Genomic DNA, 57671 nt, shown 5'->3' on the forward strand with positions numbered 1-57671 from the left:
CCGCGGATTCGGCAAGTCGACAAAACAACTTTCCCCGCCGTGCCGCCTATTCAGGACGACGCGGCATCGTCAACCGGCGTGAAACCGCCAGGACAACAACAAAAATCCTAGGGGCAATGATTGGATAGTTGGCCGATGTCGTGGACAATAGGGAACGTGACTACTTCTGATTTTTCTGAAAATATCGAACAGCCTGCGGTTTCGCAGGAATCCGAACCATTGCCAACTCGCGCAGACGAGCAGGCGGAACAACCGCATGAGCGCCAGCCGAAAAAGGGCGAATTGCCTGCAGGTCGTCCGGAAAAGACCCAATTCGACGATGGTCTTGACTACCCGCGCATCGGCAATCTGTCCTTCCGCCGTGGCACTTTGACTCCCAACCAGGAAAAGATCTGGGAAGACAACTGGGACACGTACGGCAAGGTCCTCTCCGACGAAGTCATTGACGTGGAGGAATGGTTCGGTCGCAAGGGACCGACCATCGTCGAGATTGGCTGCGGCACCGGCACGTCCACCGTGGCAATGGCTCCGCAGGAACCGGACCACAACATCATCGCCGTTGAGCTTTACCGCCCTGGCCTGGCGAAACTGCTCTCTGCCACCGTGCGCAATGAGGTGTCGAACATCCGCATGGTCCGCGGCGACGGCGTCGAGGTTTTGCAGCGCATGATCGAGCCGGAGTCGCTGGCCGGCGTGCGCCTGTTCTTCCCGGACCCGTGGCCGAAGGCACGCCACCACAAGCGCCGCATTGTGCAGTCCGGCACGTTGCGCCTGATTTCTTCGCGTCTGAAGCCCGGCGGCATTTTCCACGCTGCCACCGACCACGCGGACTACGCGGAATGGATTGAGGAACTCCGCGAGGTCGAGCCGACGCTCGAGCCCATCGCCTGGCCGTGGCCGGAATCCCCCATGCTTCTCGACCGACCGACGACCAAGTTCGAAGCCCGCGGCCTGAACCTCGACCACGACATCCACGAGTTCATCTGGCGCAAGAAAGAGGCATAGGAACATGAGCACTACCCAAAACACCTCTGCCAGCTACAACACCACCGAGACGCACCCCACCGCACTGCTCGTATGGGACGCCCCGAACTTGGACATGGGGCTCGGCGCTATCCTTGGATCCCGCCCGACCGCCGCACACCGTCCGCGCTTCGACGCCGTGGGCAAATGGCTTATCGACGAAGCCGAGCGCGTATCCAAGAAAATCGGCTCCGATGTCCTCCCCGAAGCCACGGTCTTCACCAACGTCAACCCGGGCTCTGCGGAGATTGTCCGCCCCTGGGTCGAGGCCCTGCGCAATGTCGGTTTCGCGGTCTTCGCAAAGCCGAAGATCGAAGAGGACACCGACGTTGACCCCGACATGATTGCGCACATCCAACGGCGTTACGACGAGGGCGTGTTGCGCAGCGTCGTCGTTGCGTCCGCCGATGGCCAGAACTTCCAGGAGCTGCTGGAAAAGCTCGCCTCCGAAGGGATTCCGGTAACCGTCATCGGTTTTCACGAGCATGCTTCCTGGGCGCTGACCTCCGATGCGATTCGCTTCGTTGACCTGGAGGAAATCAAGGGCGTCTTCCGCGAGCCGCTACCGCGTATCGATCTCGACCGCCTGCCTGATGACGGTGCGTGGCTGCAGCCGTTCCGTCCGCTCACGTCGTTGCTCAAGGAGCGCGACGGCAAGAACGACGACTAGGGAGACCACCGCGGCGACGTCTAGGGAGACGAACAGGAAGACGAACAGGCTTCTTATTTATGTCACGACTTAAAAAAGTCCTCAAAACCGGCAATTCGAGCTGGCTACGATCGATAATCCTCGTGGCCCTCGTGATTGCCGGTATCGTCCTGACGGTAAGAAACTGGGACAGCGTCGTCCAGGGGCTCCAAATCCTTGCGGATGTCGACGCTAAGTGGCTGTTCATCGCCATTTTTTCCGTGGCTTTTTCGCTCTACGCGATGGCGGAAGTGATGCGTCTGCTGTTGCGAGCTGGAGGCGTAAAAGCAGCCACTCGCCGTAGCACCAATGCGCTAACCCTCGCATCCAACGCGTGGGCGGTCACCGTTCCCGGTGGTGCTGCTTTTTCCACGGCGCTGCAGATTAAGCGCATGATGCAGTGGGGCGCATCCGCGGTCCTTGTCAGCTGGTTCGTGCTTTTTTCGGGCGCGTTGTCGTTTTTAGGTCTGGCATTTCTGGGGCTTGGCAGCCTCTTCTTCGTCGGACAGGGTGGCACGACCGCAGTGCTCATCGCTATGGCAATTGCGGTGTTACTGGCCACCATTTTGCTGTGGCGGATTTCGCAGAACCCGGCTTTTCTCAACAAGACAGGCGCGTGGTGTCTGCGTGTCTTTAACAAGATTCGAAAGAAGCCCGCGGACACCGATGTCGACCGACTTGAAGAGTCCGTCAAACAGCTGACCAGCGTGAAGTTGCCCGTGCAAACTTTGGCTCTTTCCTTCACCTGGTCCTTTATCAACTGGGTCGCGGAAATTGTCTGTCTCTACGCCGCCATCCGTGCCGTTGGTGTCGATGACATCTCCGCTACGAAGGTGCTGCTGGCTTTCGTAACCGGCAAGCTCGCAGGTTTCATCCAGGCCACACCGGGCGGCATCGGCACTGTCGAGGCCGCTTTGACCGCGGCTCTCATCGCAGGCGGCACCACCGGCGCCGAGGCCTTTGCAGCGGTGCTGGTCTATCGCATCGTTTCCTTCGTCCTGGTGGCAATTGTGGGCTGGATTATCTACGCCCTCGGCTTCGACCACAAGGATCAGCCCGAGCATCAGCCAGTCGCTGACCGCTAATGGCTTCCTCGCCGCTGGTCGCTGGTCCCCCACCAATCTGAGGGGTCGCTAGACTAAGAAGCATGAACACACGCGTATCGACGTTCTTGATTGACATCCTCGCCATCTTTATTTTCGCCGTGTTAGCGCGCCTGGCTCACAACACTCCCGAGGATTCTTTTACCTTCATCAATATCCTCGATACCTGGTGGCCGTTCGCATTCGGTGTCCTCCTGGGCACCGCGCTGATTAAGAACGAGCCGAACCCGCGTGCAGTGAGTTCAGGCGCAATTGTGTGGCTCGGCACTGTCGTCGTCGGCCTAGCTGTGTGGGCCACCCGCAATTCGGCAGTCCCGCACTGGTCCTTCATTCTGGTTGCCTCAGTCATGAGCGCCTTGCTGCTGCTGGGTTGGCGAGCAGCGTCGAATGCGGTTGCTCGTAAGTCTCTGGACTAAGCCTTCGGCCCCATCCCTAGCCCTTCGGTTTAGTTCACTGACTAAATCTGGTTTTTAATTTTTGCACTCCGCCTCGATAATTGAAGAATGGACAAATCTTCTGACGAGGCTCTCGGCAATCAACCAACTGCTGAGACCCAACGAACTCATAACCCCGCAGGGTCCAGCGAAGACCGTACCTTCATGGGCCAACCGTGGGGTCTCGCCAACCTCTTCGGCATCGAAATGTGGGAGCGCTTCAGCTTCTACGGCATGCAGGCCATCCTGGCTTTCTACATGTACTACGAGACCACTCAGGGCGGTCTCGGCCTGGACAAGGGTGCTGCTACCTCCATCGTCGGTGCTTACGGCGGTCTTGTCTACATGGCCGCACTCGTTGCCTCTCTGGTTGCCGACCGTATCCTTGGCTCGGAGCGGACACTGTTCTACTCCGCCATCCTGGTCATGTTTGGCCACATCTCCTTGGCATTCATCCCTGGCGTGATTGGCCTGGCTATTGGCCTTGTCTCCATCGCAATCGGCTCCGGCGGTGTGAAGACCAACGCACAGGTCGTGCTGGGTCAGCTCTACGCCAAGGACGACCCGCGTCGTGACGCCGGCTTCTCCATCTTCTACATGGGCGTCAATATCGGTGCCCTGTTCGGCCCACTGCTCACCGGCTGGATTTGGGGAATGAAGGGCTTCCACTGGGGCTTCGGCCTGGCCGCTATCGGTATGGCTGCCGGTCTGATTCAGTACATCCTGATGCGCAAGTCCACCATCGCCGAGGCTGGCCATGAGATTCCGAACCCGCTGCCGAAGAAGCAGTACCCGGTATGGATTGGCATCGCAGTGGTCATCACTGTTGTCTCGGTTACGCTGGTTTCCACCGGAATTGTTCCGGTCACGACTCTTTCCACTGTGGTCACGGTGATTGCACTGATCGCCGCTGTGGTGCTGTGGTGGCAGATGTACTCCTCGCCACTTACGACGAAATCGGAGAAGACTCGCCTGGTCGGTTTCATCCCGATGTTCGTCTCAGGCGTGCTGTTCTTCGGTATCTTCCAGCAGCAGTTCACGGTGCTGGCCATCTACTCGGACATCCGCCTCGACCGCGAGATCTTCGGTTGGGAAATGTCCCCGGCCTGGATTAACTCGATCAACCCGATCTTCATCATCGCCTTCTCGATGGTCTTTGCAGCCGCCTGGTCCAAGCTTGGTGACCGCCAGTGGTCCACCCCAGTGAAGTTCGGTGTCGCCAACATCATCATCGGTATCTCGCTGTTCTTCTTCATCCCATTCTCCGGTGGCGGTGAGAACTCCACTCCGCTGTATGCGATTATCTGGATTCTCTTCCTGTTCACCATGGGTGAGCTCATGCTGAGCCCGGTCGGCAACGCCCTTGCTACCAAGGTCGCTCCGGCAGCATTCCCGTCGCGCATGATGGCCGTCTGGCTGATGGCAGTCGCTATGGGTACTTCACTGGCAGGCACCCTGGCCGGCTTCTACAACTATGAGGATGCCGCTGCTGAGAACACCTTCTTCATCACCCTGGGTATCGCCTCGGTTGTCCTGGGCTTGATTCTGCTCGCACTGCGCAAGTGGATTGTCAAGGAGTTCGTCGACGTCCGATAGGGCCGTAGGGCCGGATCCGTAAGGCTGGCCCCCGCTCTGGCACAGCCCACGCCCACGCCCACGCCCCTCCCCCTCCTCCCCACTTCACGACACCTATGTCACCTCATGCCGCCTCCACAGATGGCACGAGGTGACATAGGTGTCGTGAAGTGTTTTTTGGGTGGCTCTGAACATGCTTCGCTACAAACCTGCCACCAGCACAACCGCCATCCACAAGTTTTCCCCGCCTCCCCACCGGCTAAAATTGAGGCCATGTTTGCCATCATTACCGTCACCGGCGAGGATCACACCGGCATCATCGCCGCCGTCACCACTGCTCTGGCGGAGCAGGACGTCAACATCGTCGATGTTTCCCAGACCCTCATGGATAAATGGTTCACCATGATCCTGCGGGTGGAGTTCAACGAGAAGGCCACCCCCATCAGCACGCTGCAGGGTTACATGGATTCCGTCGGCAAGCGGGAGGGGCTTGTCATTCGAATCCAGTCTGAGGCGCTGTTCAACGCCGTCAACGAGATTTAAAGGGCGCGACCAGGATGGATTTCAACTTCGCGCAATCTAAGTTCCTCGACACCATTGACATGATCGAGAAGTACCGTCTGGATATCCGGACGGTCACCATGGGGATTTCCCTGCTCGAGTGCTCTCGCTCTGAAATGGAAGCCACCGCACAGGCGGTGTATGACCGCGTGACCAGGCAGGCCGCTCGCCTCGTGGAGGTCTGTGAGGGTATCGAGGCGGAGCTGGGCATTCCGATTGTCAATAAGCGCATCTCCGTCACACCAGTTTCTCTCATCACGGCCGGTTGCGAAGGCGATCCCACGGTGGTTGCCAAGGCGCTCGACCGCGCCGCCCGCGATTCTGGCGTGAACTTCCTCGGCGGCTACTCGGCGCTCATCGAAAAGGGTGCGACGACCAGCGAGAAGCGGCTCATCGACTCCATTCCCCACGCTCTGAGCGAGACCGAATTGGTGTGCAGCTCGGTCAACGTTGCGTCGTCACGCGCGGGCATCAACATGGATGCAGTGCGTCGCATGGGCGAGGTAGTGAAGGAAGCCGCGGCGCAAACCGCTGACCGCAGCTCGATTGCCTGCGCCAAACTGGTGGTTTTCGCCAATGCGGTGGGCGACAATCCGTTCATGGCCGGCGCATTCCACGGCGTCGGGGAACCCGATTGTGTCGTGTCCGTCGGCGTTTCGGGTCCGGGTGTGGTCGATCGCGCGCTCGGCGATCTGCAGGGCGCCAGCTTCAACGAAGTCGCCGAGGAGATTAAGAAGGCGGCGTTCAAGATCACACGTACGGGTCAGCTGGTCGGCACGATGGCGTCGGAGCGCCTGGGCGTGCCTTTTGGCATCGTGGATCTCTCGCTCGCGCCGACCGCTGAGATGGGTGACTCCGTCGCTCACATCCTCGAGCACATGGGGTTGGAGCAGGTCGGTACGCACGGCACCACTGCCGCGCTCGCGCTGCTTAACGACGCCGTCAAGAAAGGCGGCCTGATGGCTTGTTCACGCGTCGGTGGACTGTCCGGGTCGTTCATTCCGGTCTCTGAGGACAAGGGCATGATTGATGCTGTTCGCGCGGGGTCGATCAGCATGGACAAGCTGGAGGCGATGACCTCTATCTGCTCGGTGGGCTTCGACATGATTGCAATTCCTGGTGACACGCCTGCGACCACGATTTCCGGCATGATTGCCGACGAGGCCGCCATCGGTGTGATGAACCACAAAACCACCGCCGCCCGCCTCATTCCGGTGCCGGGTACCAAGCCGGGCGATGAGGTGAACTTCGGTGGTCTGCTCGGATATGCGCCGGTTATTGATGTCAATGCCAAGGGCAATGCCGAGTTCATTGCCCGTGGCGGCTACATCCCCGCCCCGGTGCACGGGTTCAGGAACTAGCGGCTTCGGACGAGGCTCCTACGATTGCAGGCGGCACCCATTAGCGTCATAGGCGTAGGAGCCACTACCGACGAGAATCAAAATGAACTCGATAAATGCCCAAATGCTGACGCCGATGATTAGGAAGAATCCGACCAGAAGGATAGCCGTAATCCAGCCGAATACCGTCAGTGCTAGTTGAATAGCACCACGCGAGTTGTGCCCCAGGTAGAAGTTGTGAACACCGAGGGTACCCAGGAAGAAGGCAAGCAGAGCCGCTGCAATCTTGGACTTATCCGAGACAGGGGAACCTGCGCCCCCGTAGCCCTGGTGCGGGTTCGGGCCACCGAAGCCAGCGGAATACGCCGGCGCCTGCTGGTTTGGGTAACCACTCTGATACGGGTTCGAGTACCCGTTGTGGAAATTGTGCTGGCTCGGGTCCTGATAGCCCTGCCCCATGTTCGGCTGCTGCTGTGGGTACGGATCCGAGTACGGCATACCGGAGCTGTAAGCACCCGAGCTGTCGGCGAACTTTCCCCGGGACCTCGGCATACCGTCTTCGTCGAAATCTCCATATGGGTTTGTCGGATTCGTCATTGCACCCTACCTTTTCGCCTAGATTTCCCCGGTCATGAACAGCAGTTCCTTGGGCGATAATAACCGGTTCCGTCAGACTGCTTCCTGCAACTTTGTCAATTTCTTTCGAAATTTTAGCGAAACTGTTGTTTTGGAACATTAAACACCAGTTCTTGAGCAAGATTCTAACAGCAAGTACCCGTCGAGGTCGGGCTCGTCTCGCACATTTTTGAGCTGCCTCTACCGTCGCGCCAGCGATTGTTCAATCAGTTCGCGAGTCCAGCCCTCAGTCCAGGCCAGCGGAGTCGTACCCGGGATTGCTACGTCATTCGTGGCGTAGGTCGCATGCGCTCCTGCGCCGGCAATCATCTCCTGCGCTCGCGCAATCGCATCAGCCACTGCCGGAGGAACATCACAGAAGGAATCCGATGGCACGCAGACATTCTGGACCTTGTCATTAAGAGGCCCAAAGCCGTCTCGTGGACCGCGCATCGTTGCGCCCGGAACCACAGCCTGCACAATGCCGCCAAGCGGCTGCAACGACAGCTCGACACCCACACCAGCCAGCGGAACGCCCTGGTTCACGCCCTGATTGGGGTCACGCCGCGGGTCGCCCAACAGAGCCACGCCCGCGATGCGCTCGGCCGGAACGACACCGCGACCATTGCCGATGTCAGAGGCCAAGTCACCTGCAATAGCCGCACCCTGGGAGAAGCCCATCAGGACGAAGTCCGTCAGCGGGCACTGCCCGTGTAAGTCAGCCATTTCCTTAGCGGTGACATCGCGCCCGACTGCCTGCGAATCATCGTAGGTGAGTTGGTCGGGCAGCTGATGCGTCTTAATCTGTGCCGGGTACGGCGTAGTCCAGACCTTGACATCACCCTCCGAGTAGGACTGCGAAATCGAGTTTGTCAGGCCAAGCAGCAGCGAATGTGGGTTCGCGGTCGGGGCCATCGGATCATCGTCAGCACGCGATTCCGCAGTTCCGGGCACGGCGATAACTTCTACCGCCGGGCACCACTCGGGTTGTTCGGCCAGAACCCCGCCATCGTCACCGGGGGTCGGTGGGGTTTGACCGCCTTGGTCGTCGTTAAGCCATTGCACTACGCCGAAGCCAATAGCGGCCACCAGCACAATGACCGCCAGAATTGTCAGCACTTTACGCATGAGTGCTAGCAATACGCCTTTTTAGCGGAGCTTGCAATAGTCTTCGCCACTTCTTCGGCGCTTTCCTGTGAGCGCCCCTGTGCGACCAGCTGCCCGGCAATCGCCAGCGCGATGACTTCACGCTCCTCCTCCGGTGCGTCCGCGCATGCCGCGCGACCTGTGCCGATGAGCTGATCCTCCACCCCATCAACATCGATTCCCGCTTTTTCCAGCGCTCCGAGGTATGAATCGTCCGCCTCACTGAGCTTCATCTGCCCATCGGGCGCTTCGTCCACGCGCTTAGCTTGGGGATCTGTGATCTCCGGCGCAGACTTTTCGCTCGACTTCGGCGCAGAAGTCTTCGTGCTTGACGACGTCGTGGAGGTCTTGTTCGTCGTCGTCGACGAGGTGACCTCCGAGGACTCCACTGTGGAACTGCCACAGGCGACCACTCCGAAGGTCAGCAGCGCAACAGCTGTGGTTGTAGCCAGTGTCCGGAAGGACTTGTTCATGGACATTTGTCTATCCCCTACTCAGTGCCCTGCTTTGGTTGGCTTACTTGTCATCAGCGTTGTCGGCGGCTGGGGCCGGCGCTTCTGGCTTATTGCGCTCTTCGACAATCTTGCCGTTGAGCTGACGAATCCAGCCACCCTCGAACTGCTGTTCAAGACCGCCGGCCTTGACTGGCTGCAGTGGGCCGACCGGGTAACCGAACGGGCCATTTTCGTAGCCAGTGCTGCCCCAATGGTCAGTGATGTCGTTGGAGCGCACCGGCTGTGCACCAGTTTCCGGAGTCCAGTAAATGGCACCGTGTTCGAAGCGCTGGAAAGCGCCGCGGGCGAGCTTGACCTCGTCGCCGTCGACAGGCAGACCCAGATCGGACTCAGCGCCACCGAGCTCCTTGTAGACACGGCCGATTTCACCACGCACGATGCGAGGTTCTTCGCCGCCGATCTTGACGATGGTGCCACCCTGGAAGTCCTGGGCGACACCGCCCGGAATATCGCGGTGGTTGGCGACTGGGTAGCCCAGCGGACCGGTCTCGAAGCCGGCCTTGCCCCAGACGTTCATAATGTCGCCGGTGACTTCGTGGGCTCCGCCTTCCGGAGTCCAGTAAATCGAACCCTTTTCGAAGTGAACGAAGCGTCCCGAGCCATCCGGCGTAGCCAGTTCGTTGGTCACTGGGTAGCCGAGCGGCGAGGACGGACCACCGAGCTCGTTGTAACGCGAACCGATGCGCCCCCAGACCACATGTGCCCCGGAATCCGGGTGCCAGTAGGCGGTACCGCCGGTAAAGTCCTGAGCCACGCCATTCTTGGCGACGCCATACTCATCCGACAGGCAGGTGCCAATTCCTGGCAGCGATGCGACGGCCTTCTCAATCTCGCCGCCTACACGGCAGACCGCGCCACGATCGGACTCCGGCAACTGCAGTGCATCGGCCAGCGTTGGCCAGGCCTGACTGACCTCGAATTGCCAGTACGGCCAAGTGTGAGTACCCGAGCTCCGGAAGTTCACAACCGGCTCGACGCCCTTTTCGCGAGCATTTCGGATGAAGGTCTCACTGGTCATGCGGGAAAGCACTTCCAATGCGTAACCGGTCGGATTGTCCGGCTTCGTCGGATCGATCTGCGACGGCACGTCCCACTCACCGGTGTTGCCGTTACCCGCCGAGATGTACAGCGACATGCCCTTGAGCTTGTCGATGTTCAGCTTCGGATCATTGTCCTTCCAACGCTGCGAACCGAGCGGGCCCCACATCTTCGTCGCGTCATAGCCACCGGTGTTCTTCATCGCCAGAGAGATTGCCTGCGGCATGCCCGGCGAAGTCATATCCAGGTAACCAGAGAGGCTACCGGCAAACTTCCACAGCTCCGGAGAGTGTGCTGCAACGTTGTAAGCACCGGTAGCTCCCATGGAGATACCGATAATGCCGCGTTCATCGTTGCCGCGGAAGCCGTTGGTGATAACCGGCACGAGCTCCTTAGTGATGAAGCTCTCCCACTTGTAGTTCTGACCGTTATCCGGCTGATCCCAGTCAGAGTAGAAGGACGATGTACCGCCGGCAGGCATAACCACCAGGACATTCTTGTCCTCGTAGAAGCGTTCGATATTGGTAGCGCGAATCCAACCGGAGTAGTCATCAAACGATGCCATACCGTCAAGGTGGTAGACGCTCGGGAATGTGCGCTCCTTGTCGCGGTACCAATCGCGCGGCAGCAAAATCTCAACCTGAATTGGCTTCTCCGGCATGGCAGCCGAGCGAATGTGCGCAATGACGTGGTGATCTGTGTACCACTCGACCTTGTCTACGCTGACTCCACTGGGGAGGTTCGCCACTGCGGGAGTATCGACTTTAAATGGCGTACGCTCCGGCCCTGGCATCGGCTTCGGCATACCCAGGCCAGGTAGCTGCGCACCAGCAGCTTGCGCTGCTTCAGCGGCCTTAGCAAGGTCTCCCAGGTCTCCAGATTGCGCCAACTGCCCCTGAACGGCCTGAAGTTCCTCGTAGCTAGGCAGACCTGGCTGAGCTGGCTCGGGAGCCGCCACTGCAGCAGGGGCACCGAGAGCGAGAGTCAACGGTAGTGCCAAAAGTGCGGTCAACGCCCGTGATGACTTCCGGCTGTTGCCGAGTCCACCACGGAGGAATCTAGCGGTTACGCGCATAAGAGGGCTTCCCTTTACAAAGTCGCTGGTTGAAATTATTTGAGACGTTGAGTGTTGCACCGGCACCGATTAGGCACCTGCAGATAGCATCACGCGGCGCTTGAGCTATGCGTTTACCGTTCGGCTTCGCAGAATTACGTAGTGACCAGCAACGTATCCGAAGGTTCCCCTCCTCCGGCGTGCCGCTGCAAGAAGAATCTCACACACGTTCTGCGAAAAAACGGTATAGCTACCTGAATAGCTTCACCCTTTACTTTAAGGTTCGACTCTCATGTTTACCCTCTTACGGGTAAAAACCGTGGAGACACACGCAAACGGAACTGAATTCAAGCTTTGACAGCGCAACTCTTTGTGCCCCTCTTTAAGCCGTTACCCACACCTTCCGCTCAGCATCCAAACCGGACTCGACACAGAAAAAAAGACCAACCCCAACAAAAGGATTGGTCGTTTTTAAAATTGAGACGTCTTAAGAAGCTAGTCCCTTTAAGAAGTCATCCAGCACCAGAGCTAGGTCAGCGCGCCAGAGCGCCCTGAAAAAATTACCGGCTTAAAGCCCCAGCGCCCGAAGAATGTGCGGGCGAGCAAGCGCGGCATCGCGGCCCCACAGCTCCCACGAGTGGATACCGTTCGGGCTGTAGACAAACTGCGCATTGAGGCCGGCAGCGCGAGCATCCTGCTCAAAGCGCTGCGTCGAAGCGCGGGAGACGGACTCCATCACAGCACGCCAGACGGTGTCAGGGAGCTGCGGCACCGGACGGCTCAAAACCTCCGGATCACTCCACAGGCTCTGAACACCCTGAGCGGAAGAAATATACATCGGCAAACCCCGGAGCTGGTCCAGCTGCAGCGATGGATCATGAGCACGCCACTGCTCCGAAGCAGGAACCGGAAGGCCCCACATGCCAGTCGGATTCACTACACCAGTGCTAGCCACCATTGCAGTAGCGCCGGTCGCAACAACTGGGTTGGACATCTGGTAGTAACCCGACAGCGAAGTGACCTGCTTGAACTGATCACGGTGGCGAGCCGCCAGAGAAACCGCCGCAGCCGCACCCATGGACAGACCAGCGATTGCGTTGCGGTTCGGGTTGACACCAAACTCACGCTGCAGATAGACCGGCAGCTCCTGGGTCAGGAAGGTTTCCCACTTCTGAGTCTTGACCCCTTCGGAAGTCACGGCCGGATCGTTCCAGTCGGCATAGAAGGAGCCGTCGCCAGCAGCCGGCGCAACCAGAGTGATGTTGTCGTTGGCGAAGGTCTGAGCAATGTGGCCCGACCAAATCCAACCGGACGCACCCTTATTAAAGCCCCACAGACCGTCGAGCATGTACAGGGACGCATCGCCGCCACCAGTAGCCGCCTTAATCTGAACCGGAATATTGCGGTTCATAGCCGGCGAGAAAACCTGGCAGTACTGAACAAACCACTGATATGGATCCCACTCACAGCCTGGACGCAGTCGATCACGGTTTGGATCAGCACTCGCATCCTTCGCGGATGCGAGCATGATGCCACCAAACACCATTGCAACAGCCACAAGGGCAGCTACGACCTTCACCGTGAAGTTACGACTCACTGCAGTAAAGCTCATCGTTCTCCTCTTTACTTTCGGACTTACCTCCGCGCCAGACTTTTCGGAGGCAGTCGCTTACGCGAGCTTTCGCTTTTCTGCTTCCAGTTGTGACGCGACAACTGGAGACCCCACAAAAGAATCTCGAGTATGTAACGATACTCAATCGTTTCCCTACATCCAAGTTTAAATCGTAATCATTCCGTAATATTTCTCACATTTCTCCCCAAAACTATCCACCACAAGGAGAAACAATGTTTACCAGCATGGAATTACAAAATTGTAATTCTGCCCCCGGCTGATCCGTAGGACTAACTGAGAAACCTAAAACACGCCTACAAGAACCCCAAACACAACCTAAGTACTAACGAAATACAGAAAAAGCCCATGCACCCCTCGGCGCATGGGCTTTCAGCTACCAATCGAACCCGACCGAACCCGACGAGAAAACCGACGGAAATCGCAGTTCGCTTACAGGGAAAAGAACTGGGAACTACCCCAGAGTCGGGACAGCGTAGACAGCGATAGCAATGGACAGCAGCCACAGGACGGCCAGTGCCTGCAGCGGACGGTCCTTGAGCGCAATCTCATCCGGGCTTCCCGCATCACCACGGTCAACGTCAGCTGCGAAGCGCAGGATGGCCACAGTGAATGGAACCATCGAGATCTCGTACCAAATAGCCGAAGTCGATGAAGTGCCCGGCGCGCGGCCCATCTCAAAGCCCCACAGCGCGTAGCTCAGCACCACGGCGGTCGCAGCGAGGGTCCACACAAAGCGCAGGTAAGTCGCGGTGTAACCCTGCAACGACTTACGGATTTTCTTACCCGTGCGCTCTGCCAACAGCAGCTCAGCGTAACGCTTACCGGCTGCCATGAACAGCGAACCAAAGGCGGCAACCAGCAAGAACCACTGGGACAGGTTGATGTTGGCAGCAACACCGCCGGCCATTGCACGCAGCATGAAACCCGAGGACACCAGCGCAATATCAATCACCGGCTGGTGCTTCAGGCCAAAGCAGTAACCGAGCTGCAGTGCAATGTATACAGCCACAACAATTGCTAGCCCCGGCCCCTCAGAGGCAAACCAGGACACCGCAATCGACCCAATAATCAGTGCGACTGCCATAATGTACGCCATGCTCACCGGTAGTACGCCAGCGGCAATTGGGCGGAAGCGCTTGGTTGGGTGCGCGCGGTCAGCCTCGACATCGCGAGCATCATTAATCAGGTAAATCGACGATGCTGCCAAACAGAAGGCCACAAACGCCACCAGGATGTCGACGGTCAGTGTGCCGATCGAACGTCCCGAGTCCATGATCTCGTTGCCGGCTGCCAGTGGAGCCGCAATGACCAGGACATTCTTCACCCACTGCTTCGGGCGAAGCGCCTTGATCATGCCGTCCAACAGATTCTTCGGCGGATGCCCCTGCGGGTGCGCAGGCTCATCGATACCGGAAGTGTGCGGCTCGGACCCAATCCTTGATTGAGAAGCTTGCCGCTGGTTGGCCGACACATTGGCCAAGTTGTCGTTCTCCGCCTGTGTCACTGTGCATTCCTTTCCGCAATGGAGGGCTGTCTACCCTGGTTATGCTGCGCCTTTTTCGGCTCGATGACCTTATCACCTATCTTGTCCACCGCAAGAGCAGTGGCTGTACCCAGCGCTGCTCCGAGAGCGACATCGGTTGGGTAATGAACTCCCAGCACCAGGCGGGAGAGCATAATCGCCGGCACGCCCACGGCCGGTGCTGCCGGGTAACCCAACTTTGCAATCCCCACCAGCGCCGCCGTCGTCGACGTCGCGTGCGAGGACGGGAAACTCAGCTTGCTTGGCGTACCAACGCCGATTGCTATACGACGGTCATGGGGACGCGGGCGACGGACAATGCGCTTAAGCACCACCGATGCCGCATGCGAGGTAAAGGCGGCCACACCGACCTTTGCCCAGCTAATGCGTCGCTCCTTATCCACCGCCGCCCCGAGGGCAGCGAGCCCCATCCACCCAAGGGCGTGCTCACCGAAATAGCTCATGGCACGCGCGGTGGGCAGCACACCCGGAACGTCGTTAAGCGTGTGCTGAATATTAACGAGAACGTCGGACTCGCCGAACGGATCGCCTTTAATTTTCGAAGACATTCGCCCAGGCCTTCCTACTGGTCAAATCGTCATAGGCTGCGCGGTAGCGTGCCTGCATTTGCTCGAACCGCTCCTCAACCTGCTTTTGCAGCTCCCAGGATTCTTCCAGCAGAGCCTTGGCCTTGTCGCGGTCACGTTGGCGATACACCACGCCACGGCCGTCAGCGGTGGTGACCGTTGCGCCATCCAGACGCGACAGGGAGAACCAACGAGCCTCCAGCGGCGCCAGGTTTGCCTGCGGCACCGCATGGTGCTCGGAGTTTTCCGGGCGCACGCTGTGAAGCAAGCCCTTGGCCAGCCAACCGACCTTCTTCAGCTTGCCCAGACGACCACCGACATCCTTTGTCGGAATCCCCGGAATACCGGAGGGCTTTGGCAGATCGCCTGCACTCGGCAGCACAACCGCGTCGGGGAAGCTCTTGCGCAGGGCATTGATGCGCGGCAGCGAGGACTCGAGAATGTCGAATAAACGCTCGGGACCTGCCAGGAAGTCCTTCATGGCTTCGTTCTGGATGGCAACAGTGGAGTACTCCAGGCACAGAAGGTGCTTGAAAGTGGCCTTGCGCATGGAACGCACGATACCGGCAGCATCGCCCTCGTGCTGAAGGGCCGCGACAATCAAGCGGTTGCGCAGGTGGAAGTACGCCTGCCAATCAATCGCATCATCCTTGTCCGACCAGGCCATATGCCAAATTGCGACGCCCGGCCACGTAGCCGTCGGAAAGCCTGCCTTGCCTGCGCGCAAACCGTATTCGGCATCGTCCCACTTAATAAACAGTGGCAGCGGCTGACCGATTGCCTCAGCGGCGACGCGCGGAATCAGGCACATCCACCAGCCGTTGAACTCAACATCGATGCGACGGTGAAGATCCTTCGAATCGACAACCTCACCGGTTGCGTTAGTGCCGTGCTCCCCGCGATCGCGCAGTGGGTGCGCATAAAAGTCGTGGTCATAGTGGACGTGCGGAGCGGAAGTCCACATGAAGTCATGGCGGCCGATGACTTCACCCATCGAGTGCAAGTGGCTGCGCTCCTGCAGGTTCAGCATCTGACCGCCGACCAGCATCGGGGACTTCGCGAACCGGCCGACAGCGACCGCACGCAGAATGGAATCCGGTTCGATGGCGATGTCGTCATCCATGTAGAGAATGAACGGGCTATCGGTCGCACGCTTCGAATCCGAATCCGGACCGCCCAGGGCCTCATACATAATGCGGGAGTACCCGCCAGAACCACCGAGATTTCCCTGCGGGAAAATACGCAGGCGGTCACCAAAGTGCTCGGCGACAGCATCAAAGCCCGGCTCGTCTGCCGGGTGCTTGGTGCCCTGGTCAGGCATCAAAACAGCATCGATGATGGCATCGACCTCAGGATCCGAGGACAGCGCCTCAAGAGCAGCAACTGCGTCGGTCGGGCGATTGAACGTCGGGATACCGATAGTGACGCGCCCCTCCGGCGCCGGATGCTCCGTGCCGTCCGGGTACGTCTGGCTCGGCGCCTCGATATCGGAGTACCAACCTGCGGAGTGGATTACCACGTCCGTCTCACAGGTGAGGTCAAACCAAATCCAGCCGCCGTCTTCAAACTGCGTCAGCGGTACTGGGATTTCGCAGACGTGCACATCCTTGCCGTCCACCTTGGCTTCCGCGCCTTCAGCCGCCGCACCCAGATCACCGACAACTTCGCCGGTCACGGCGATGCGCGCACCGTCAATCTTCGAACGGTAGATGTCTACGCGCGCAGTACCGGACAGCTCCAGGCGCAGGACAACATTGTCCAGATTCGTCCACCGGCGCCAGTAGCTGGCCGGAAAAGCATTGAAGTAGGTTTCAAAACTAACTTCATCACCCGCCGGAACAGTGGCTGACGTGCGCGAATGCGCTTGCACACGACCGGCATTAGTCTCCGGCTCAACCAAGTAGAGCGAGCGGACATCACGGGGCTCACCCAACTTTGGCAGCAAAATCCGCTGCAGGCGTTCAACGGCAAGGCTTGACGACGTTGTCGGGGTATGTGTCCGCTTTTGTTCAGGCTGTGATGCCATGAGACGTATCAACCACTTTCCGAAAGGTCTACCGGGGGTGTTGCCGCCGATAAGTTACCGACGTTTCTATCTCATAGCATCCTAGTGCCCGTGGCGGATTGCCTCTTGTTGCCACGCTAGCGACAGCCCAGAATGTGAAAGCCCCTACGCGCTGCGGACTATCTGCTGCACATAGGGGCTTTTTCGTTCAGTTTGTAGTTTTAAGCTCCGAGGAAACCTTCGATGCGGGCCTTGGAGTTCTGGAGGTTGCGATCCCAGGTCGGCCAATCGTGGATACCGGTCTGCTCGTATTCAAACGTGGCATCCAGACCGGAGGTACGAGCACGCAACTCAAACTCGCGGGTGGACAAGCGGGACAGCGACTCCAGCGCAACGCCGCCGGCCTTCGGGACGACCCGGTAGAGATTCTTCGGGTCACGAACCTCATCCGGAACACCATTTGCCGAGGTAATAACCAGATCCAGCCCCTTCATCTTCTCGACATTCAGGTACGGATCATTACGGACACGCTCCGCTGACATAGGCGCACCCCACATGTCGAAGGAGCTGTAGCCAGCCGACAGCTGAGCAGCCTCAATTGCAGTAGTCATACCCGGCGCAGTGGTGTGCAGGTAACCGGAGAAGGCAAGAGCCTGACCGAACTGGTCTCGGTGGTTGTATGCCAGCGACAGCGCCGCAGATGCGCCCATGGACAGGCCTGCAATGGAGTTGCCAGTGCGGGAAATGCCGAACTCGCGCTCAAGGTATACAGGCAATTCCTGGGTTAGGAAGGTCTCCCACATGTTTACGAACGGACCGTGCACACTAACTGACGGACGCTTCCAGTCGGTGTAGAAGCTACCGCCACCGCCACCGGGGATAACAAGGTTGACGTTGGATCCCTCAAAAGTACGTGGAGCGTTACCGTGCTCCACCCAGTCAGAGGCATCAGCCGGGCTACGCAGGCCATCTAGCAGGTAGAGAGCCTTGTTACCGCCATTGGCAGAGGCCACAATCTGAACCGGAATATTACGATCCATGGCCGGCGAATAAACCTGGCACTTCTGGGTGAAGTACTGGTACGAATCCCATTCACAACCCGGGCGCAGCGAACCTCGGTCGCCCGCCGCGCTCGCGGCCGGCGCCATGGTCAATGCAGACGCAGCCACAGCTGCTGCGGACGCAACGGCTGCAACCTTTCGGCGCCAACCACGGAAAGTAGAGGTGATTTTCACGTGTGCATTCTCCTCACAATGTGCGACTCCCCACGACCGGTGGGAGCTATCAGGCGTGTTTCCTCTTCAGGGAATTACCTTAAGAAACAATAAATCTTCGACAAACTTACCCGCATTCACTGTTGTTTTCCAGCAGAACACGTCGAAACCCCACCTTCCGGCGGGTTCCGGTACTCGCGTTTCTACTGCGCAAGCTCACGCGACTCCCGCGCCCCACGCCAGGTAATAATTGCGCCAGCCGCCGCGATCAGCACGATGCCCAGCGCCATGGACCAGGTCACTCGGTCACCGGAAAACGCCCAGCCCAGGATTGCACCAATAACTGGATCTAGTGCAAAGAGCGTGCCGACGACCGCTGCTGAGACAATCCCCGCAGCGATGGTGTCCATCACGTAGGGAATAACAGCGCCAATGAACCCAGAAATAACGATGGTGGCCCACATCGAACCGTCGACAAGCGGTGCGGCGGAAACTGAGAAGGGCGCGAGCACGATTGCTGCGACGACCACTGACAGCGCCAGGTCAGGCATGCCGCCGCCCTCGGTGCTGCCCATTCGGGCGGAAAAGAGCGTGTAGGCGCCGAAGAAGATCGCGCCGATTGCGGCGTAACCAATGCCGATAGGATCCAGGTCATTGGAGGGCTGGGCAATCAGTGCAACGCCGATGAAAGCGATGATGGCCCACAGGCGGGATCGCCACATTTTCAGTCCCAGGAAGGATACGACGCAGGGACCGAGGAAATCGATAGTGACGGCGACACCCTGCGGGAGGCGGGCGATGGCGGCGTACACCATCATGCTCATCATGCCCATAGCGATGCCGTAGACCACGATGTTGATTGCGCGGGCGCGGGTCATTCCAGACAGCTTCGGGCGGAACAGGACCACCATGATGATGGCCGCGGCGGCCATACGCAGGCCCGATATGCCCGGCGCGCCGACCGTGGAAAGCATGCCCGTGACCAGCACGGCCGCGGCCTGGGTGCCAAGAGAACCGATGAGAACCAGAATTACGGGAGCCACTGGCAGGGTGAGAAACTTGTTCACACGCTGCAGCAATGACCCCTGCTGGGGAACCTGCCCAGCTCCCCGCTGGGGAACTTCGGTTTGGCTTTTCTCACGCGACACTCGCGCAATACTAGCGCGGGAGCCGCAAGCGACAAATTAGTGTCCGCGCTCCTGCTGGATTGCTTCACCGTCGTTGAAGAACGGCGCAATCTTGTTGTCAAACATCGACAGTGCGGAGCCGATTGCCATGTGCATGTCCAGGTACTGGTAGGTGCCCAGGCGACCACCGAAGAGGACCTTGTTCTCCTGTGCTTCGGCTGCGGCGAGCTTGCGGTAGGCCTCGAGCATCTCGCGGTCTTCCGGGGTGTTGATTGGGTAGTACACCTCGTCGCCATCGTCGGCGAAGCGGGAGTATTCCTTAACAATTACCGTCTTGTCCTTGACGTAATCGCGCTCCGGGTGGAAGTGGCGGAACTCGTGGATACGGGTGTACGGCACATCCGCGTCGTTGTAGTTCATCACTGGAGTGCCCTGGAAGTCGCCGGTGTTGACAACCTCCATCTCGAAGTCCAGCGTGCGCCATCCGAGCTTGCCCTCTGCGTAATCGAAGTAGCGGTCCAGCGGGCCGGTGTAGACGACCGGAGCATCCGGGGAGACAGCGCGCAGCTCGTCGCGCACCTCGAACCAGTCGGCATCGACAACGACGTCAATCTTGTCGGAGGTCACCATGTTTTCCAGCCAGGCGGTGTAGCCGTCGACAGGCAGACCTTCGTAGGTGTCGTTGAAGTAGCGGTTATTGAAGGTGTAGCGAACGGGCAGACGGGTGATGTTTCCGGCCGGCAGGTTCTTCGGGTCGGTCTGCCACTGCTTGGCGGTGTAGTGCTTGACAAAGGCCTCGTACAGCGGGCGGCCAATCAGGGAGATGGCCTTTTCCTCAAGGTTCTTCGCGTCCTGCGGATCCAGGCCATCGGTCTGATCCTTAATCAGCTGGCGAGCCTCGTCCGGGCTGTAGTACTTGCCGAAGAACTGGTTGATCAGCCCCAGCCCCATCGGGAACTGGTACGCGGTGCCCTTGTACATAGCGAACACGCGGTGCTGGTAGTCGGTGAAGTCAGTGAACTGGTTGACGTAGTCCCACACCCTCTTATTAGAGGTATGGAACAGGTGCGCACCGTACTTGTGCACCTCGATGCCAGTCTCCGGCTCTGCCTCCGAGTAGGCGTTGCCGCCGATGTGGTTGCGGCGTTCGACAACGAGCACGCGCTTACCCAGCTCAGTGGCGGTCCGCTCAGCAACGGTCAAACCGAAGAAACCCGAACCGACCACGATGAGGTCGTAGGTGTTGTCCTTGATGTCCTGTAGGGACTTCGGAGCAAATTCATTGGCAGTGGTGTTCTTTTCGCTACTCACGCCTTAAAACCTATTGCATTTCCATCCGGTTTGCGGGTGTACACGCGGGCTTCACGACGTCCACGTGAGCCCAACCCAACGTTCGTTTGGTCACATTATTTGATAATTTTCCCAAAATTAACGGGGAAACACAGATGTCTCACTAGATTTTTTTAGTCACACTGGTAACATCCTCCTCAGAATTTTCTGTTGCTTTGCAACTTTCCTTCCCTTCGACCCTGGGGTAGGCCTCGGGTCGATAACCCTGTACCCCATTTTTTTGGAGCTTTTACCGTGCCAACTCGCCGTCGCATCAATGCCCCGTCGATGGGCCGTCGCACCTTCCTCTATGGACTGGCAGCTACTACTGCCGCAGCTCCACTAGCAACATGGAGTATTCGCCAGGCCCCTACCCTGGTTGAAAGCCCAGGCGTAGGCCCCATCGCAGCCAAGATCTCGACATCGCCGCTGGTTGACGCTGTCACGATGATGATTGACGACGCAGCCGTCGGCACGCATGCCATTACCGATGCCCTGCACCCGCTTCGCGGATTCGTGAAGGACATCACCCGCGACGAACCGTTCTCCCAGTTCGCCCTGACCTGGCCGGGCGATGACAACCTGCAGCTCTACGTTCGCGCCGAGCGTGAAGACGGCAGCTTTGGCCCGTGGTTCCACGCTGATTCTCACGGCCCGATGAATAACTCCGGACAGTCCGGCACCGAGCTGCTGTTCGTTGAGCCCACCAGGCGCGTGCAGGTGTCGACTGTCGGACTGAACCTCCTCGAGGGCCTAGATCCACGCAACATCATTGGTATCGACAATCTTGACCCCGCAACCATCGGCGGTTCCCTGCAGGACCTCGTCAGTGCTACGGCCGCGTTGTCCCTCAACGCCGTCCAGGCAGTTTTCATCGACGGCGTAGAGCAGGTCGGCGAGGTTATTCAGCCAGTTGCGTACGAGTCGTCGATTGCCGGTGCGCCAAATGTAATCAGCCGTGCAGCATGGGGCGCAGATGAGTCCATCCGCAGCGGTTCGAGCTCCTACAGCACTTTCAAGGGCACGTGCATCCACCACACCGCGGGTTCCAATAACTACTCAGAGTCGCAGGGACCAGCCATTGTCCGAGGCATTTACGCCTACCACGCAAAGACGCTGGGCTGGGGCGATGTTGGCTACAACGCGTTGGTCGATAAGTACGGCAACATCTACGAGGGGCGCTACGGCGGCCTGGACAAGAACATCGAAGGCGCACACGCAGGTGGCTTCAACAACGGCACCTTCGGTATTTCGGTGATGGGCAATCACGACCAGCTGGAGATTCCGGATGCGGCCGTCACTGCACTCGGCGAGATGGTCGGCTGGCGCATGAAGGTCGGTGGCGTCGATCCGATGTCCACCGCCGCACTGACCAGCGCCGGCTACTCGAAGGCACGCTACAGCTCCGGCCAGACCGTGAACCTCCCGGCCATCTTCGGCCACCGCGACACCGGCTACACCTCATGCCCGGGCACCTTCGGCTACCAGCAGATGGATGCCATCCGCGCTGCAGCCAAAGCCAAGTTTGATGGCGCCGGCGGAGCGGGTATCGCCGGCCGCTCGACGGATTCGAACAACCAGGACGGAGAGGCCGCCAGCATTCCGTCGATTCCGGGCACCGGCGAGTCGGGCGACAACGGCGGTTCCCTCGGAAACGTGGAAACGCCCACACCAGGCGAGGTTCTCGGTGAGTTTCTAACTGATTCCCTGCCAGCCAACCCTGCCGAAGCTACGCAGGCCTGGTTCGCACCTCAGAACTAAGTCTCCCGCTTATCCACAACAGGCATAACCACATCACATTTGTGGTGTAGCACCAGATCTTCGCAATCACCCAGGAGTTATTACCGTGTTTAGTCGCCGCCGCATCAATCGCCGCGCAGGTGCCAAGCAATCCTTGGTACTCGCTGCCGTGGCGACCCTTGCCCTGACACCCGTTGCCGTTGTCGGCGCAGGTGCCGCTTATGACCTCATCGAGGAAAACGGCACCAGCCCCATCGATCCGATCGTCCAGAGCAAGTCGCTTGCAGACAGCGCCTCTGTCCTCGTCGAAGACGCGGCAATCGCAACGCAGTCGCTTGCCGACGAGGCTCATCCCAACCGCGGTGTCGTCAAGGAAATTACCTCCGATACCGAGTTTTCCCAGTTTGCACTGACGTGGGCCGGTGACCCTGATATCGCCAGCTTCGTCCGCGCCGAGCGCGCCGATGGCTCCTGGTCCGACTGGTTCAGCGTCGACCCGGACTACCCCGCTGAAGGCAATGGCAACGGTCTGAACGGAACGGAGCTCATCTACATCGAGCCAACCAAGCGTGTTCAGGTTTCCACCCACGGGCTCAACATCTTCGGCCCGGGTTCCGGCGTGGATCTGAAGGACATCAAGGGCGCCGAGAAGTTGGATCTGTCCAAGCTCAACCTCGACGAGATTAATGCTGAGGGCGCCAAGAAGGCCGTGGAGGATGCAAAGGAATCCGCTACGGATGCAGCCAAGGATGTCGCCAAGGCCGTTGACGATGCCGCTTCCGACTACCAGCAGACTCCGGATGCAGCTCCTGAGGACGCACTCGATGACCCGACTGCTCCGAGTACTAACGACGCTGCAGATCTGGACTCGCCGAACCTCCCGGTGAAGTGGACGGACATCGAGCCGGTCGCCGATGAACTGCCAATCGACCAGGTCGACGCAGTGCTTATTGACGGCCAGGCTGCCGCATCCGGTATCGACCCAATTGTGGACGCCAAGAATGTCACGGGCATGCCGAAGGTCATTACCCGTGCCGGCTGGGGTGCCAACGAGAATAACCGCTGTAAGGGCGCGGACTACGACAGCAAGCTTGTCGGTGCCACCGTGCACCACACCGCTGGCTCAAACAACTACACCGAGAGCCAGTCCGCTGGTATCGTCCGCGGCATTTACCAGTACCACGCACAGACTCTGGGCTGGTGCGACATCGGATACAACGCCCTGGTCGACAAGTACGGAAACATCTTCGAGGGCCGCTACGGTGGCCTGGATAAGAATGTCCAGGGCGCTCACGCAGGTGGCTTCAACACCGGTACTTTCGGCATCTCCATGATGGGTAACTACACTTCGGTTGCTCCCAGTGAGGCTGCACTGAACTCGGTGGGCAACATGATTGGTTGGCGTCTGAAGGTCGCCGGCGTCAAGCCGACCGGCCAGATTCAGATGACTTCGGGTGGCACCAGCTACTCCAAGTATGGTTACGGCAAGCAGGTCACTCTGCCGACCATCTTCGCGCACCGCGATGTTGGTAACACCACCTGCCCAGGTGATGCTGGCTACGCCCAGATGGGCAAAATCCGCTCGATTGCCGAGAAGAAGTACAACAGCCTCACCAGCGGAAAGATTGACAATGAGGGCCCAGATGGCTTGATTGACCTCCTCGTTCCGCAGGATGAAAAGGGCGATAAGACCGCCGAAGACGCAGATTCGCAGTCGACCGAATCGACCGAGTCAACCGAGTCGGGATCGACTAGCTCTACTACCTCGACCACTTCGACCACCTCGGCATCCACGGGCACGTCCACGACCTCGTCCTCCGAGAAGTCCTCGAGCGCATCGAGCACCACTTCGTCGACAACGTCGAGCTCCGACTCGACCACCTCGGGCACTTCGAATACCTCGGAGCCAACCGACGCCACGAACACCAGTGACACTGCTACGGCTGACTCCTCCGCACCGTCGGCAAGCGAGCAGAGCAACTCCTCCTCGCCGAGCGCATCCGACGAGCAGCAGAAGGCACAGGCTCTGGAGACAGTCTCGGGCGCACGTTCGATGCTGGCCTCGGCGCTGGGCATGCTCGGCGCACCGGGTCTGGGGCAGACCGCCGATGCCATTCTGGGTGCGGTTGGACGCTCGATTGAAAACGGACCGTCGATTGCTGACCTGCCGGTTCTGATTGACCAGATCATCACTATCAATGAGCAGAACGACCTGGCTGCCGAATGGCGCCAAGTCTCCGAGGAAATGGGCTCGGTTCTCGGCTACGCGATGTCCGGTATCCAGAGCGGTTCTACCGTGGCGAACAATGCTGGCCAGGCCGATGCCCTGCGCTACGTGAAGTTTTCCAACGGCGTAATCACCGACTCCGACACCACCGGCGCTCACGCTATCTGGGGCAAGATTGCTGATGAGTGGGCCCGCCAAGGCTTCGAGGTCGGCAAGCTGGGCGCTCCAACGAAGACCCAGGTGGTCGATGGAAACATCGAGCGCGCTGAGTTCCAGAACGGTTCAATCACCTTCGACCGCACCACCGGCGAAGTCAAGACCGAGCTGAAGTAAACGCTGCAGTAAACCCGAAGCAGACGCTGTCGAGCACTGGTCAGCTAGCTGGCGCGGGAAAAACCTCGAGGCTAGCTAGAACCAGCGCTCCAGCACACGAGCAACACCGTCATCATCATTGGTGGCGGTGATTTCGTCTGCAATCTCCTTGACGTTGTCAGCCGCATTGCCCATGGCCACACCCGTGCCCGCCCACGACAGCATCTCGATATCGTTCGGCATGTCACCGAAGCAGACCACATCTTTCGCGGTCGCTCCGACCAGTTCAGATACGTATTCAAGCCCGGCGCGCTTAGTCACGCCCGGCGCGGACACCTCCAATAGCCCGTCCGGCATGGAGTAGGTCACGTGCGCCAGGCTCGCGTCAATTGCGGGGGCGACCAGTTCATATAGCTGGGCACTGTTCACATCTGAGTTTCGCAGCAAGAGTTTCGTCGCGGGTTCTGACAACACGGCCTCTTCAGCAAGCTCACCGTGCTCATCCGATTCCCACGCATGGTCATAGGACGGTGCCACCACAAAAAGCTCATCGATGGCGTCATTCGCCGATGTCCCAGCGCGCTCTGCCGCAATGCCGATTCCACCGATGGATCGCGTCGCTTCGCGCGCATGCTTAACGACGTATCGCAGCGTCTCTGGCTTCAGTGTGTTGGCGGCAACTACTTCATCACGGCCGGAGTCGTAAATCACGGCGCCATTGGCACACACGCACAACGGCTGAACCGGCAGCTGCTCGAGCACTGGCTGCAACCACCGGGCCGGCCTTCCCGTGGCCAGCACTAACGGGGTGCCGCGGCGTAGCATTCGCGTGACGGCCTGTCGCAGGCGGGGAGTTACCCGCTCCCGCGAGTCGATGAACGTCCCGTCAATATCCGAAGCTACGAGTAGTGGATGTAGTCTCTCGGTCACTTCGAACTACTTGCCGTCCTCACTGTTGTCATCTTCACCGTCATCGCAGAACCGATCGTGCAACAGCTGCAGCGTTGCAGCTACTCCCCCATGCTCGACAGTGTCAATTACCCAGTCCGCGTTCTTCAGCAAGGCCCAGTCCGCATCGGCCATAACTACCGGCATGCCGACACGCTGTGTAGCTTCCTCAAAGTTCGAGCGACCGGCGAAAAGAATCGCGGTTTCTTCCTTGCGAGCCTGCTTGCGCAGCGTGCTAACCACCGCATTTGTGACGTCCAGCTTGCTGGCGCCCTCCGGAAGTTCCACGACCTGCAGGTCAACCGATTCCAAAGCCGATAGATTCGGCTTATCTCCCGACTCGTGCAGAACAACGATTGTGGCTCCGACATCACCGAGCTGCTGCAAGGCCTTGATAGTTTCTTCGCTAATTGTGCCCGCGTCGTCGGCAAGCGATGCGGGGTAATCGAAGATAAACGTCTCCGGCTGAGCGGTGATGAGCTTGTTCAAGCGCTGTGGAAGCTTGTCGCGAATCATCATCGACTGGCCGATAAGACGGTAAACGGTCTGCTGCGTCTGTTCAACACCAGAGGCGGAGGCCTTCTCGAGCTGCACGTACGCTTCGCGGAACGTCACGCGCATCGAATCCGTGGCAGTACGCACGGACTCCTTGCTCTCCTTGGCGCCGGCGACGACATCATCAGCCATCTGTTCCACAGACTGACGGAACTGCGCCAACAGCGCGGTCGTCTGTTCCCTTCGACGAGCAGACTCCGCGCTCATCGTGTGCGAGGCATCGAGGAACTGCTGCCTGGTCTGATCGCCGAATTCACGCGCGTTATCGCCGAATTCACGCGCCGACTCGGCTAGCTTTTCCTTGAATGCAGCCAGGTCACCGCGCAAATGACGGATACGCTGGCGCTCTTCTTCGACTTTCAGGTCCTCTGCCTGTGCCTCTTCGAAAGTCGGTGCGCCACCGCCAAGACGAGCCGGCACCCAGTAGGCGCCCTTCGGCAGGGGACCTTCTTCAGCTGCGTACTCGTCCCAGAGCTGACGAACGCCCTGATCCATGATTTCGTGCAGCTTCTCGGTGGCTTCTGCCGGATCCCCCTCCGGTGTCCACGGTGGCAAAACCGTAATGTGAATCGGAGTATTGCTGCGGCCGAGATGCTTGGGGTGCCCCTTCGTCCACACGCGCTGGGATCCCACAATCAGCACGGGGATGATGGGCTTGCCGGTGCGCTGCGCCATACGCACTGCGCCGGACTTCAAATTCTTGACCTCGAAACTGCGCGAGATAGTCGACTCCGGGAAGATACCTACCAACTCGTCGTTTTCCAGCTTCGCGCAGGCCTCTTCGAAAGACTTGGAGCCGTCAGTGCGGTCGACCGGAATGTGCTTACAAGCACGCATGATTGGTCCGGCGACCGAGTGGTCGAACACTTCTTTCTTCGCCATAAAACGGACAAAACGGCGGTGCTTGCGGAATGGAAGACCGACATAGGTGAAGTCCATGTATCCGGTGTGGTTAGTAACGAGAACGGCCCCAGAGTCTTTCGGCACGTTTTCCCAGCCCTTAACGGTGAACTTCAAACCTTGGGCAAAGAAGACGGTGCGCGCCAATCCGATAATCGTTAAGTACACAGGATCCTTGAACATGGCCTTTACTCTACAATCTTTCGCACCCCTTAGCGGGGCAATATGTACTGGTATCTGAGACTCGTGAATAAATGTCGTTACAGGCTCATATTCATGTGTAAATGCGAGCGCAGTTCCAGTCATCGCCTCTCAAATACGCCACACGCCCGCCGTGCACCCATTGCCCACCCATCAGCCATCTTTGATACCCCCATTATGGGGGGGTTTATTGCCAGCTGACTTTCAGTCTAAAAGTGGAAAACCTCTATTAACATAGCCATCTACCTGCGGAAAATCGGACAACATTACTGGCGCGATTTTCGTGACTTTTTGCCCCATTATTTATATCTACGTAACCGTAGGTTGGCGCTCACAAGTAAGCCGAGTTTTGGTAACCTGAGCCGTGAGCCGAGAAATTCTCTTCGACGAAAAAATCAACGCCCCCACCGGGAAGGATTGGAAAATGTCGTCCTCTTCATCTCTCGCCCCATCTGCAGTTCTGAACAAGGAACAGCATGAAAAGACCTGGGAGAAATTCGGTACCGAGCAATACGACGTCGTCATTATCGGCGGCGGTTCTGTAGGCGCTGGCGCTGCGCTCGATGCCGCAACCCGTGGTTTGAAGACTGCGGTCATTGAAACTCGTGACTTCGCAGGCGGTACCTCTAGCCGCTCCTCAAAGATGTTCCACGGCGGTCTGCGCTACCTGCAGATGTTGGACTTCCGCCTGGTAGCTGAATCCCTGCGCGAGCGCGAACTGTCCATGTCGCATCTGGCACCGCACCTGGTTAAGCCACTGCGCTTCGTCTTCCCTCTGACTCACCGCGTATGGGAGCGTCCGTTCATGGCATCGGGCTTCTTCCTTTACGACGTCATGGGTGGCGCCAAGCAGGTTCCGATGCAGAAGCACTACTCCCGCAAGGGAACCCTGAAGCAGGCTCCGGGCCTGAAGGAAGATGCCGTGGTCGGCGGCGTTCGCTACTACGACACTCTGGTTGACGATGCCCGTCACACCATGACTGTCCTGCGCACCGCTGCTCACTTCGGCGCTGACGTCCGCACCTCCACCCAGGTTGTCGACTTCGTGAAGGAAGGCGAGCGCATCGTCGGCGCGAAGCTCCTTGACACCGACACTGGCGCGACCACCACTATCCGCGGCAACGTTTTCGTCAACGCCACCGGCATTTGGTCCGATGAGATTGAGAAGCTGGCTGGCGTCACCGGCAAGTTCCGCGTCCACACCTCCAAGGGTGTCCACATTGTTATTCCGAAGTCCGCTCTTGAGGGCTCGGTGGCAATGACCTTCGTGACTGAGAAGTCCGTCCTGTTCGTTATCCCGTGGGGTGAGTACTGGATTATCGGTACCACCGACACCGACTGGACCATGAACCTGGCAAACCCGGCAGCTACCCGCGCTGACATCGACTACATCCTCGATCACGTCAACGCCAAGGTTCGTCGTCCGATTACTTACGACGACATCGTCGGTGTCTACTCGGGTCTGCGTCCACTGGTGGAAGGCGACTCCGACTCCACCACCAACCTCTCCCGTAACCACGCTGTTGCCCACGTTGCTCCGGGCATGGTCTCCGTCGCAGGCGGTAAGTACACCACCTACCGCGTCATCGGTGCCGATACCATTGACGCTGCAGTCCAGGATGTCCCACGTAAGGTACCGGAGTCCGTCACCGCTGATGTCCCGCTACTCGGTGCTGATGGTTACCACGCACTGAACAACCAGAAGGCAGAGCTGGCCAAGCAGTTCGGTATCACCGAAAAGCAGGTCGAGCACCTGCTCAACCGCTACGGCTCCCTCATCTACGAGGTTCTGGCTCCGGCAGCCGAGGACAAGTCCCTGCTCGAGCCGCTGGAGGCCGCTGAGCAGTACATGCGCGCTGAGGTTCTCTATGCAGTGACCCACGAAGGCGCAAAGCACCTCGACGACATCCTGGAGCGCCGCCTGCGTGTCTCCATGGAGTACGCACACCGCGGTGTCGACAGCGCCCGGGCCACCGCTGAACTGGTTGCCCCAGCTCTGGGTTGGGACAAGGACACGATGGAGAAGGAAATCAAGGTCTTCATCGAACGTGTCGAAGCAACCCTGGCAGCTGAACGTGAGCTGACTGACAAGGCCGCTAACGAGATTGCTGCTCATGCAGTGGAGACTCGCGCGGATGTCGACGTCAGCCTCGACCGCTAGTTCATTTCCCACCCTCCCCTAGGTGGCCATACGAGTTAGCTCTTGAATGGCCACCAGCGCTGTAGCCACAACGAAATAGCTTCCTTCTCGGGAAAACGGCTTCGCACTTCAAAGGGCTGATGGGGTCGAAATAAAAGTGCCGGCGAAAAATAGTTTCTCGCCGGCATTTCTTATACCTAAAGAATTCTACGTTGCAAGATTCATCGTGACCTTGCCCGGTCACGACTCACAGAGAGTTTCTACATCTCATGGAGACAATCACAGGATCCCAGGCATTCCTCTGGGAGTTTTTCGGAACCGCCATTCTGATTCTGCTCGGTAACGGAGTCTGCGCCTCTATCAACCTCCGGACTACCCGCGCAGCAAATGCTGGTTGGATGGGCATTGCCTTCGGTTGGGGCATGGCTGTTTTCGCTGGCGCATCTATTGCCGACGTATCCGGCGGGCACTTGAACCCAGCGGTAACCGTCGCCCTGGCAGTCAAAGGCAGCCTGGCTTGGAGCCTGGTCCCCTACTATGCCGCAGGCCAGCTGTTGGGCGCATTCGTAGGTGCAATCCTGGCATGGGCCGCGTTTAAGCAGCTGTTCGATGCCAATGGCGTTGACGACAACGGCAATCCGACCAATGCGAATGCCGAAACCGGTGGCAACTTCTTCACCGCGCCGGTTCATCCAAATAACTTCTGGAATGCCGTCACCGAGTTCATCGCGACCTTCGTTCTGCTCGCATTCATCCTGTTCGGCCCAGCCGGCGGCGAGCTTGGCCCGCTGACCTACTTCGGTGTCTCGTTCATCATTGTGTCGATTGGTCTTTCCCTTGGTTCCCCGACTGGATACGCTATCAACCCTGTTCGTGACCTCGGCCCCCGTTTGGCCTACGCTTTCGTGCTCCCGATTAAGGGCAAGGGCGATGCGAACTGGGCATATGCATGGGTCCCGATTGTCGCACCGATGCTGGCAGCTGTGGCTGCAGGCGCTCTTGCCTTTGCCATCGGATAACGGGAATATGAGAGTAAACGCACAATAAAATAGCGCAAGTCCGAAAACTCACATTTACACACAATTTCGCTAGGAGTATCCCCCATGATGCACAGCAAATATGTCCTCGCCATTGACCAGGGAACTACTTCCACCCGCTGCATCATCTTCAACCATGACGCAGAGATCGTCACTATCGCCCAGATGGAGCACAAGCAGATCTTCCCGGAAGAGGGCTGGGTCGAGCACGATGCCCAGGAGATTTGGACCAACACCCGTCGCGTAGTCAGTGAAGCTCTCGCTGATGGCGACATCTCCTCCCAGGACATTGAGGCAATCGGTATCACCAACCAGCGCGAAACCACTGTCGTCTGGGACAAGAACACCGGTGAACCGGTCTACAACGCCATCGTCTGGCAGGACACCCGCACGAACGCCATCTGTAAGGAGCTCATGGGGGATGAAGGCGCGGACCGCTGGCGTGAGACCACGGGCCTGCGTATCAACTCCTACCCGGCAGGCCCGAAGGTGCGCTGGATCCTCGACAACGTCGAGGGCGCTCGCGAAAAGGCCGAGGCTGGCGACCTGCTCTTCGGCACCATCGACACCTGGCTGCTGTGGAACCTCACCGGCGGCGCAGAGGGAGACAACGGCGAATCTGCAGTCCACGCAACGGACGTCACTAACGCATCCCGTACTCTCCTGATGGACCTCAAGACCCTCGAGTGGGATGAGGACATTTGCCGTGAGATTGGCATTCCAATGTCGATGCTGCCGGACATCCGCCCGTCGGTAGGCGACTTCGGCCGCGTTCGCGCCCGCGATGCGCTGGCCGGCCTGCCCATTACAGGTATTCTCGGCGACCAGCAGGCCGCCATGTTCGGCCAGGGCTGCTTCGGCGAGGGCGACACCAAGAACACCTACGGCACTGGCCTGTTCATGCTGATGAATACCGGCGAGAACCCGAAGTGGTCCGAGCACGGCCTCATCTCCACCGTCTGCTACCAGGTCGAGGGTGAGAAGCCGGTCTACGCTCTCGAAGGCTCTGTCTCCATGGGCGGCGCACTTGTTCAGTGGCTGCGTGACGAGCTGCAAATGATTCCAAATGCCGCTTCCATCGAGAACAAAGCAAAGAGTGTCAAGGACAACGGTGGCGTGTACATCGTGCCGGCATTCTCCGGTCTCTTCGCTCCTCGTTGGCAGCCGGACGCCCGTGGCGTCATCGTCGGCCTGACTCGCTTCGTTAACCGCAACCACATCTCCCGCGCTGTGCTGGAGGCTGCTGCGTACCAGACCCGTGAGGTTCTCGATGCCATGGTCGCAGAATCCGGCACGGACATCACGACGCTGAGCGTTGATGGCGGCATGACCATGAACGAGTTCCTCATGCAGTTCCAGTCCGACATCCTAGATGTCACTGTCACGCGCCCGAACAACATTGAAACCACTGCTCTCGGCGCTGCATATGGTGCAGGTCTGGGCGTTGGCTTCTGGTCGAGCTTGGATGAGGTCAAGGCCCACATCACGATTGACAAGAAGTGGCGTCCGAAGATGGAGGCCGAAGAGCGCGATCGCCTGTTCCACCAGTGGAACCGTGCCGTTGAACGCACCTACGGCTGGGTCGAGGATACCGATGCTGAGGAGGCACCGAAGCCTGAATAAGTCCTCGTAAGAGCCTAAAAATGGCTCGGAAAACCGATTCGGTTTTCCGAGCCATTTTTATTATAAATTCAGGGCTTGTTTGTTATAATAAAATTATTATCACTACCATCCACTCCTCGATTGAAAATAGAAAAGAGCAATCATGCGTCGCGCATCGATTTTCACTGCGAGTGTGACCACCGCCCTGACTTTGGCACTGGCCACCCCGGCAGCATCAGCAGCCCCAACGGACTTCATCAAGAACCCGCTGGAGCCAACCCCTGACCCGCAGTCCACTGCAATGGTCGAACTGCCAACTACCCCGGCGCCGACCACTACAGTTGACGGACGCCACGTGACGGTCACCGACGGCTACATGACCTCACAGGATGGCAAGGGCACCCAGATTTACTGGAAGTCCAACACCATTCCGAACGCCAAGGCCACTGTCGTCGTCGTGCATGGCGCTGCAGAGCACCTGGGTCGCTACGAGTGGGTAACCGGCAAGCTTCTGAACGCCGGCTACAACGTCTACCGCCTCGACCACCGCGGCCACGGCCACACGGGTCAGGTTGAAGGCACTCCAGTTGCTCGTGGCCACATCGATGATTTCCACTCGCTTGTCGATGACCTGCACATGCTTGTAGAGAAGGCCAAGGCGGAGAACCCGAGCACGAAGACCTTCCTGCTCGGCCACTCCATGGGCGGTCTTGCTGTGGACTTCCACGGCATCAAGTACCCGGGCAGTGTCGACGGCATCGTCGCCAACGGCGGTGGCGCTCTGTTCAACCCCTACGGCGGCACGGACAAGGGCGAAACCATCACCCCAGAAGCCATGACCGATGTCCAGCGCGAAGCACAGCCGACGATTTACCAGCGTTTGCCGTTCCAGGACATGACTACTTTCAACACGCGCATGCTCAAGGAAGTACCGAACCGTACCGAGATGCGCGTCCCATCGCTGCCGGGCACTGACCTGATTCAGGTTGGCAACCCGCTGGGTGCGAAAACCTCTTCTTCCCAGGCAGTGCGTGATGAATACGGCACTGATCCGTACAACAACTCCAAGCTTTCGCTCGGCATGGCTCAACAAATGGCGTTTGCCGCCACCTACAACGGCACCAACTCCGTCGACTTCGTTGAGCCGACCCTGGTCATGATGGGTGGCCAGGATGAGATTGTGCCGCCGTTCTTCTCGCGTGACTGGTACAACGGTATCTCGTCCACCGACAAGCAGCTGATCGAGTTCGAAGGCCAGTTCCACGAGACCTTCAATGAGCCGGCACAGCATGAGGCCATTGCGACGGCTATTGCCTGGCTTGATGCGCGCATCTAATTGAACGCTAAATAGGAACCGATCTGCTTCCTAACAGTTACGAGTTCTTCATAGAGCTAACCCGGTGGAATGGGGGCGATTGTCTTCTGACAATTGCCCCCATTTTCTTTGCCCTGTTCTCTGCCAGCTGTATAGGCGTTCAGTACTTGGCAATACAAACTACTGTGCGTATAGTTGGTATTACAAGGTACTAGGTATGAAAAGCATTTTGCCCGGGCAGATTCCTCCATACCGCCGGAAAGAAAGCACAACGCTATGCCCAAACGTCCACAGACACAACTGAAGAAAGGGGTACTTGAGCTCGCCATTCTCAAGCTGATTTCTCGCGAAGAGCTCTATGGCGCGGCACTCGTCGCAAAGCTCAACGTCTACCCCCACCTCAGCGCGCCTGCGGGAACCGTCTACCCCCTGCTCTCGCGTCTGACCACCAACGGCTTGATTAGCAATCGCTGGGAGGAATCCCCCAAGGGGCCGCCTCGCAAGTACTACTCACTGACAGCCAAAGGAAAGCAAACACTCACGCAACTACATCAGGACTTCATCGATCTATCCGCCGACATGACCGCACTATTTTCCGAGGAGCCCCAATGAACACCTACCTCACTGCCATTGACCACAAACTGCGCGAAATCGGCATATCGCACGCACAACGCAAGGCGATCATCGCCGAGCAGGAGAGTCTTCTGCAAGAGCTTAACGACGTCCACGCGGACCTGGCCGAAGAGCTGGGAACGGCAACCGACTACGCAAATTGCGTAGCCGAACAAGTTGGTGAACCAAGCACCTTGCGCAGGTACCTCGCCAACCCGCTTCGGGTATTTACCAAAAGCGGTCGCGCTTCCCTGTGGAACATGGACGACCCGCGGATCCTCCAACCTCACCTGTTGGGTTTTGGCTGGTCTATCAACTGGGCCGCAGTAGCGACCAAGCTGGGGATTGTCCGACCGGACGATATTGACGGTGAGGTTATCTCTGAAATTCCGGCTCGCGCACTGCAGGCGACCGCTTTTCTCCCCGCGGCTGTGACGGTTGCGCACGGAGTCGCACTGACCAGGTGCTGGAAGCAGTTGCCTTCCGAAGTCCACACAAAATGGAAGCTAAACGGCGAGGCAGTTCAAAAGACAGCACCGAAGGAAACTCTGCTTCTTCCCTTCGTGGTTTCTACGGTCGGAGCTGGATTCTCAGCTGCTTCGCTGCTCAAGGCAGATGACCGCGAAGATACTCTGCGCGTCGCGTCCCTAAGCGCGCTCGCAAGCACAATTGCGCCATCTCAGCTGATCGGCGTTCTCACGGAAGAAAACTCCAAGCTCAATCCGGCCTTAGTCCACGCTGGTGTTGCTCTGACGTCGGTCGTGGCTTCGTCTGCCTGCCTCGTCCTGCCCCTCCGAGCTGGGCTGAAGGCTGCGTGGAAGAAAGCTGGAGCAGCTTAAATCACGGTGCAGGATACATCAGCAGGTGAAAGACACATCAGCAAAATTGCTGTAATCCCGAATGTTGTACACAACCTCTACCACCTCGAGTGAGGCTATCCCCCTGGTTCAGTTGTGTTTTCGGTTGTGTTTCTACTCTCAACCTTCCTGGTGTTTTTACCTTCTCAATCCCCCAATTAATTTTTTAGCGCAGCTAAACAAGTCACGCCTGAAAAAAGCCACTTCACGACACAGGCGTCACCTCATGCCAGCTGTGGAGGTGGCATGAGGTGACATAGGTGTCGTGAAGTCGCGGATGAACTGGGGCGGGGCCGCACCTGCTTAACCGGCTCGCTTAACCGGCTCGCTTAACCGGCTCGAGAACTTCCTTGCCCATCATGAACGGACGCAGCGCCTCCGGAATCACCACAGAACCATCGGCCTGCTGGTGGTTTTCCAAAATGGCGACCAGCCAACGCGTCGTGGCCAGCGTGCCATTTAGGGTGGCGCAGTACTGCGACTTGCCGTCGGCATCGCGGTAGCGGGTCTTCAAACGACGAGCCTGGAAAGTCGTGCAGTTCGAAGTCGAGGTCAACTCGCGGTAAGTGTTCTGCGTCGGCACCCACGCCTCGGTATCGAACTTGCGGGAAGCGGATGCACCCAGGTCGCCACCAGCAACATCGATGATGCGGTACGGAACATCGACCGCGGCCAGCATCTCGCGCTCCATGTTCAGCAGCTTCTGGTGCTCTGCCTCCGCCTGCTCCGGCGGACAGTAGGAGAACATCTCCAGCTTGTCGAACTGGTGCACGCGCAGGATTCCGCGGGTGTCCTTGCCGTAAGAGCCCGCTTCACGACGGAAACAGGAAGACCAACCAGCATAGCGACGCGGCCCCTCCGACAGGTCAATAATCTCGTTGGAGTGGTAGCCGGCCAGCGCGACTTCCGAGGTACCGACCAGGTAGAGGTCATCTTCCTGCAGGTAGTAAATCTCATCGGAGTGCGCACCGAGGAAACCAGTACCCGACATGGTCTCCGGACGAACCAGCACCGGCGGCACCATCAGCTGGAAACCGTTCTGAGTTGCCTTCTGAGCAGCCAGGTTCATCATGGCCAGCTGCAGCATGGCACCGTAGCCGGTCAGGAAGTAGAAGCGGGAACCGGAGACCTTGACGCCACGCTCCATATCAATAAGTCCCAGCGACTCACCGAGGTCCAGGTGGTCCTTGGGCTCAAAATCGAACTGTGGAATCTCGCCAATTTCCTCCAGCACGACAAAGTCATCTTCGCCACCGGCGGGCGCACCCGTAACGATGTTGCCAATCAGGTACTGCAGACGCTCGACCTCAGCCTCGGCTTCCTTCTGCTCCGCTTCGGCTGCCTTCACGGCGTCGGAAAGCTCCTTGGCCTTCTCCAACATGGCCGGACGCTCTTCCTTCGACGCCTGACCAATCTTCTTGCCGAAGCCCTTCTGCTCTGAACGCAGCGCGTCGGTGGAGGCAATAACCTCACGGCGCTTAGCGTCAGCTTCCAGCAGCTGATCGACCAATGCCGGGTCCTCACCACGGGTGCGCTGGGACTCGCGGGCTACTTCAGGGTTTTCGCGGAGAAATTTGAGATCAATCACGTCCCCTAGAGTACCTGGTTTACGTCGGCAAGCAGGCACAAGGCTTGCTAGAGTGCCGCTTCCGCTCCTGAGGCGACCAGCAGCGCGCCGAGGACGAGGAAGATCACGCCGGCGACAGTGTCAATCCACGGCCCTGCCAGCACCATTCGCTTGACGACGGCATCCGTCGACACCACGATTGCGATAAATAGGAAGAAAGCGATTTGGGAGACGATTAGCACCAACGTACAAAGCACAAGCGTCCCCACGGATGCGCCTGCGGGAATGAACTGTGAAAGCACTGCCGCGAGGAAGAGAACAATCTTCGGGTTCGACATGTTGGTGAAAAAACCCTGGCGGAACGTCGCCTTCGGTGACCGGAGCGCCTCACTTCCCAAGGCTGGTGCGGCACCGGCGCGCAGTTCGCGGAGAGTATTGATGCCTGCCTTGGCCATACTGATACCCATGTAAATGAGATAACAGCCACCGACAAGCTGGATTACGCCCATCAGCAAAGGATTGGCGGTGATGACAGCTGCGAACCCAAAAACTGTGAGGGTCATCCAGATAGTGGCGCCAGTACTGATACCCGCAACCGCTGCGATCGCGTGCTTTCGGGATTTGGTGGCAAGGCGCAGGATTAAGAAGACGTCAGGCCCTGGTGAGGCCATACCAATAATGTGGACGCCCAGCAGGCTGAGTAGTGCAGTCCAGGTCAAGACTCGTGTCCTCGGGTAGCGAACGAATACCGGACTATTGTAGTGCTTAAAGCTCTTGAGCAAATTTGGACCGCAAACTCGGGCAGAGCGTCGATGACTGAGCTCCCTGCAACGGCATCAACGCTCATGGCAGCGTTGTCGCTTTTAGCGTTACCTTGTCCACAGGCTCATTGGCGGTGCACAATGGGGTCACTATGGCTGATGACAATATGAACCAGGATCGCGAGCACGCTGCCGCCACAGACACTGACTCCGGTGCAGGTACTGGCGCAGATGCCAGCGCTGGTGCATCCTCCGCAGCCGGCAACGATGCCAACGCTTCGAATAACTCCCGTGGAAGCTGGGGAATGCGCGCTTTGTCGACGGCAATGCTGGTTGGCGCCGCGGGAATGGCATTCGCGCTGCAAGCGGGAGTCATCGAGCCACCGAGTGGGCCACTTGGGGGCAAGGGTTCGTCGGCAAGCGCGTCATCGTCGACAACGACGACCATCGTCGACAAGGAGACGACGGCGTTCACCAGCGCAACCGCGGGCAACTGTCTGGACTGGAATCTGGCAGAAGATTTGAATGTTTCTGACTTCCGCGTCGTGCCCTGTGAGCAGCCGCATGCTTATGAGGTCGCCAAGAAACTGAATCTCGCCGATTACGAGGAACATCCGGGGCAATACGCCAAAACTGCCAACTACCCGACAGCGGACAATTTGGTGGCTCTGCAAAATGGCGTGTGTCGCAACACTGTGACTGAATACCTGGGCGGCCAGTACGATCCAGACGGTCGATTTATCACGGCGCCGATCATTCCTTCACCTAGCCAGTGGGAAAAGGGTGACCGAACCTTCCTGTGCGGTATCCAGGTCGTCGATGAAGACGGCAACACGGCGCACATGTCCGGTCCTGCGGCCGGGCAGGACCAGTCCCGCGTGTTCGAAGGCGGCCGCTGCGTGACATTGGACGAAAACGGCGCCATCCGCCAGGTGCCGTGCGTGGAAGATCACCTGATGGAGTCGACGGGAGTTGTCAATCTCCGCGACCATTTCGGTGACAACGTCCCCACTGACCAGGAGCAAAATGATGTGCTCGCGGAACAGTGTGTGACTCTCGCGCAGAATTACCTCGGCGGTGACGACCCGCTGTATAACTCGACGCTACTGCCATTTTGGACGTCATTGTCGCAGGAGTCGCTCAATGCCGGCTCGCGCAGTGTGAACTGCTGGTTGATTAAGGACAATGGCCAGGGCGGGTTCTCCACTCTCAACGGCCACGCTAACGAGTCCTTCACTATCGACGGCCAGCCGCCCGTAGCTCCGCCACCGCGCAATCCGCTGCGGGAGGAGCAGGGTGACGCTGGCGCTGGCGCTGGCACAGGTGACGTCGGTGAGGTCGGTGCCGACGGTACTGGCGCAGGAGCAGGCGCTGCGGATAACGCAGTCGCTCCCGCCGGACAATAGAACAATCGGCCAGTAAAACAAGAGGACATTGCGAGGCAGCACCATAAATGGTTGACGTTAGCCCGGAGCGGTTCGATGCACTTGTCGATGAGGCCATCGACCGCATCCCCACGCAGTTTCTCGACCAGCTCGATCAGGTCATCATCCAGGTCCACCCGTATAACCTCGACGAACCCACACTGCTGGGCCTCTACGAGGGCATACCTCTGACCGAGCGTTCTAACAACCACTGGGGTCCGCCTGACCAAATCAGCCTGTATCGCGACATGCTCTGCCGCATCAGCCGCACCGAAGAGGAGCTGGTGGAGCAGATTCGGGTCACTCTCCTGCATGAAATCGGGCATTATTTCGGCCTCGAAGAGGAGGATTTGGACCGACTCGGCTACGGATAAGTTTGTCCCGCCGTGCACGGTCTCGTTCCTCTCGGCTTCTTCACGGCAGCTTTCTTCCTTGTAACCTTAATAATCATGAGCGACAACTCGAGCGAGAAGCCAGAAATCAGGGTCGGCGATAGGGAGCGCAACGCTGCCATGGAGCGTCTCGGCAATCATTTCGCTGACGGCTACTTGGATGTCGATGAATTCTCCAAGCGCGCCGAAGCTGCCGCAGTCGCTAAAACCCGCTCCCAACTACAAACACTCTTCGCAGACCTGCCCGCTGAGACATCCCCCGAGAGTTCACAGGGCACCCCGGCTAAACCGCAGCACCAAAGTGTCGATCAAGAGCTGCAGACTCTGATGAAAAAGGGCCGCCAGCTCAACATTGTTGACTCTGCTGCAGGCATCATCGTATGTGTCTCTATCGTTCTGATGTTTGCAACCAATATCGACAACGCATGGCTCGGCTTCATCGTCGCTGCGGCCGTTGCCCTCATCGGGCGCGCCGCACTGAACATCAATGATGACGAAGAAAAACTCCTCAACGAAATCAACGAAGCGGAATCCAAGCGTCGCACGGAACGCCTACGCCTGGCAGCTCAGAAGCGCCGCGAGATTCAGGAAGGCCAGCAATAACGGCCAGCAGTAACGGTCGCCGCCCAGCTGCCTGTCTAAGGCAACTCGCTGTCGCCCCAGCGGCGCACATCCCACGTGCCCGGTTCAATGCCAGCAGGCTTGCCGACGTCCACAGCGCTCGGAACCAGCTCGATTCGCTCAGTATTGGCAATGCGGTGCCGCAGTGCGTATTCCGGATTCACCCCGGTCAGATACTGCCCAATCAGACGAATAGCCGCGCCGTGGCTGACAATGACGACATCCTTGTTGCCGCCCTCCTTCGACTCCTTGGATTCACCACCTGTCGCTCCTGTCTGCTCCAGCAGCTGCTGTATCGTCGGCAGGTAGCGATTCAGCACGTCAGCACCGGATTCACCGCCGGGAAGGCGGTACTCCAGCTCCCCATTGAGCCACTGGTAGAAGGCGCGCATGTACTCCATGTGCGCATCGCGATCATTGCGCCCCTCCAGGTCACCGGCCTGAACCTCGTGGAGGCCACCCTCATGGCGGATGCGAACAGAAGTCTCTCCCAGGTGGTGCAGACTTGCGACCGCGCCTGCGCCAGTCTGGCGGGCACGCAGGGCATGGGATGTGACGATGTCACCGATTCTGTGCACGTCGGGAAGCAAAAGACGTCCCAGACTGCGCGCCTGCCTCACACCGAGGTCGGTGAGCGGTGCGCCCGGCAATGCGGTATCCAGACGGCGGTTGATGTTGCCGGTGGTCTGCCCGTGGCGGATGAAAATGATGCGCTGGGAATCAACCGGCATGACAGATTCAGGGCGGTCTGGGCGGTCATCGAGGAAAGGCAGCTGTCCAACTGGATTTTCGGGCGCGGCGGGTGTCATGTTTTACCTTCGTCCTTCCTTAAGCGCGTCGACCCACTCAATTGACTGGGAGATATCCGGCGGCGGGGTCATAATGCTGCGGCGACCGCCCTCAGCGACCGGCCAAGATCCCAGATACCGCAGGTCTTCGGCGTATTCGTGCAGTGCCGCGAGAGCCGCCGCAACCTGTGCATCATCAACGTGGCCGTTGCAGTCGATGTAGAAGCGGTAGAGGCCGAAAAGCTCGCGTGTCGGCCGTGACTCGATGCGGGTGAGGTTGACCTGTCGCACTGCGAACTCATTCATGGCACGCATTAGTGTGCCGGGCTGGTTCGGCAGCGTGAAGGAGACCGAGGTGCGGTCGGCGCCGGTGCGCGGCGTCGGCACGCCGGGGCGCCCCACCAGCAGGAAACGGGTGCGGGCACCGCGCACGTCGGCGACCTCAGTAGCCAGCGCCTCCAACCCGAGCAGTTCACCCGCGCGGGCCGGGGCAGCGCAAGCGTCGCGGGTGCCCTCGGCGACCTGGTGGGCCGCCGCCGCATTGGAGCTGGCCTGGTGAACTTCCACGCCCGGAAGGTTGGCGTCCACCCACTGTTTGACCTGCGGATACGCTACGGGATGTGTCGTAAAAGTACGCACCTGTTCCACCGTCGTACCGGGACGGACCAGGATAGAGAACACCACCCCGACCTCGGTTTCGCGGAAAACCTGCAGCTCTGGCCCAGCGGCGAGGGCATCAAAAGTTGGTGTAACGGGACCGTCCACGCTGCTCTCGATAGCCACGCAGGCAAAGTCCGCTTCCCCTCGGCGCACGGCTCCAAGCGCAGCCGCGGGGCTATCCACCGGCACCGCATTGACCGCGGATTCCCCTGCCGGATCAATCTCGCCAGCACGCGCCATGTCCCACAGCGCCTGCTCGGTGAATGTGCCCGCAGGACCCAAATAAGTAACCGTCGTCATAAGCTCAGAGTAGAGGGCTTCTACACTTATTGCATGACCTCTTCTTCCGAGATGCCCGCCCGCGCCCTCACTGAAGCCGTGCGCAGTGGCGCAATCTCGGTATCGGAAATCGTTTCGGAATTCGCCACGCTTGCCGACGACGCCGCGACCAATCCCGCCCGTTTCGGTATTGCCACGTCCTTGGCCGAGCACGCTGTCGACCGCGCGCGCAGCCTCACTGCCGAATCCGAACCCGCCCGGCGCGCTAGCCACGGACTCCCGCGTGACCTCCTAGGTCTGCCAGTGGCAATCAAGGACCTATTCACCATCGCTGGTGTCGAATGCACGATGGGCTCGACCAACTTGGCTTTCACCGCCACCGAAACCTCGGAACCCGTGGCGAAACTGCTGGCTCGCGGCGCGGTCCTCACGGCGACAACGCACACCTCCGAGGTCGGGATGACGGCCTACACCGAGCCGATTGGCTACCCGGCCCCAGAAAACCCCTACTTCGCCACGCCCAATCAGCTGTCCAATCAGCCGGATACCACGCCACGCACTCCCGGCGGTTCCTCGGGCGGCAGCGCGGTGGCTGTCGCAACTGGTGTCGTTCCCGCAGCTCTGGGCTCTGACGGCGGCGGTTCTATCCGTGTGCCCGCCGCCTGCTGTGGCCTCGTTGGGTTGAAGCCAGCACACGATATTGCGGGTGGAAATCTCTCCACGCCCGCCTTCCTCACTCGCACAGTTGATGACGCAGCACTGCTGGCCGGGGTGCCACTTTCCGCAACCCCGCATGCTTTCCGACGGCCCCAGCGTCCCCTTCGCATCGGTGTCACTGTCAGCCCTTTTCATGCTGAGGTGGACGTCGATAAGCGCTGGGCAAACGGTGCGTGGGCGGCGGCTGACCGTCTTGCCGACGCCGGGTACGACGTGGTGGAAGTGCCCAGCCCCTACGATCCGGCAGGTCCGGACGTGTTCGAGATTTTTCGACGGACCATCACGCGAATGGCCACGAAATTGCCGCGCGCGGACTACTCCGAGATTGTGCAGTGGATTCGAGCCTGTGGCCAGGAGATTTCCACAGCAGAGGCGGCGGCGACACATCAGCAGCGGATGGCTCTGCCCGGCGCGATTCGGTCGCGTTGGGAAGTCGATGCGGTGATTACGCCAACGCTGGCGTTTGATCCTCCGCGTATTGGGCATTTCTCTGCGTTGGCGCCGTGGGAGGACTTTGACGAGCAAACCCGGTGGACACCGTGGTTGTCGCTGTGGAATCTGACTGGGTGGGCAAGCGTGTCCGTGCCCATTGCTGTGCCGGACACTAGCGGCAGCACGCCCAATGCGAAGCTCCCCGCCACCAGCGTCAACATCGGTGCGGTGCGCTGCGGCGAGGCAGAGCTACTGGAGATGGCTAGCGTGCTGGAGGCTGCTAACGCCAACTAGCGCACGTACTTCGCCGCCATTGCCGCCGCCTGTCCGGCGTATCCGCCACCAAATAGCACCGCGTGCATGAGCACGGCGTAGAGCTGATGGAGTTCGCAGCTCTCGGCGAAATCCGGCAGCGGATGTACGGATTCGTAGCCACGCAAGATCTCGTCGAAATGCGTTGCCCCGAATAGCGCCAGCAGTGCCAGATCTTCCTCGCGGGCTCCGCCGTGCGCCGCGGGGTCAATCAAGATCGCGCCGTCTGCATCCCACATGAGGTTTCCCCACCACAGGTCACCGTGGACACGCGCAGCATCTGGCTCGTTGTCGAAATCCCCAGCCAAGAGGCGCTCAATGAGCTGGTCAAAGATATCTAGCTGACGGTTATTGTAGGAGCTTTCCAACTTTCCCAGCGCTGGCAGCAGACGCCCTTTCGCCCAGTATTCACCGAAGCTCTCCCGTGGAGTCAGGTCCATCTGCAGGGGCTGATCCAGTGGACCGAAGTAACCGTGCCCCTCCCACCCATCGGGGCCGGCACCCCAGCCAACGGCGCCCAGATTGTGGGTAATGGCCAACGATTTTCCGAAATCGTACGCCGCCTGTGGAGTCGGCGCTTTCGACTCAATTCGACGCAATTTCAGCGCATGCCCGCTCACGCCCAGCACCTCCACTACGCGCGCACCGCCGTCAGATTCGCCCTCGCGCAGCCAACCCAGCCCCGCCGCCTCACAGGCGAAGAAATCCCTAGGGACACCATGCCGGCTCTTGACGTAAACATCCGAGTCGTTGACTGCACGTTCGTTGTTCTGGTTCATTGCGGACATATTTCCAGCATATTCTTCTTCGTTCCCAACCCCTTTCAGCACGTCGCATGCAGGGTAACGCCAGCGCTACCAAGACTTGTATTGCTGTCTCGGTTCTCTTAGTCCACTGTCGTTGCCTATTCTTTATTGGTATGGAAGGCAACTTCGACGACTCGCGCATTGCCCGCGACCGATACGGTAGGCCGCTTAAAGATCGCTATGGCCGCCCCATCTACCGCCGTGTGGACGAGGCGTCGCCGAAGCATGCCGGCCCCCGTGAGGCCGATTCGCGTGGCGCTTCACGACGCCCCATCCCGCCCCGTTCCGACCGCCCATCTAGGGCAGGGGCAGCCCGCCCAGCGCCTATGCCTCCGCGCAGGTCTAGGCCGCAACCGGAACGTCGGCAGGCGCCACTGAACGAAACGCGCATTGAGTCCCGTCCACCAATGAACCGGGCCGGTAGCGGACGCGCTGGCAGCGATCCGCGGTTTCCCCCACCCGGATATAATCCGGATGCGGATTTCCAATCTTCCTCGCGCGGCTCGTCACAGGACTACTACAGTGCCCCACAAGCAGCGAGTTCTGGCCGTGGTGGACGCCGTGGCAGTCGTGACGGCGCCGGCGTCAGGTCTGGGTTCCGCATGCCACGCTTGCGACTGCCACGCTTGCGCTTTAAATCCATCATCCTGCTTCTCGTCATCTTCCTTGTCGTCACGATGGCACTTGTCGACATCCGCCTGACCAGGGTCGATGCGTTCTCCGGTCTGGCAGATCGCCCTGCCAATACGATGTCCTCCAACTGGTTGCTTGTCGGTTCGGACTCTCGTACGGGCTTGTCAGAGGAAGATGCCGCCAAGCTGTCGACGGGCAGTGGTGATTTCGGCCAGCGCACCGACACCATCATGATTGCCCACATTCCGGTGCTCGGTAAGCCGAAGTTGGTCAGTATCCCGCGTGACTCCTTCGTGGATATCCCGGGCAATGACAAGAACAAGATCAATGCGGCATTCGCATTTGGTGGCCCCCAGTTGCTCATCGATACCGTAGAGAAAAACACTGGAATCCACATCGACCACTACGCCGAAATTGGCTTTGGCGGTTTCGCCGGTGTCGTCGATGCTGTCGGTGGTATCGAGATGTGCCCTGAAGAAGCCATCGACGATCCGCTGGCGGGCCTGAATATCCAGGCCGGTTGCCAGAAATTCGACGGCGCGGGCGCCCTGGGTTACGTGCGCACGCGTGCTACCGCCCAGGGAGACTTGGACCGCGTAGAGCGGCAGCGTGAGTTCATGAGCGCGCTGATGGGACGCCTGAAATCACCTGCGGTATGGCTCAACCCCTACCGCTGGATTCGCCTGGCCAATGCTGGCACTAAGGCCGTGTTCGTCGGCGATGGTGACCATGTCTGGCATCTGACCTGGCTGATGTTGCGCATGCTCTTCGGTTCCGATTCCCTTACCGTGCCCACCTCAGGCGCCATGGATACCGGTTATGCGGGCAATGTGCTGCTCTGGGACGAAATCGAAGCGCCAGCACTTTTTGCGGAGCTGAGATAGTCAAGAAGGTAGCTAAAACAGCTTCAGATAGCTTTCGAGACAACTAACGCGTGTGACTTAGCATTTTGCTGAGCCACACGCGTTAGTTCTTAAACCAGCTACGCCTAGTTCCGAATGGTCACCTGACGGGACACGATGGTCTCACGGGACTTGCGCTCTTCGGCGGTCAGCGGCTCTTCGCTGGCCAGCGCCTCAGCGATACGCTTGTCGGCCTCTTCCACGGCAGCAATCCAGTGGTCGTGCGGCTTGGTGTTATCCAGGTCCCAGACCGGCACCAGCAGGCCATCGGTGCGGAAGACACCAGCGAACTTAGTGCCCTCTCCCAGCGAAAGGTTGTCCGCAGCGTGCACGCGTGCCAAGGCGTCCAGCAGTGGCTTCTCATCTTCACGGCGCACCCAGCGGATGTGAGCGCGCTCGCCCGGATCAATCCACCACACAGCGCCAGCGACCTTCGCATCCAGGCGGTACGACGGGAGAATCGCGTCGTTAGCCACGGCCAGGTTCTGCTCGATCATCGGGGTGCGTTCAATGCCCTTGGGAATCCACCACTCGAAGTCCTGGTGGACCTCCAGGTTGTCGAGATCCACGGCGGTCAGGACGTCGGTAAGCGGTGCGGCCTCGCCGTCAGTGGCGGAGGAGAGCTGCTGGCCCGGCTCTGCGTCACGGGCCCATGCCAGCGCACGGGAGAGATCCGCAGCGCCGTCATTGGTGCGCGCCTGCGTCTGCAGCGCGACGAAAGCCTCATTGCCCTGGTCAGCGGCACGCGTCAGGGCAGCAACGCCGCCTGGCAGCACGGTGCAGAGCTTGATGTCACGCTCGGCGTCAGCGACCGTGACCGGAATGACCACAGCCGGAGCGAACTCGCGGACAGCCACGATGTCAGCCTCTTCGTCGAAGTCCTTGAACGGACGCGGATTACCCAGCAGCGCTGCACGCTCAGCAGCGCGGGCTGCCAGCTTCGCCTGACGACGGCTCATGCCCTCCGGGGCCTGATTATTCTTCTTACGAGATTTCTTTCCCACAAGGCCACAGAATACCTATTCGCTCTCCGTAATTCGCGACTGCCTGGGCTACTTATAAAAATCGTCGACGAATTCGCTCGCCGTTCCTTCGAAAAGCTGCTTGTCGACGGCCATTGCGCCCGCCTCCCCTTGTTCATCGGTAGCTTCGCTGGGGATGAAGCCCTTGGACCAGAAACCGGGCTGGGTGCGTTCGCGACCGGATCCAACGGGAATGTTGCGATGCACTTCCTCGGGAGCCAACACGTAGCCGAGTAGCCGCGCTGTGAGGGCAGTCGTCACACAAGCTAAAACGGTGATGATTCCGGCCTGGAAGTACGTCCGGGATACGTCGGCAGCGATAAACCACCCCACTGCAAGTGGCCACAAAACGCAGGCCAGATACCAGATAAAGCGACCTGGCCCCATTACGGCAGTGACTCCTGTTTCAGCCAACGCGACCACGGGCCCCGTGATGTTGCGCACTGGCCACATGTGCATCGTGCGCACATCCGTTGCCGTGCGCGACAGTAGTGGGCGGGCATACGTTGCGCGGTCACGCAGCACCTGGAGGGTCTTGTAGACCGAAAAACCCAGCCCAATGAGGGAAACCATTCCACAAAGACCGAAAGCCCATGCTCCAAACTCACCGAGGAGGGAAACCACTAGGTCCTGACCGGGGCTCAGGATGCTCATCCAGACGAAAACGGTAAATGCGGCGAATACTCCGGCGCCGCTCATCGCCCATCGAAAGACGCTGTCCGCGCGCTTGCGAACAATCTCATCGGCCTTCCAGCGCGGCGTCGCACCCGTGATAGTCGAATCCGAGACAGTCGGCTGCCAGTTCTGCTGCGATGGCAGCACCACCTGAGGTGGGGACTGCTGCGGCTGCTGCTTTGGAGACTGCGGCGGCACAGCCCACCCCGCGTTTTCTGCCTGTTCATTAGACATTTTCCGCAGGGCTCCTCTCTCGCGTCTCTCTCGCGCGGCTGGCTTCTTCCGCAGTCTTTTCTCCAACGGCGTTTTTTGGGTGCGCTCCCCTAACCTACCTAAACTAGCCCGGCCACTAACCCAGCCACTAGTCCGACCAGCTGCGAATCTTCCGCAGCATGATGCGGCTCTTACGCTGCGAACGACCCATCTTCCGAGCCAGGTTGTTCAAAATCGCGATGGCCTCGGTGATGTGCGGCCCCTTGTTCAGCATCACGCACTCGGCACGCAGGGCGAAAGCCGCATCGGTAATCTCCGCGCGGGAAGGCAGGCCGGCCTTGGCCATATTCTCCAGCACCTGAGTACCCAGAATGGTCGGCACTCCGGCTGCCTGCGCCAGCGTCAGAATCTGGCCTGGGACCTCACCCATGCGGTCGAAGCCCAGTTCCACAGCCAGGTCACCACGAGCAATCATCAGACCGGACTTGGCGCGCTTCATGCTGGCGATGATGATTCCCGGCAGATTCTGGAATGCCGGAATAGTCTCAATCTTCAGCACAACACCCAGGTTCCGAGCCTTCGACGCCAGGTCCTCGCGGCCCGCAGCCTCATGTTCCGCCGCAATCTCATCGAGCACCTTGTAAACGTACTCAGCATCCCCCTGCGTGCGAATAAAGCTCACCGCAGCAATATCCGCATGCTCCACCACAAAGCGCAGGTGCTCAATGTCTTCGTCGGTAAGCGAATTGAGTGGCAGGTCGGTGTTCGGCAGATTGATGCCCTTATGCGCCGCCAGCGGCTGACCATTCGGCTTCGTACGCAGGACACGCAGCCGGGCATCGACGTGACTATCTTCGCTTGACGACGTCTCGGAGACCTCAACCACCTCAGCGCCAAGTGCACCGTCGTCGAAAAGTACCGGATCGCCCGGTTTCAGAGCTGCCACGGCAGACGGCAGCGAGCAGGAGACACGAGGAATCTCGTCATTTGTGCGTGGAATGGTGGTGATTTCCTCGCCGCTGGTGAGAATAAACTCATCACCGGTGTAGAAGCGCAGCTTTTGCACGGTCGGTGGCACACCACCAGCGCGCGTGACCTCGTAGTTGCTGCGCAGGTGTGTTCCCTCGGCAATCCAGGCGTTCTTTTCGCCCTCGGCGAGGACAGCCTCGACCTCGCCCTCGGAGTCGGTGTCGATGCGCACAACGGTGAAGTGACGCTTCGCCGAGCGGGAGTCATGCAGCGTAATGACATCGTCAAGCTGCAGCTGTTCCAACCACCCCTGATCTGCTTCCAACGGCAGTGCGGGACGCCCCGGCAAATCGCTCGGAGCTGGCTTGGGGTGCTCATCCAGTCGCGGAGTCAGCCAAATCTTGGACTTGGAGATGACCGTGCCAGCGTCGTCACGCACAACACGGGCGCGCCCCACACGCGGCCCCGGTTCGATATCGCCCGTGCGCAGCTTCGGACCAGCCAGATCCATGGACACGAAGATGCGGCGACCGGCCTTCTCAGCTGCAGCATTGACGTTGTCAATCATGCGGCTCCACTGCTCAGGTCCGTCGTGGGCGCAGTTGATGCGAGCGAGATCCATGCCAGCGGCAGCGAAGCTCTCCACCAACTCTGCATCGTCGGCGGCCTCGGCGGGCAGGGTCACCATAATGTGCGAAGTGACATCCGCGCGCTCCTGACCGAACAGCTCGGTGGCGTTGTTATCCAGGGCAATATCCGCGCGCTCATCGTCGGCAATAATGCGGGCGACATCGATGTCTGAGGTGCGCCCCGCCAGCGCCAACAGCGCGTTGAGAGCGAGCTCAAGGCGCCCCCGGGTGAAAGTCTCCACCGTGGTCAGACTGGTCACGCCGAGGTCGTGCAAGCTGTTTTGCAGCTCACGGATGTCAATTGTGCGCAGGTGTGCGTAGTGCAGCAGGTTTTCCGCGTGCCGACGGCGCTCTTCCGGCACCTCTGCGAGCAGTGCAGAAGCCTCCACCGAGACGTCGTCCAACTCTGTGATCAGATCAGTGACCTTGCTGATGAGGTCATCCAGACGCGGTACGGCCGCGCCGCTTTCAGTGTTGTCAGTTGCTGTGTCTTGAGGGCTCTGCGCTGCCATAGAGAAGGCACTCCTGTGTTGAAGACGAAGCGTTGGCCAGAGTCGGCCACGCGGGCCAATAGAAGGTGGGCATTCTCATTCTCAAATGAGACGGCCGAAAGCGCATGTCGAGAAGACATCTACTCTCGCTACCAGCAGTTACTTCCAGAATGGATCCTGCACATCTCGGAGCGTCTGAATGGACTTGTCCAGCTGCTTCTTTTCGTATTCGTCCAGCTCAAGCTCGATAACGCGGCGAATTCCTCGACGGTTCACAATGGCTGGTGTTCCGATGAACACGTCCTCATGACCGTATTCACCTTGCAAGTATGCGGAGACCGGCAGAGCTACCTCTTGGTTCTGGAAAATGGCGCGCGTAATGCGGGCCAGACCCATACCGATTCCGTAGGAAGTGGAGCCCTTGGCATCGATAATCTCGTAGGCGGCATCACGGGTTCGGATGAAGATGTCCTCCAGCTCGTCGTGAAGCGCGGGGTCGGCGGCGAGGCGCTTGGACAGACTGACGCCTGCAACGTTGGCGCTGGACAACACCGGCAGCTCGGAGTCGCCGTGTTCACCAATGATGTATGCGTGCACGCTCATCGGGGAAACATCGTAGTATTCACCCAGCATGTAACGGAAACGTGCGGTGTCCAGGATGGTGCCGGAGCCGAAGACACGGTTGTGTGGCAGCCCGGAGTACTTCCACGCGGCGTATGTGAGTACGTCGACGGGGTTGGAGGCGATCAGTAGGAGCCCATCAAAACCGCTGGCCATGACGGAATCGACGATGGACTTCATAATTTTCATGTTCTTGTCCACCAGCTGTAGGCGAGTCTCGCCGGGCTTTTGTGCTGCGCCTGCACAGATGACTACCAGCGCGGCATCGTCACAGTCGGCGTACGTGCCCTGAGTGACTTTGGTGCGCGACGACGCCCACACGACGCCATGGTTTAAGTCCATGACGTTGCCCATCGTCTTCTTTTCGTCGATGTCAATGATTGCCAAATGGTCGACAGTGCCTTGGTTGACCAGTGAGTACGCATATGCCACGCCGACGTCGCCAGCGCCGATCAGCACGACCTTATTTCCTGTGGATAGCTTCATAGCCCTCGGATCCTTCTCAACCGATTCGGAAAACGTTGCGACACCCCACAGGCTACGCTTTGTGCGGAAAACTGGCGCGAGATGAATAAACCCCGTGGAAAAAATTTTGCCATGATGGGAGTTATGGGATTCCTGCGTCGCGCATTTACTTCGATTGCGCCCTCGATTGCGTCTACGGGCAACACACCTGTAGCTCAGCCAATCGAAACCACCAGGACAGTGCGAGCTGCACGAGCAGCGCGAACGGGAATTACAGGAGTCGCTGGCACAGCTGGCATGGCCAAAGCGCTGGGCGCAGTCGGCACCGGCAGTCTGATGGCGACCAAAGTCTTTCGCGAACGCCTCCTAGGTACCGGCCCTGGCACTATCCGCAGCGCACTGCGAGCGGGCATTCCCTCCAACCCCGGTCTAATTGGTGCAGAAATTGCGTCATGGGCTGCCTTTAGCCCCTCGCTGATGCCGCGTACTCGGATCGCCACCGTTACTGTGACCTTCCTGGCACAGCTGGCGGGCCATGTCACCGGGGTGGCTATCGGCTATGGCTACAACACGACGATGCGGCGTCTGGCCAGCACTCCGCTCAGCCGCTTTGCGCCGGCACCTCGACACGAGCGCGCACTGGCCGTGACCTGGCATGTTGCCACCACGGCCACCACCGCGGCGCTGTGGCTGCGCTCCATTTCCCAGCAGCGCGAAATTGGCCGCCTGGTGGGCAAGGATGAGCAGGAATCCGCACGCAGCCAGTTCGCCTCCACAATGATTGCCAGTGGTCTCTACCTGACCACTCGGGGGCTCTCCGCGCTGGCCAATCGCGGCTATGACTTACTGCGGGACAACCTCCGCCCCTGGCTGCCGCGCGGTCTCGCCCCGGTTCTCAGCGGTGCCATCGTCGGTGGTGCCGTGGCCGCCAGCATTGATCGACTGCTTATCCGTCGGACTTTGGAGTCCATCGCCAAGAAGTCCCGATACCTGAATACCCTGGTAGTTCCAGGCCGCATGCAGCCGTGGGAGCCAGAGCGTTCCGGTAGCCCGTGGTCTTTGGAGCCGTGGCACGCACTCGGCGCCGAGGGGCGCGTCTTCGTCGCCGAAGGCCCCCGTGCCCGCGACCTGGCAGCGGTCACCGGCAAGCCGCTCTCCGAACTGCAGGAGCCCATCCGCATTTATGCGGGCAAGGTGCCAGGTCGTTCTCTGCGGGAACAGGCGGAGCTCATCATCCGCGAGATGCACCGCACCGGCGCGTTCCGGCGCGATCATCTGGTTGTCTTCACCACCACCGGCACCGGTTGGGTGCCACCGTGGTCGGCGCAGGCTGCAGAGTTCTTGACCCTTGGCAACTGCGCCACTGTCGCTCTGCAGTACTCTGACCTCCCCTCCCCAGTGGCATGGCTAACGGACCACGAAACCCCAATCGCGGCTGGCCACACCCTTATCCATCGGGTGTTGCAGGAAGTCGACAAGATGCCGGAGAACGACCGGCCAAAGGTCTACGTCGCCGGTGAATCCCTCGGCGGGTTTGGCGGTCTCGGCGCATTCGAGAATTCCGCTGACATGCTCGCACGCGTCGACGGTGCTGTCTGGACGGGCGCACCACAGTTCTCCGCGATGTGGAAAGAGCTGACGCACCGTCGGACAAAGGGGTCTCCGGAAATCGCTCCAGTCATCGACGAGGGGCGAAACATCCGCTTCGCTACGCGCCCCGACGAGCTGTACCACTCCTTCTATGGCACCAAGTTCGGGCCGTGGGAATTCCCGCGCGTCGCATTCCTGCAGCATGCCTCTGACCCCATCGTTTGGTGGGATTACCCACTGGCCTGGCGCCGCCCCGACTGGCTTGCAGAGCGCGTCGGCCGCGATGTTCTCCCCTCCATGCGCTGGCATCCGTTCGTCACCTTCTGGCAGGTGCTTATCGACGGCCTCGCCTCCGTCACCGTCCCCGGTGGTCACGGCCACCGGTACGAGGAAGAAATGTTGCCAACGTGGGCTTCCATCCTCGACATTCCGCTTGACGACGACCTGGGTGGCGCGGCCGGAATGCGCTTCAAGCGCGTGAGTAAGTGGATTCGCCGCACTCAGCCGCCGCGTTCATAAACTTGTGACAGATATCCCTGAACAGCATTTTTTATGAATTTCGCATTAATTGTATTGCTTAAATGGTTGCGCATCCACTCATCTTGAGTACCATCGACGGCACAACCTAAAAACGTGTTGAGGAGGAATTTTCCTAATGACTAAGTACGAACTTCCTGAGCTGGATTACGCTTACGACGCTCTGGAGCCGCACATCTCCGGCGAGATTATGGAGCTGCACCACAGCAAGCACCACGCTAATTACGTCAACGGCGCCAACGCTGCTCTGGAGAAGCTCGCTGCTGCTCGCGAGTCCGGCGACTTCGCAGCTGTTACCGGCCTGTCCAAGGACCTGGCCTTTAACCTGGGTGGCCACACCAACCACTCCCTGTTCTGGAAGCTGCTGTCCCCGAACGGTGGCGGCCAGCCGACCGGTGAGCTGGCTGAGGCTATCGAGCGCGACTTCGGCTCTTTCGAGAAGTTCCAGGCTCACTTCAACGCTGCTGCTCTGGGCCTGCAGGGCTCCGGCTGGGCTGTTCTGGGTTACGACACCATTGCAGAGCGCCTGGTTATTGAGCAGATGACGGATCAGCAGGGCAACCTGTCCATCAACCTGAAGCCGGTTCTACTGCTGGATATGTGGGAGCACGCTTTCTACCTGCAGTACAAGAACGTCAAGGCTGACTACGTCAAGGCTGTCTGGAACGTCTTCAACTGGGATTACGCTGCAGAGCTGTTCGCAGCTGCCAAGTAATTTCAGCTAACAGCGCGCGGCTTTTTACGCGTCCCTGCCGCGCGCTAAAGATGGCTTACCGGCTCGCTGACGGGGCTTACCCTCAGCGGGTCGGTTTTTTGTGTCTTGTTTGAGACCACTTTTGGTATTTCCCGGGCGGCACACGTAGCCGTCGTTTAGCGTTAGTGCCCATGAACACCAGCAACAATGTCAACGTCGCCTATGAATACCTCGCCGTAGCTGATTCAGAGGCGGCGAAAATCGCTGTCGTCAGTTTGGACCGCGGAGACAAACTCAACGGTCTAACACTTGAGATGCTGACCGAGCTGTCCGCCGTCGCCCGGAAACTGGCAGCTGACCGTGATCTGCGTGGCGTAATCCTACGTGGCGAGGGCAAATCGTTTTGCGCTGGGCTCGATTTCGCGTCGGCATTTAAGAAGCCCTCGCGCATTCTGCGCTCATTCGTCCCCGATATCCACGGCACGAACCTGTTCCAGCGCGCCTGCTGGGACTGGCGACGCCTGCCGGTGCCGGTCATTGCGGCGGTGCATGGGCACTGTTACGGCGGTGGTCTACAGATTGCGCTAGGTGCTGATTTCCGCATTACGACGAGCGATGCCAAGTGGTCAATCCTCGAAGCGAAGTGGGGGCTGATTCCGGATATGTCCGGTATGCGAACCATTCTCGACGAGGTCAGCGCCGATACTGCACGTTGGCTGACTATGTCTGGCGAAGAACTCAACGGCAAGGAAGCAACTGAGATTGGTCTGGCGACGTGGGCCGTGGACACGGAGGACGCTGCGCTTGAGCTGGCCAAGGAGAAATTGGCACAGCTGGCGACGCGTTCGCCGGATCAGCTGGCGGCGACCAAGCGGCTTTTCCGCGATGTGCACCGATCGCCTCGCTCAACATTCCGTGCCGAGCGCACACAGCAGTTGCTGCTGTTAGCCCGCAAGAACACGGCCATCATTCGCAATGCTGCGATGAAGAAGGTCTCACCTAAGTTCGCCCGGCGCGGCACGTGGACGCGTGGTTAGCGCGCTAAGGAACCGGCAGGTCATCCCCATGCGGCAGGTCCGCGGCCGCGCGCTGTGAATCCAGCCAGTCGCGGACGTGGGCTACCGATCGGCAGTCATCGCCGTTGTAGCGCAGCAGCATAGCGCGCGCCTCGGCTTGCGTGAGCTTTTCAAAGGACTGTTCCGCGACAAAGTCGAGGTCAGTGGCCGTCGCAATGCGATACAGATCCAGCGATGCCTCGCCGTCAACATCGGCGTCGCGCCAGTGGAAGCCCGACCACGGGGCCACGACTTTCAGCCCCATGCCGACGGTGGAGAGGATCTGGCGACGGGCGACCTTCAGCATGTCCACCCAGTCCTCCGAGGCAATGAACTTGTCCACTTCTTCGCGGGTCGGCACCCGCACAATCTTTGTCGGGCCAGCTGCCTCGAAACCGGAACCAGCCACATCACCTGTGGCCAAATCCGCCGAATCTGCGGGCACCACATATTCCTGGCCGCCGAACCGGGTAGCGCTCTGACGTAGCCAATAGTTCTCGCCCTCTGCCGCCCAGCAATAGGCGCGGAAGGTCTTGCCTTGTTCATGCGCCGCATTTCGACGCCGCATCAGGTAATCCCAGAAAATCGCAAAATTCCTGGCCTCCGCCGTGCCGCCGAGCCCCTCTGGCCCCGGTGGCTCCCAGGTGATGAAGCCACGGTAGTCCTCCCCGGGCACCCAGGTTCCCCACAGGTAGGCGCCATCGTTGGGATACGCCTCCATATCGATGTCCATCTCGACATCGCCACGCGGGGCCGATGTCTTGGCGGCTACCCGGAGCGCGTCGACGTCGGCAAGCCGCGCCCTCGCCATCCACACCTGCTCCTTGCTGACGTGCGGAGTGTTGGTACTCGCCTGCGCCAATGCCGTGACCGTGTCGATGCCCACGCTGCGCAACCGCATGGACTTATCCCCAGGTAGAAGGAGGGAAATGTCGTCACTTGCGGTCAGCTCATCGAAGCAACGGTCGTGGTGATGGCAGGTTCGGCACTCCCGGATGCGCCGTGGCGCCAGCGGCCAGGTCCCTGGCGTAAACCGTGACGGTCGCCCCTGAGTGGCAGCGACGGCATCACGCGCGTCGCGCAACGCCATCCGGTACGAGGCCACGCGCGAACCCTCATCAGCAATGACGATATGCCGTGTATCCAGATTCATTCCGGTGGCACTAATCGCCCCCACCAGGCCACAGGACACGCCCAGCCGGTGCAGCATCGCCGCCGCCTGCCCCAGCTTCACAGCATCAGGTCCGTAATGCCGTAGCTTCCACTCATCCGTGACAACCATCGCCTGACGCAGGGTCCGCCCCATCACACCATCACGCCCGAGCCGGTCAACGCCCAGCAGTCGTACCTGCATCGCCGCCGCACGCGCCGCATTGCTTGACGACGGCTTACGCCGCCGGCCCTGTTTGCGCGCAGAGAGCAGATGCCGTGTGACAACCAGGACCGGCATGTACGTCGGTGAGGTCGTCTGCGGTGAATCATCGACCTTGACCAACAGATCAGGGTGGCAAATCTCGTCGATTCCCGAGTACACCCCGCCGGGAATCGGGCGCTCATGCATGAGCACGCCACCGGCGATGACGCTTTCTCCACGGGCGATGGCCTCAAGGGTATCCAGGTGAGCGTCCGGCCCCGAGGCCACTGTGTACAGGTCGGGGATGGACGCGATGGACGTCGGCAAGCGGTGCTCTTGGTGAGAAGCAGGTTCGACTAGCCGCCCCTCGCGCAGGTCGAGGCTCAGCCGGTAGCGGCAGCCGATGAGGTCGCTCGCGTGGAGAAGCGGGCGCGAAACGGATGAATCAGTCACAATGAGAATTAGCGTATCGCCACTCGGTAGGAAGTTTCACGTTAAGCTTGGATAGCAAGAATCGTGATGCAGCCACTGCATCTGGCAAGCGCACTCCGGCGCGGTGGGGTTTAAGGGTTTTCCGCCCCGCTTTTCCGGAGGGACTATCTGCGAGCAACTAGGCGAAGGAAAAAATGAGCTTCTTGGGTGACATCCGTGAGCGTCGGCGCGAAACCGCCAAGCAGGTGAAGGCTGCCAAGGCGAAGGCTAAGGAAGAGGCTCGCCACGCAGCTCGACTTAATCGCAAGGCACACAAGGCTGAGGTCAAGGCCGCTAAGCGCGACCAGAAGCACCAGCACAAGCTGGAGCTGAAGGAGGCCGCTGGCCGCGTTCGTTCTGAGGAAAAGCTCGGTAAGAAGGAACTCAAGCTGGAAAACCGTGCTCTGAAGCGCGCGGAGAAGATCCGCAAGGCAAGTGCCAAGGACGAGAAGAAGGCGCTGGCTGCCAAGCAGCGTCACCAGACCAAGATGGCCGAGAAGATCCTGGCACAGCAGCGCAGCCAGGGCTTCAACAAGGACAAGGCAAAGTCGTGGATCGGTGGCGCGCGCCTGCTGGTACCGGTGCTGGTTCCGCTGGCCTACCGCGCTATCACTGCCATTCAGCGCCGTGAACACTCGTCGGCCGCGCAGAAGTTCGGTGTTTCCGCTAATGATGCCGCTCGTTACCAGGGGCACGGTGCACCGCTGCTGGCCCGCATTGAGGCTACTCGCGGTTCGCTGACGGAGCTGCGTAAGTCGGGCGCCAAGGGCATCGATGGTTTTATCAAGGACGCCAACTCGCGTCTGGATGTCATGACTGATGCTATTAATACTGCCGAGAAGATGACCCCGGAGCAGCGTCGTCGCGCGCACCACTCCATTACCGCGGAGCTGGATTCGCTGGACCGCCAGATTATTTCGGAGCTGGGCGCGTAAACCCGGCCGCTTCAGGTTGAGGCCACTCGCCGAGATTCATCGAATTGAGCGCGACTGTTGTTGAACAGCAACAGTCGCGCTTTTGCTCTTATTACCCCCGTATCGGGCTATTTTTTCCCACCAATGGCGCTACGGACTGAGAACTACTGTAATGAGGGCTATGCCATCTTCAGATAAATCTCAGACTGCAGCCTCGAATCTGAACGGTGCGGTCTCGTACAGCGACGCAACAGCCCAAAAGCCATTCACCCCTTCTCGTCGTGCCGTACTGCGTGCCGGCGCTACCGGTGCTGCTGCCGGAGCCATCGGCCTGGCAACCGCTACCAGTGCGGGGGCCAATCCTGAGTCACAGTCCCCAGCTAATGCTGGCGGTTCCGGTGGTTTTCAGGTATTCCAACACGGCGTGGCCTCTGGCGACCCACTGCCGGACTCGGTTCTTATCTGGACTCGTGTGACCTCACACCCAGGCGATACCGCAGGTGCAAACCAGGGCCGTCCTGTTGCACTGAAGTGGGAAGTCGCTTCTGATGAGGGCTTCGGCAACATCGTTGCCTCTGGTGCCCTGAACACCGACCCGGATGCTGACAACACTGTCAAGATCGATGTCAAGGGTCTCTCCGCTGATTCCTACTACTTCTACCGCTTTACCGTCACCGCTGGTGATCACGCGGGCCAGGTTTCCCCGATTGGCCAGACTCGCA

The 57671-nt window shown here is 59.4% G+C and carries 48 protein-coding genes (1 of these 48 running past the window's edge); 25 read left to right on the plus strand and 23 right to left on the minus strand.

The annotated features are described in order from the left end of the window. Positions 1–156 precede the first annotated feature (156 nt). The 7 genes from trmB to CRD18_RS01420 all read left to right on the plus strand — a co-directional run bounded on the left by trmB (position 157) and on the right by CRD18_RS01420 (position 6745). Positions 157–1005, plus strand: coding sequence for a tRNA (guanosine(46)-N7)-methyltransferase TrmB (gene trmB, locus CRD18_RS01390; RefSeq protein ID WP_224433347.1), 849 nt, complete (start codon positions 157–159; stop codon positions 1003–1005). 4 nt (positions 1006–1009) lie between these two features. After that, entirely contained in the window at positions 1010–1693 is a 684-nt protein-coding gene (locus CRD18_RS01395; protein ID WP_187406458.1) for an NYN domain-containing protein, read from the plus strand. 122 nt (positions 1694–1815) lie between these two features. Continuing rightward, positions 1816–2796 carry a YbhN family protein gene (locus CRD18_RS01400; protein ID WP_242458653.1) on the plus strand — a complete coding sequence of 327 codons (981 nt, stop codon included), beginning with the start codon at positions 1816–1818 and terminating at the stop codon, positions 2794–2796. 62 nt (positions 2797–2858) lie between these two features. Beyond that, positions 2859–3230 (plus strand): DUF3054 domain-containing protein, encoded by a 372-nt coding sequence (locus CRD18_RS01405; RefSeq protein ID WP_049171813.1) that lies wholly within the window; start codon positions 2859–2861, stop codon positions 3228–3230. A gap of 87 nt (positions 3231–3317) precedes the next feature. Then, the gene (locus CRD18_RS01410) at positions 3318–4844 is read left to right on the plus strand and encodes a peptide MFS transporter (protein ID WP_016421637.1); all 1527 of its coding nucleotides are present in this window, start codon (positions 3318–3320) and stop codon (positions 4842–4844) included. Between the two features lie 252 nt (positions 4845–5096). Beyond that, entirely contained in the window at positions 5097–5366 is a 270-nt protein-coding gene (locus CRD18_RS01415; RefSeq protein WP_016421638.1) for an ACT domain-containing protein, read from the plus strand. Positions 5367–5380: 14 nt separating this feature from the next. After that, the gene (locus CRD18_RS01420) at positions 5381–6745 is read left to right on the plus strand and encodes a PFL family protein (RefSeq protein WP_187406459.1); all 1365 of its coding nucleotides are present in this window, start codon (positions 5381–5383) and stop codon (positions 6743–6745) included. Between the two features lie 18 nt (positions 6746–6763). Here the strand turns inward: CRD18_RS01420 and CRD18_RS01425 are convergent, their stop codons facing one another. From CRD18_RS01425 to glf, 11 genes are all read right to left on the minus strand, one after another. After that, positions 6764–7321 carry a TM2 domain-containing protein gene (locus tag CRD18_RS01425; RefSeq protein ID WP_187406460.1) on the minus strand — a complete coding sequence of 186 codons (558 nt, stop codon included), beginning with the start codon at positions 7319–7321 and terminating at the stop codon, positions 6764–6766. Positions 7322–7540: 219 nt separating this feature from the next. Next, complete coding sequence (locus CRD18_RS01430; RefSeq protein WP_070559863.1) at positions 7541–8467, minus strand: cutinase family protein; 927 nt, start codon at positions 8465–8467, stop codon at positions 7541–7543. A gap of 5 nt (positions 8468–8472) precedes the next feature. Next, positions 8473–8964: a DUF732 domain-containing protein gene (locus tag CRD18_RS01435; RefSeq protein ID WP_070566670.1), complete on the minus strand. Its 492-nt coding sequence runs from the start codon at positions 8962–8964 to the stop codon at positions 8473–8475. A 37-nt stretch (positions 8965–9001) separates the two neighbouring features. After that, entirely contained in the window at positions 9002–11113 is a 2112-nt protein-coding gene (locus CRD18_RS01440; protein ID WP_070652716.1) for an alpha/beta hydrolase-fold protein, read from the minus strand. Between the two features lie 547 nt (positions 11114–11660). After that, a complete protein-coding gene (locus CRD18_RS01445; protein WP_049171823.1) occupies positions 11661–12704 on the minus strand; it encodes an alpha/beta hydrolase family protein in 1044 nt (347 codons plus the stop codon). 472 nt (positions 12705–13176) lie between these two features. Beyond that, on the minus strand, positions 13177–14196 hold the full coding sequence (locus tag CRD18_RS01450) for a decaprenyl-phosphate phosphoribosyltransferase (RefSeq protein WP_049193199.1): 1020 nt from the start codon (positions 14194–14196) through the stop codon (positions 13177–13179). A gap of 29 nt (positions 14197–14225) precedes the next feature. Next, positions 14226–14816: a phosphatase PAP2 family protein gene (locus tag CRD18_RS01455; RefSeq protein ID WP_070652829.1), complete on the minus strand. Its 591-nt coding sequence runs from the start codon at positions 14814–14816 to the stop codon at positions 14226–14228. Continuing rightward, complete coding sequence (locus CRD18_RS01460) at positions 14800–16860, minus strand: glycosyltransferase (protein ID WP_070652830.1); 2061 nt, start codon at positions 16858–16860, stop codon at positions 14800–14802. The genes CRD18_RS01455 and CRD18_RS01460 overlap by 17 nt, the downstream gene beginning before the upstream one ends. Before the next feature lie 200 nt (positions 16861–17060). Further along, positions 17061–18074: an alpha/beta hydrolase family protein gene (locus CRD18_RS01465; protein WP_070566664.1), complete on the minus strand. Its 1014-nt coding sequence runs from the start codon at positions 18072–18074 to the stop codon at positions 17061–17063. 182 nt (positions 18075–18256) lie between these two features. Beyond that, positions 18257–19120, minus strand: coding sequence for a DMT family transporter (locus tag CRD18_RS01470; RefSeq protein WP_070566724.1), 864 nt, complete (start codon positions 19118–19120; stop codon positions 18257–18259). 117 nt (positions 19121–19237) lie between these two features. After that, positions 19238–20434 carry a UDP-galactopyranose mutase gene (glf, locus tag CRD18_RS01475; RefSeq protein ID WP_070566722.1) on the minus strand — a complete coding sequence of 399 codons (1197 nt, stop codon included), beginning with the start codon at positions 20432–20434 and terminating at the stop codon, positions 19238–19240. A gap of 330 nt (positions 20435–20764) precedes the next feature. Here glf and CRD18_RS01480 point away from each other — a divergent pair, with 330 nt between their 5' ends. Both CRD18_RS01480 and CRD18_RS01485 read left to right on the plus strand, forming a co-directional pair. After that, complete coding sequence (locus CRD18_RS01480) at positions 20765–22270, plus strand: N-acetylmuramoyl-L-alanine amidase (RefSeq protein ID WP_070566660.1); 1506 nt, start codon at positions 20765–20767, stop codon at positions 22268–22270. Between the two features lie 85 nt (positions 22271–22355). Further along, entirely contained in the window at positions 22356–24809 is a 2454-nt protein-coding gene (locus tag CRD18_RS01485) for an N-acetylmuramoyl-L-alanine amidase (protein WP_070866409.1), read from the plus strand. A 75-nt stretch (positions 24810–24884) separates the two neighbouring features. Here the strand turns inward: CRD18_RS01485 and CRD18_RS01490 are convergent, their stop codons facing one another. Continuing rightward, positions 24885–25718, minus strand: a complete 834-nt coding sequence (locus CRD18_RS01490) for a Cof-type HAD-IIB family hydrolase (protein ID WP_070437289.1) — start codon at positions 25716–25718, stop codon at positions 24885–24887. 6 nt (positions 25719–25724) lie between these two features. Then, positions 25725–27374: a 1-acyl-sn-glycerol-3-phosphate acyltransferase gene (locus CRD18_RS01495; RefSeq protein ID WP_070866410.1), complete on the minus strand. Its 1650-nt coding sequence runs from the start codon at positions 27372–27374 to the stop codon at positions 25725–25727. 442 nt (positions 27375–27816) lie between these two features. Here CRD18_RS01495 and CRD18_RS01500 point away from each other — a divergent pair, with 442 nt between their 5' ends. The 6 genes from CRD18_RS01500 (at position 27817) to CRD18_RS01525 (ending at position 34937) form a co-directional block, all read left to right on the plus strand. Continuing rightward, positions 27817–29553: a glycerol-3-phosphate dehydrogenase/oxidase gene (locus CRD18_RS01500; RefSeq protein WP_070566654.1), complete on the plus strand. Its 1737-nt coding sequence runs from the start codon at positions 27817–27819 to the stop codon at positions 29551–29553. A gap of 248 nt (positions 29554–29801) precedes the next feature. After that, positions 29802–30551, plus strand: a complete 750-nt coding sequence (locus CRD18_RS01505; protein WP_179078173.1) for an MIP/aquaporin family protein — start codon at positions 29802–29804, stop codon at positions 30549–30551. 84 nt (positions 30552–30635) lie between these two features. Continuing rightward, complete coding sequence (glpK, locus tag CRD18_RS01510) at positions 30636–32192, plus strand: glycerol kinase GlpK (RefSeq protein ID WP_049171835.1); 1557 nt, start codon at positions 30636–30638, stop codon at positions 32190–32192. A 142-nt stretch (positions 32193–32334) separates the two neighbouring features. Next, entirely contained in the window at positions 32335–33507 is a 1173-nt protein-coding gene (locus tag CRD18_RS01515; RefSeq protein WP_187406461.1) for an alpha/beta hydrolase, read from the plus strand. A 255-nt stretch (positions 33508–33762) separates the two neighbouring features. Further along, positions 33763–34098, plus strand: a complete 336-nt coding sequence (locus CRD18_RS01520) for a PadR family transcriptional regulator (RefSeq protein WP_187406462.1) — start codon at positions 33763–33765, stop codon at positions 34096–34098. Then, on the plus strand, positions 34095–34937 hold the full coding sequence (locus CRD18_RS01525; protein ID WP_187406463.1) for a hypothetical protein: 843 nt from the start codon (positions 34095–34097) through the stop codon (positions 34935–34937). The genes CRD18_RS01520 and CRD18_RS01525 overlap by 4 nt, the downstream gene beginning before the upstream one ends. Before the next feature lie 334 nt (positions 34938–35271). Here CRD18_RS01525 and serS read toward each other — a convergent pair whose 3' ends face one another. Both serS and CRD18_RS01535 read right to left on the minus strand, forming a co-directional pair. Beyond that, the gene (serS, locus tag CRD18_RS01530; protein WP_070767085.1) at positions 35272–36543 is read right to left on the minus strand and encodes a serine--tRNA ligase; all 1272 of its coding nucleotides are present in this window, start codon (positions 36541–36543) and stop codon (positions 35272–35274) included. A 47-nt stretch (positions 36544–36590) separates the two neighbouring features. Further along, positions 36591–37241, minus strand: a complete 651-nt coding sequence (locus CRD18_RS01535; protein WP_016421665.1) for a LysE family translocator — start codon at positions 37239–37241, stop codon at positions 36591–36593. A 194-nt stretch (positions 37242–37435) separates the two neighbouring features. On the opposite strand from CRD18_RS01535, the gene CRD18_RS01540 reads away from it, so the two are divergent. The 3 genes from CRD18_RS01540 to CRD18_RS01550 all read left to right on the plus strand — a co-directional run bounded on the left by CRD18_RS01540 (position 37436) and on the right by CRD18_RS01550 (position 39702). Beyond that, positions 37436–38689, plus strand: coding sequence for a septum formation family protein (locus tag CRD18_RS01540; RefSeq protein WP_240593260.1), 1254 nt, complete (start codon positions 37436–37438; stop codon positions 38687–38689). Positions 38690–38736: 47 nt separating this feature from the next. Beyond that, the gene (locus CRD18_RS01545) at positions 38737–39081 is read left to right on the plus strand and encodes a metallopeptidase family protein (protein ID WP_038626990.1); all 345 of its coding nucleotides are present in this window, start codon (positions 38737–38739) and stop codon (positions 39079–39081) included. Positions 39082–39156: 75 nt separating this feature from the next. After that, complete coding sequence (locus CRD18_RS01550) at positions 39157–39702, plus strand: DUF1707 domain-containing protein (protein WP_069359729.1); 546 nt, start codon at positions 39157–39159, stop codon at positions 39700–39702. Between the two features lie 35 nt (positions 39703–39737). Here the strand turns inward: CRD18_RS01550 and CRD18_RS01555 are convergent, their stop codons facing one another. Continuing rightward, a complete protein-coding gene (locus tag CRD18_RS01555; protein WP_070652835.1) occupies positions 39738–40529 on the minus strand; it encodes a histidine phosphatase family protein in 792 nt (263 codons plus the stop codon). 3 nt (positions 40530–40532) lie between these two features. Continuing rightward, positions 40533–41468, minus strand: coding sequence for a prephenate dehydratase (pheA, locus tag CRD18_RS01560; protein ID WP_049190938.1), 936 nt, complete (start codon positions 41466–41468; stop codon positions 40533–40535). A 33-nt stretch (positions 41469–41501) separates the two neighbouring features. Between pheA and CRD18_RS01565 the strand changes: the two genes are divergently transcribed. Further along, positions 41502–42890, plus strand: coding sequence for an amidase (locus tag CRD18_RS01565; protein ID WP_049190935.1), 1389 nt, complete (start codon positions 41502–41504; stop codon positions 42888–42890). Here the strand turns inward: CRD18_RS01565 and CRD18_RS01570 are convergent. Continuing rightward, a complete protein-coding gene (locus tag CRD18_RS01570) occupies positions 42887–43696 on the minus strand; it encodes a fructosamine kinase family protein (RefSeq protein ID WP_049190932.1) in 810 nt (269 codons plus the stop codon). The genes CRD18_RS01565 and CRD18_RS01570 overlap by 4 nt on opposite strands. 131 nt (positions 43697–43827) lie before the next feature. Here CRD18_RS01570 and CRD18_RS01575 point away from each other — a divergent pair, with 131 nt between their 5' ends. Beyond that, the gene (locus CRD18_RS01575; RefSeq protein WP_241482465.1) at positions 43828–45231 is read left to right on the plus strand and encodes an LCP family protein; all 1404 of its coding nucleotides are present in this window, start codon (positions 43828–43830) and stop codon (positions 45229–45231) included. Between the two features lie 104 nt (positions 45232–45335). Here CRD18_RS01575 and CRD18_RS01580 read toward each other — a convergent pair whose 3' ends face one another. The 4 genes from CRD18_RS01580 to CRD18_RS01595 all read right to left on the minus strand — a co-directional run bounded on the left by CRD18_RS01580 (position 45336) and on the right by CRD18_RS01595 (position 50355). Then, a complete protein-coding gene (locus CRD18_RS01580) occupies positions 45336–46253 on the minus strand; it encodes a DUF5926 family protein (RefSeq protein WP_048731261.1) in 918 nt (305 codons plus the stop codon). A gap of 48 nt (positions 46254–46301) precedes the next feature. After that, on the minus strand, positions 46302–47180 hold the full coding sequence (locus tag CRD18_RS01585; RefSeq protein WP_070546488.1) for a hypothetical protein: 879 nt from the start codon (positions 47178–47180) through the stop codon (positions 46302–46304). A gap of 127 nt (positions 47181–47307) precedes the next feature. Then, positions 47308–49269: a pyruvate kinase gene (locus tag CRD18_RS01590; protein WP_083296869.1), complete on the minus strand. Its 1962-nt coding sequence runs from the start codon at positions 49267–49269 to the stop codon at positions 47308–47310. Between the two features lie 138 nt (positions 49270–49407). Continuing rightward, positions 49408–50355 (minus strand): L-lactate dehydrogenase, encoded by a 948-nt coding sequence (locus CRD18_RS01595; RefSeq protein ID WP_016421677.1) that lies wholly within the window; start codon positions 50353–50355, stop codon positions 49408–49410. Positions 50356–50436: 81 nt separating this feature from the next. Here CRD18_RS01595 and CRD18_RS01600 point away from each other — a divergent pair, with 81 nt between their 5' ends. The 3 genes from CRD18_RS01600 (at position 50437) to CRD18_RS01610 (ending at position 54192) form a co-directional block, all read left to right on the plus strand. Then, on the plus strand, positions 50437–52443 hold the full coding sequence (locus CRD18_RS01600; RefSeq protein WP_242458654.1) for an alpha/beta-hydrolase family protein: 2007 nt from the start codon (positions 50437–50439) through the stop codon (positions 52441–52443). A gap of 136 nt (positions 52444–52579) precedes the next feature. Further along, complete coding sequence (locus CRD18_RS01605) at positions 52580–53176, plus strand: superoxide dismutase (protein ID WP_005510435.1); 597 nt, start codon at positions 52580–52582, stop codon at positions 53174–53176. Positions 53177–53346: 170 nt separating this feature from the next. Then, positions 53347–54192 (plus strand): crotonase/enoyl-CoA hydratase family protein, encoded by an 846-nt coding sequence (locus tag CRD18_RS01610; RefSeq protein ID WP_150963519.1) that lies wholly within the window; start codon positions 53347–53349, stop codon positions 54190–54192. A 4-nt stretch (positions 54193–54196) separates the two neighbouring features. On the opposite strand, the gene CRD18_RS01615 is transcribed toward CRD18_RS01610, so the two are convergent. After that, a complete protein-coding gene (locus CRD18_RS01615; protein ID WP_070602296.1) occupies positions 54197–56017 on the minus strand; it encodes a ribonuclease H-like domain-containing protein in 1821 nt (606 codons plus the stop codon). Between the two features lie 173 nt (positions 56018–56190). Here CRD18_RS01615 and CRD18_RS01620 point away from each other — a divergent pair, with 173 nt between their 5' ends. Both CRD18_RS01620 and CRD18_RS01625 read left to right on the plus strand, forming a co-directional pair. Next, positions 56191–56970: a DUF6474 family protein gene (locus CRD18_RS01620; RefSeq protein ID WP_070602295.1), complete on the plus strand. Its 780-nt coding sequence runs from the start codon at positions 56191–56193 to the stop codon at positions 56968–56970. Between the two features lie 160 nt (positions 56971–57130). Next, a protein-coding gene (locus tag CRD18_RS01625) for an alkaline phosphatase (protein WP_224784283.1) crosses the window boundary here: on the plus strand, positions 57131–57671 show its 5' end (the start). It continues 1217 nt past the right edge of the window; the window shows 541 of its 1758 coding nt (coding positions 1–541); the start codon lies at positions 57131–57133; its stop codon lies off the right edge, out of view.

Source organism: Corynebacterium sp. LK31 (genome assembly GCF_014335015.1).
Lineage (GTDB): Bacteria > Actinomycetota > Actinomycetes > Mycobacteriales > Mycobacteriaceae > Corynebacterium > Corynebacterium jeikeium_D.

Coding starts and splice junctions, on each gene's coding strand:
- CRD18_RS01525 (WP_187406463.1), top strand. CDS start 34,095: ATGAACACCTACCTCACTGCCATTGACCACAAACTGCGCGAAATCGGC.
- CRD18_RS01590 (WP_083296869.1), bottom strand. CDS start 49,269: ATGGCAGCGCAGAGCCCTCAAGACACAGCAACTGACAACACTGAAAGC.
- CRD18_RS01585 (WP_070546488.1), bottom strand. CDS start 47,180: ATGTCTAATGAACAGGCAGAAAACGCGGGGTGGGCTGTGCCGCCGCAG.
- CRD18_RS01410 (WP_016421637.1), top strand. CDS start 3,318: ATGGACAAATCTTCTGACGAGGCTCTCGGCAATCAACCAACTGCTGAG.
- CRD18_RS01495 (WP_070866410.1), bottom strand. CDS start 27,374: ATGTTCAAGGATCCTGTGTACTTAACGATTATCGGATTGGCGCGCACC.
- CRD18_RS01555 (WP_070652835.1), bottom strand. CDS start 40,529: ATGACACCCGCCGCGCCCGAAAATCCAGTTGGACAGCTGCCTTTCCTC.
- CRD18_RS01595 (WP_016421677.1), bottom strand. CDS start 50,355: ATGAAGCTATCCACAGGAAATAAGGTCGTGCTGATCGGCGCTGGCGAC.
- CRD18_RS01605 (WP_005510435.1), top strand. CDS start 52,580: ATGACTAAGTACGAACTTCCTGAGCTGGATTACGCTTACGACGCTCTG.
- CRD18_RS01565 (WP_049190935.1), top strand. CDS start 41,502: ATGACCTCTTCTTCCGAGATGCCCGCCCGCGCCCTCACTGAAGCCGTG.
- CRD18_RS01545 (WP_038626990.1), top strand. CDS start 38,737: ATGGTTGACGTTAGCCCGGAGCGGTTCGATGCACTTGTCGATGAGGCC.
- CRD18_RS01435 (WP_070566670.1), bottom strand. CDS start 8,964: ATGTCCATGAACAAGTCCTTCCGGACACTGGCTACAACCACAGCTGTT.
- CRD18_RS01610 (WP_150963519.1), top strand. CDS start 53,347: ATGAACACCAGCAACAATGTCAACGTCGCCTATGAATACCTCGCCGTA.
- CRD18_RS01505 (WP_179078173.1), top strand. CDS start 29,802: ATGGAGACAATCACAGGATCCCAGGCATTCCTCTGGGAGTTTTTCGGA.
- CRD18_RS01500 (WP_070566654.1), top strand. CDS start 27,817: ATGTCGTCCTCTTCATCTCTCGCCCCATCTGCAGTTCTGAACAAGGAA.
- CRD18_RS01460 (WP_070652830.1), bottom strand. CDS start 16,860: ATGGCATCACAGCCTGAACAAAAGCGGACACATACCCCGACAACGTCG.
- glpK (WP_049171835.1), top strand. CDS start 30,636: ATGATGCACAGCAAATATGTCCTCGCCATTGACCAGGGAACTACTTCC.
- CRD18_RS01455 (WP_070652829.1), bottom strand. CDS start 14,816: ATGTCTTCGAAAATTAAAGGCGATCCGTTCGGCGAGTCCGACGTTCTC.
- CRD18_RS01515 (WP_187406461.1), top strand. CDS start 32,335: ATGCGTCGCGCATCGATTTTCACTGCGAGTGTGACCACCGCCCTGACT.
- CRD18_RS01550 (WP_069359729.1), top strand. CDS start 39,157: ATGAGCGACAACTCGAGCGAGAAGCCAGAAATCAGGGTCGGCGATAGG.
- CRD18_RS01575 (WP_241482465.1), top strand. CDS start 43,828: ATGGAAGGCAACTTCGACGACTCGCGCATTGCCCGCGACCGATACGGT.
- CRD18_RS01600 (WP_242458654.1), top strand. CDS start 50,437: ATGAATAAACCCCGTGGAAAAAATTTTGCCATGATGGGAGTTATGGGA.
- CRD18_RS01415 (WP_016421638.1), top strand. CDS start 5,097: ATGTTTGCCATCATTACCGTCACCGGCGAGGATCACACCGGCATCATC.
- CRD18_RS01445 (WP_049171823.1), bottom strand. CDS start 12,704: ATGAGCTTTACTGCAGTGAGTCGTAACTTCACGGTGAAGGTCGTAGCT.
- CRD18_RS01420 (WP_187406459.1), top strand. CDS start 5,381: ATGGATTTCAACTTCGCGCAATCTAAGTTCCTCGACACCATTGACATG.
- CRD18_RS01540 (WP_240593260.1), top strand. CDS start 37,436: ATGGCTGATGACAATATGAACCAGGATCGCGAGCACGCTGCCGCCACA.
- CRD18_RS01430 (WP_070559863.1), bottom strand. CDS start 8,467: ATGCGTAAAGTGCTGACAATTCTGGCGGTCATTGTGCTGGTGGCCGCT.
- CRD18_RS01405 (WP_049171813.1), top strand. CDS start 2,859: ATGAACACACGCGTATCGACGTTCTTGATTGACATCCTCGCCATCTTT.
- CRD18_RS01520 (WP_187406462.1), top strand. CDS start 33,763: ATGCCCAAACGTCCACAGACACAACTGAAGAAAGGGGTACTTGAGCTC.
- pheA (WP_049190938.1), bottom strand. CDS start 41,468: ATGACGACGGTTACTTATTTGGGTCCTGCGGGCACATTCACCGAGCAG.
- CRD18_RS01395 (WP_187406458.1), top strand. CDS start 1,010: ATGAGCACTACCCAAAACACCTCTGCCAGCTACAACACCACCGAGACG.
- CRD18_RS01570 (WP_049190932.1), bottom strand. CDS start 43,696: ATGTCCGCAATGAACCAGAACAACGAACGTGCAGTCAACGACTCGGAT.
- CRD18_RS01425 (WP_187406460.1), bottom strand. CDS start 7,321: ATGACGAATCCGACAAACCCATATGGAGATTTCGACGAAGACGGTATG.
- CRD18_RS01440 (WP_070652716.1), bottom strand. CDS start 11,113: ATGCGCGTAACCGCTAGATTCCTCCGTGGTGGACTCGGCAACAGCCGG.
- CRD18_RS01620 (WP_070602295.1), top strand. CDS start 56,191: ATGAGCTTCTTGGGTGACATCCGTGAGCGTCGGCGCGAAACCGCCAAG.